The sequence below is a fragment of the Staphylococcus sp. 11262D007BW genome (assembly GCF_053547815.1).
This window is the reverse complement of record NZ_JBPWPJ010000001.1, coordinates 1,960,834-2,018,504: the sequence shown is the minus strand read 5'-3', so window position 1 is coordinate 2,018,504 and position 57,671 is coordinate 1,960,834. Positions and strand designations below refer to the sequence as shown.

The 57,671-nt window shown below is 35.8% G+C and carries 59 protein-coding genes (2 of these 59 only partly in view); 41 read left to right on the top strand and 18 right to left on the bottom strand.

The window, feature by feature from the left end; genetic code table 11:
- Positions 1–263, top strand: the 3' end of a protein-coding gene (locus ACEE93_RS09820; protein ID WP_449154431.1) for a YdhK family protein. Its footprint begins 286 nt before the window's first position; only the last 263 of its 549 coding nucleotides appear in the window; the start codon falls outside the window, past its left edge; it ends in the stop codon at positions 261–263.
- A 143-nt stretch (positions 264–406) separates the two neighbouring features.
- Here ACEE93_RS09820 and ACEE93_RS09815 read toward each other — a convergent pair whose 3' ends face one another.
- The 4 genes from ACEE93_RS09815 to ACEE93_RS09800 all read right to left on the bottom strand — a co-directional run bounded on the left by ACEE93_RS09815 (position 407) and on the right by ACEE93_RS09800 (position 3,099).
- On the bottom strand, positions 407–649 hold the full coding sequence (locus ACEE93_RS09815; protein WP_449154430.1) for a hypothetical protein: 243 nt from the start codon (positions 647–649) through the stop codon (positions 407–409).
- A 159-nt stretch (positions 650–808) separates the two neighbouring features.
- A complete protein-coding gene (locus ACEE93_RS09810; protein WP_449156535.1) occupies positions 809–1,276 on the bottom strand; it encodes a hypothetical protein in 468 nt (155 codons plus the stop codon).
- Between the two features lie 44 nt (positions 1,277–1,320).
- On the bottom strand, positions 1,321–1,908 hold the full coding sequence (locus ACEE93_RS09805) for a hypothetical protein (RefSeq protein WP_449154428.1): 588 nt from the start codon (positions 1,906–1,908) through the stop codon (positions 1,321–1,323).
- A gap of 186 nt (positions 1,909–2,094) precedes the next feature.
- Positions 2,095–3,099, bottom strand: a complete 1,005-nt coding sequence (locus ACEE93_RS09800) for a hypothetical protein (protein WP_449154427.1) — start codon at positions 3,097–3,099, stop codon at positions 2,095–2,097.
- 221 nt (positions 3,100–3,320) lie between these two features.
- Here ACEE93_RS09800 and ACEE93_RS09795 point away from each other — a divergent pair, with 221 nt between their 5' ends.
- The 5 genes from ACEE93_RS09795 to ACEE93_RS09775 all read left to right on the top strand — a co-directional run bounded on the left by ACEE93_RS09795 (position 3,321) and on the right by ACEE93_RS09775 (position 9,010).
- Positions 3,321–5,132: a 3-hydroxyacyl-CoA dehydrogenase gene (locus tag ACEE93_RS09795; RefSeq protein ID WP_449154426.1), complete on the top strand. Its 1,812-nt coding sequence runs from the start codon at positions 3,321–3,323 to the stop codon at positions 5,130–5,132.
- A gap of 118 nt (positions 5,133–5,250) precedes the next feature.
- Entirely contained in the window at positions 5,251–5,400 is a 150-nt protein-coding gene (locus ACEE93_RS09790) for a hypothetical protein (RefSeq protein ID WP_449154425.1), read from the top strand.
- Between the two features lie 120 nt (positions 5,401–5,520).
- Positions 5,521–6,501 carry a LacI family DNA-binding transcriptional regulator gene (locus tag ACEE93_RS09785; protein ID WP_449154424.1) on the top strand — a complete coding sequence of 327 codons (981 nt, stop codon included), beginning with the start codon at positions 5,521–5,523 and terminating at the stop codon, positions 6,499–6,501.
- A gap of 114 nt (positions 6,502–6,615) precedes the next feature.
- Entirely contained in the window at positions 6,616–7,578 is a 963-nt protein-coding gene (locus tag ACEE93_RS09780) for a carbohydrate kinase family protein (RefSeq protein ID WP_449154423.1), read from the top strand.
- A 13-nt stretch (positions 7,579–7,591) separates the two neighbouring features.
- On the top strand, positions 7,592–9,010 hold the full coding sequence (locus ACEE93_RS09775; protein ID WP_449154422.1) for a sucrose-specific PTS transporter subunit IIBC: 1,419 nt from the start codon (positions 7,592–7,594) through the stop codon (positions 9,008–9,010).
- A gap of 27 nt (positions 9,011–9,037) precedes the next feature.
- Here the strand turns inward: ACEE93_RS09775 and ACEE93_RS09770 are convergent, their stop codons facing one another.
- Positions 9,038–9,991, bottom strand: a complete 954-nt coding sequence (locus ACEE93_RS09770) for a LacI family DNA-binding transcriptional regulator (protein ID WP_449154421.1) — start codon at positions 9,989–9,991, stop codon at positions 9,038–9,040.
- 93 nt (positions 9,992–10,084) lie between these two features.
- Between ACEE93_RS09770 and ACEE93_RS09765 the strand changes: the two genes are divergently transcribed.
- From ACEE93_RS09765 to ACEE93_RS09730, 8 genes are all read left to right on the top strand, one after another.
- The gene (locus tag ACEE93_RS09765) at positions 10,085–10,864 is read left to right on the top strand and encodes an inositol monophosphatase family protein (RefSeq protein WP_449154420.1); all 780 of its coding nucleotides are present in this window, start codon (positions 10,085–10,087) and stop codon (positions 10,862–10,864) included.
- 89 nt (positions 10,865–10,953) lie between these two features.
- Positions 10,954–12,003, top strand: coding sequence for an extracellular solute-binding protein (locus tag ACEE93_RS09760; RefSeq protein ID WP_449154419.1), 1,050 nt, complete (start codon positions 10,954–10,956; stop codon positions 12,001–12,003).
- 15 nt (positions 12,004–12,018) lie between these two features.
- Positions 12,019–13,065 (top strand): ABC transporter ATP-binding protein, encoded by a 1,047-nt coding sequence (locus tag ACEE93_RS09755; RefSeq protein WP_449154418.1) that lies wholly within the window; start codon positions 12,019–12,021, stop codon positions 13,063–13,065.
- Positions 13,058–14,770: an ABC transporter permease gene (locus ACEE93_RS09750; RefSeq protein WP_449154417.1), complete on the top strand. Its 1,713-nt coding sequence runs from the start codon at positions 13,058–13,060 to the stop codon at positions 14,768–14,770. The genes ACEE93_RS09755 and ACEE93_RS09750 overlap by 8 nt, the downstream gene beginning before the upstream one ends.
- A gap of 14 nt (positions 14,771–14,784) precedes the next feature.
- The gene (locus ACEE93_RS09745; protein WP_449154416.1) at positions 14,785–15,633 is read left to right on the top strand and encodes a glycerophosphodiester phosphodiesterase; all 849 of its coding nucleotides are present in this window, start codon (positions 14,785–14,787) and stop codon (positions 15,631–15,633) included.
- Positions 15,634–15,780: 147 nt separating this feature from the next.
- Positions 15,781–17,202: a pyridoxal phosphate-dependent decarboxylase family protein gene (locus ACEE93_RS09740; protein ID WP_449154415.1), complete on the top strand. Its 1,422-nt coding sequence runs from the start codon at positions 15,781–15,783 to the stop codon at positions 17,200–17,202.
- A gap of 463 nt (positions 17,203–17,665) precedes the next feature.
- On the top strand, positions 17,666–18,997 hold the full coding sequence (locus ACEE93_RS09735; RefSeq protein ID WP_449154414.1) for a PrsW family glutamic-type intramembrane protease: 1,332 nt from the start codon (positions 17,666–17,668) through the stop codon (positions 18,995–18,997).
- 14 nt (positions 18,998–19,011) lie between these two features.
- A complete protein-coding gene (locus ACEE93_RS09730; RefSeq protein WP_449156534.1) occupies positions 19,012–19,803 on the top strand; it encodes a zinc ribbon domain-containing protein in 792 nt (263 codons plus the stop codon).
- Between the two features lie 216 nt (positions 19,804–20,019).
- On the opposite strand, the gene ACEE93_RS09725 is transcribed toward ACEE93_RS09730, so the two are convergent.
- Together ACEE93_RS09725 and ACEE93_RS09720 are read right to left on the bottom strand one after the other, a co-directional pair.
- Positions 20,020–20,778 (bottom strand): hypothetical protein, encoded by a 759-nt coding sequence (locus ACEE93_RS09725; RefSeq protein WP_449154412.1) that lies wholly within the window; start codon positions 20,776–20,778, stop codon positions 20,020–20,022.
- Positions 20,768–21,106: a PadR family transcriptional regulator gene (locus tag ACEE93_RS09720; RefSeq protein ID WP_449154411.1), complete on the bottom strand. Its 339-nt coding sequence runs from the start codon at positions 21,104–21,106 to the stop codon at positions 20,768–20,770. The genes ACEE93_RS09725 and ACEE93_RS09720 overlap by 11 nt, the downstream gene beginning before the upstream one ends.
- 371 nt (positions 21,107–21,477) lie before the next feature.
- On the opposite strand from ACEE93_RS09720, the gene ACEE93_RS09715 reads away from it, so the two are divergent.
- Together ACEE93_RS09715 and ACEE93_RS09710 are read left to right on the top strand one after the other, a co-directional pair.
- Positions 21,478–22,116: a FusB/FusC family EF-G-binding protein gene (locus ACEE93_RS09715; RefSeq protein WP_449154410.1), complete on the top strand. Its 639-nt coding sequence runs from the start codon at positions 21,478–21,480 to the stop codon at positions 22,114–22,116.
- Between the two features lie 60 nt (positions 22,117–22,176).
- Entirely contained in the window at positions 22,177–22,977 is an 801-nt protein-coding gene (locus ACEE93_RS09710) for an arylamine N-acetyltransferase (RefSeq protein ID WP_449154409.1), read from the top strand.
- A gap of 61 nt (positions 22,978–23,038) precedes the next feature.
- On the opposite strand, the gene ACEE93_RS09705 is transcribed toward ACEE93_RS09710, so the two are convergent.
- Positions 23,039–24,010, bottom strand: a complete 972-nt coding sequence (locus ACEE93_RS09705; RefSeq protein ID WP_449154408.1) for an alpha/beta hydrolase — start codon at positions 24,008–24,010, stop codon at positions 23,039–23,041.
- A gap of 140 nt (positions 24,011–24,150) precedes the next feature.
- On the opposite strand from ACEE93_RS09705, the gene ACEE93_RS09700 reads away from it, so the two are divergent.
- Both ACEE93_RS09700 and ACEE93_RS09695 read left to right on the top strand, forming a co-directional pair.
- Positions 24,151–24,525: a hypothetical protein gene (locus tag ACEE93_RS09700; protein WP_449154407.1), complete on the top strand. Its 375-nt coding sequence runs from the start codon at positions 24,151–24,153 to the stop codon at positions 24,523–24,525.
- Between the two features lie 196 nt (positions 24,526–24,721).
- Positions 24,722–25,900: an MFS transporter gene (locus tag ACEE93_RS09695; protein ID WP_449154406.1), complete on the top strand. Its 1,179-nt coding sequence runs from the start codon at positions 24,722–24,724 to the stop codon at positions 25,898–25,900.
- 48 nt (positions 25,901–25,948) lie between these two features.
- Here ACEE93_RS09695 and ACEE93_RS09690 read toward each other — a convergent pair whose 3' ends face one another.
- The gene (locus tag ACEE93_RS09690; RefSeq protein ID WP_449154405.1) at positions 25,949–26,614 is read right to left on the bottom strand and encodes a hypothetical protein; all 666 of its coding nucleotides are present in this window, start codon (positions 26,612–26,614) and stop codon (positions 25,949–25,951) included.
- 126 nt (positions 26,615–26,740) lie between these two features.
- Between ACEE93_RS09690 and ACEE93_RS09685 the strand changes: the two genes are divergently transcribed.
- Entirely contained in the window at positions 26,741–28,090 is a 1,350-nt protein-coding gene (locus ACEE93_RS09685) for a YqeG family HAD IIIA-type phosphatase (RefSeq protein WP_449154404.1), read from the top strand.
- A gap of 232 nt (positions 28,091–28,322) precedes the next feature.
- On the opposite strand, the gene ACEE93_RS09680 is transcribed toward ACEE93_RS09685, so the two are convergent.
- Positions 28,323–28,478: a hypothetical protein gene (locus ACEE93_RS09680; protein WP_449154403.1), complete on the bottom strand. Its 156-nt coding sequence runs from the start codon at positions 28,476–28,478 to the stop codon at positions 28,323–28,325.
- 239 nt (positions 28,479–28,717) lie between these two features.
- On the opposite strand from ACEE93_RS09680, the gene ACEE93_RS09675 reads away from it, so the two are divergent.
- The 10 genes from ACEE93_RS09675 to ACEE93_RS09630 all read left to right on the top strand — a co-directional run bounded on the left by ACEE93_RS09675 (position 28,718) and on the right by ACEE93_RS09630 (position 35,785).
- Entirely contained in the window at positions 28,718–29,191 is a 474-nt protein-coding gene (locus ACEE93_RS09675) for a DUF2975 domain-containing protein (RefSeq protein ID WP_449154402.1), read from the top strand.
- 10 nt (positions 29,192–29,201) lie between these two features.
- Positions 29,202–29,408, top strand: a complete 207-nt coding sequence (locus ACEE93_RS09670; RefSeq protein WP_449154401.1) for a helix-turn-helix domain-containing protein — start codon at positions 29,202–29,204, stop codon at positions 29,406–29,408.
- Positions 29,409–29,598: 190 nt separating this feature from the next.
- Positions 29,599–30,480, top strand: coding sequence for a ribose/proton symporter RbsU (rbsU, locus tag ACEE93_RS09665; protein ID WP_449154400.1), 882 nt, complete (start codon positions 29,599–29,601; stop codon positions 30,478–30,480).
- A gap of 38 nt (positions 30,481–30,518) precedes the next feature.
- Positions 30,519–31,427 carry a ribokinase gene (gene rbsK, locus ACEE93_RS09660; RefSeq protein ID WP_449154399.1) on the top strand — a complete coding sequence of 303 codons (909 nt, stop codon included), beginning with the start codon at positions 30,519–30,521 and terminating at the stop codon, positions 31,425–31,427.
- A gap of 453 nt (positions 31,428–31,880) precedes the next feature.
- The gene (locus tag ACEE93_RS09655; protein ID WP_449156533.1) at positions 31,881–32,249 is read left to right on the top strand and encodes a hypothetical protein; all 369 of its coding nucleotides are present in this window, start codon (positions 31,881–31,883) and stop codon (positions 32,247–32,249) included.
- A 253-nt stretch (positions 32,250–32,502) separates the two neighbouring features.
- On the top strand, positions 32,503–32,691 hold the full coding sequence (locus ACEE93_RS09650; protein ID WP_449154397.1) for a hypothetical protein: 189 nt from the start codon (positions 32,503–32,505) through the stop codon (positions 32,689–32,691).
- A 242-nt stretch (positions 32,692–32,933) separates the two neighbouring features.
- Positions 32,934–33,503, top strand: a complete 570-nt coding sequence (locus tag ACEE93_RS09645) for a type I secretion system protein (protein ID WP_449154396.1) — start codon at positions 32,934–32,936, stop codon at positions 33,501–33,503.
- A 156-nt stretch (positions 33,504–33,659) separates the two neighbouring features.
- Positions 33,660–33,998 carry a helix-turn-helix domain-containing protein gene (locus tag ACEE93_RS09640; RefSeq protein ID WP_449154395.1) on the top strand — a complete coding sequence of 113 codons (339 nt, stop codon included), beginning with the start codon at positions 33,660–33,662 and terminating at the stop codon, positions 33,996–33,998.
- Between the two features lie 43 nt (positions 33,999–34,041).
- Positions 34,042–34,884 carry a CPBP family intramembrane glutamic endopeptidase gene (locus ACEE93_RS09635; RefSeq protein ID WP_449154394.1) on the top strand — a complete coding sequence of 281 codons (843 nt, stop codon included), beginning with the start codon at positions 34,042–34,044 and terminating at the stop codon, positions 34,882–34,884.
- A 106-nt stretch (positions 34,885–34,990) separates the two neighbouring features.
- A complete protein-coding gene (locus ACEE93_RS09630) occupies positions 34,991–35,785 on the top strand; it encodes an arylamine N-acetyltransferase family protein (protein WP_449154393.1) in 795 nt (264 codons plus the stop codon).
- Between the two features lie 43 nt (positions 35,786–35,828).
- Here the strand turns inward: ACEE93_RS09630 and ACEE93_RS09625 are convergent, their stop codons facing one another.
- Positions 35,829–36,791 carry an amidohydrolase family protein gene (locus ACEE93_RS09625; RefSeq protein WP_449156532.1) on the bottom strand — a complete coding sequence of 321 codons (963 nt, stop codon included), beginning with the start codon at positions 36,789–36,791 and terminating at the stop codon, positions 35,829–35,831.
- A gap of 183 nt (positions 36,792–36,974) precedes the next feature.
- Positions 36,975–38,372, bottom strand: coding sequence for a DHA2 family efflux MFS transporter permease subunit (locus ACEE93_RS09620; protein WP_449154391.1), 1,398 nt, complete (start codon positions 38,370–38,372; stop codon positions 36,975–36,977).
- 256 nt (positions 38,373–38,628) lie between these two features.
- On the opposite strand from ACEE93_RS09620, the gene ACEE93_RS09615 reads away from it, so the two are divergent.
- The 3 genes from ACEE93_RS09615 (at position 38,629) to ACEE93_RS09605 (ending at position 42,923) form a co-directional block, all read left to right on the top strand.
- Positions 38,629–39,423 carry an arylamine N-acetyltransferase family protein gene (locus tag ACEE93_RS09615; RefSeq protein WP_449154390.1) on the top strand — a complete coding sequence of 265 codons (795 nt, stop codon included), beginning with the start codon at positions 38,629–38,631 and terminating at the stop codon, positions 39,421–39,423.
- Positions 39,424–39,791: 368 nt separating this feature from the next.
- A complete protein-coding gene (locus ACEE93_RS09610; RefSeq protein WP_449154389.1) occupies positions 39,792–41,723 on the top strand; it encodes a fructose-specific PTS transporter subunit EIIC in 1,932 nt (643 codons plus the stop codon).
- A 21-nt stretch (positions 41,724–41,744) separates the two neighbouring features.
- Complete coding sequence (locus ACEE93_RS09605) at positions 41,745–42,923, top strand: M20 family metallopeptidase (RefSeq protein ID WP_449156531.1); 1,179 nt, start codon at positions 41,745–41,747, stop codon at positions 42,921–42,923.
- 267 nt (positions 42,924–43,190) lie between these two features.
- On the opposite strand, the gene ACEE93_RS09600 is transcribed toward ACEE93_RS09605, so the two are convergent.
- The 6 genes from ACEE93_RS09600 to bioD form a co-directional block, all read right to left on the bottom strand.
- Positions 43,191–43,520 (bottom strand): hypothetical protein, encoded by a 330-nt coding sequence (locus ACEE93_RS09600; RefSeq protein ID WP_449156530.1) that lies wholly within the window; start codon positions 43,518–43,520, stop codon positions 43,191–43,193.
- A gap of 297 nt (positions 43,521–43,817) precedes the next feature.
- Positions 43,818–44,540: an NAD-dependent protein deacylase gene (locus ACEE93_RS09595; protein ID WP_449154386.1), complete on the bottom strand. Its 723-nt coding sequence runs from the start codon at positions 44,538–44,540 to the stop codon at positions 43,818–43,820.
- 72 nt (positions 44,541–44,612) lie between these two features.
- On the bottom strand, positions 44,613–45,290 hold the full coding sequence (locus ACEE93_RS09590; RefSeq protein WP_449154385.1) for a 6-carboxyhexanoate--CoA ligase: 678 nt from the start codon (positions 45,288–45,290) through the stop codon (positions 44,613–44,615).
- The gene (locus ACEE93_RS09585; RefSeq protein ID WP_449154384.1) at positions 45,283–46,416 is read right to left on the bottom strand and encodes an aminotransferase class I/II-fold pyridoxal phosphate-dependent enzyme; all 1,134 of its coding nucleotides are present in this window, start codon (positions 46,414–46,416) and stop codon (positions 45,283–45,285) included. The genes ACEE93_RS09590 and ACEE93_RS09585 overlap by 8 nt, the downstream gene beginning before the upstream one ends.
- A gap of 16 nt (positions 46,417–46,432) precedes the next feature.
- Positions 46,433–47,794, bottom strand: a complete 1,362-nt coding sequence (gene bioA / locus ACEE93_RS09580; protein WP_449154383.1) for an adenosylmethionine--8-amino-7-oxononanoate transaminase — start codon at positions 47,792–47,794, stop codon at positions 46,433–46,435.
- Positions 47,787–48,461, bottom strand: a complete 675-nt coding sequence (bioD, locus tag ACEE93_RS09575; protein ID WP_449154382.1) for a dethiobiotin synthase — start codon at positions 48,459–48,461, stop codon at positions 47,787–47,789. The genes bioA and bioD overlap by 8 nt, the downstream gene beginning before the upstream one ends.
- Positions 48,462–48,692: 231 nt before the next feature.
- On the opposite strand from bioD, the gene ACEE93_RS09570 reads away from it, so the two are divergent.
- The 9 genes from ACEE93_RS09570 to ptsG all read left to right on the top strand — a co-directional run.
- On the top strand, positions 48,693–49,385 hold the full coding sequence (locus ACEE93_RS09570) for a M15 family metallopeptidase (RefSeq protein WP_449154381.1): 693 nt from the start codon (positions 48,693–48,695) through the stop codon (positions 49,383–49,385).
- Positions 49,386–49,472: 87 nt separating this feature from the next.
- Complete coding sequence (locus tag ACEE93_RS09565) at positions 49,473–50,558, top strand: DUF1958 domain-containing protein (RefSeq protein WP_449156529.1); 1,086 nt, start codon at positions 49,473–49,475, stop codon at positions 50,556–50,558.
- A gap of 180 nt (positions 50,559–50,738) precedes the next feature.
- A complete protein-coding gene (locus tag ACEE93_RS09560) occupies positions 50,739–51,284 on the top strand; it encodes a hypothetical protein (RefSeq protein WP_449154379.1) in 546 nt (181 codons plus the stop codon).
- 1,010 nt (positions 51,285–52,294) lie between these two features.
- Positions 52,295–53,482 (top strand): betaine/proline/choline family ABC transporter ATP-binding protein, encoded by a 1,188-nt coding sequence (locus tag ACEE93_RS09555; protein ID WP_449154378.1) that lies wholly within the window; start codon positions 52,295–52,297, stop codon positions 53,480–53,482.
- Positions 53,479–54,114, top strand: a complete 636-nt coding sequence (locus tag ACEE93_RS09550; protein WP_449154377.1) for an ABC transporter permease — start codon at positions 53,479–53,481, stop codon at positions 54,112–54,114. Before ACEE93_RS09555 ends, ACEE93_RS09550 begins: the two co-directional genes overlap by 4 nt.
- 18 nt (positions 54,115–54,132) lie before the next feature.
- Positions 54,133–55,107 (top strand): osmoprotectant ABC transporter substrate-binding protein, encoded by a 975-nt coding sequence (locus ACEE93_RS09545; RefSeq protein ID WP_449154376.1) that lies wholly within the window; start codon positions 54,133–54,135, stop codon positions 55,105–55,107.
- Positions 55,097–55,753: an ABC transporter permease gene (locus ACEE93_RS09540; RefSeq protein WP_449154375.1), complete on the top strand. Its 657-nt coding sequence runs from the start codon at positions 55,097–55,099 to the stop codon at positions 55,751–55,753. The genes ACEE93_RS09545 and ACEE93_RS09540 overlap by 11 nt, the downstream gene beginning before the upstream one ends.
- A 22-nt stretch (positions 55,754–55,775) precedes the next feature.
- Positions 55,776–56,537 carry an alpha/beta hydrolase gene (locus ACEE93_RS09535; protein WP_449154374.1) on the top strand — a complete coding sequence of 254 codons (762 nt, stop codon included), beginning with the start codon at positions 55,776–55,778 and terminating at the stop codon, positions 56,535–56,537.
- Positions 56,538–56,749: 212 nt separating this feature from the next.
- On the top strand, positions 56,750–57,671 hold the 5' end (the start) of the coding sequence (gene ptsG / locus ACEE93_RS09530; RefSeq protein WP_449154373.1) for a glucose-specific PTS transporter subunit IIBC. The gene runs 1,139 nt beyond the window's last position; only the first 922 of its 2,061 coding nucleotides appear in the window; the start codon lies at positions 56,750–56,752; the stop codon falls past the right edge of the window.

Below are 57,671 nucleotides of genomic sequence, written 5' to 3'. Positions count from 1 at the left end.
CTACAAATGGAGATGACAAAGTAAACAATCATAAATGGGTTGTGAATGAAGAAATTAAGGATGCGCCAGAAGATGGCTTTAGTAAAGGCGATGAAGTTGAATTAGAAGCAGACCATATGCCTGGTATGAAAGGTGCCACAGCGACGATAGATGACGTAAAAGATACCACTGTTTACACGGTTGATTACAAATCTACAGAAGATGGTGAAACTGTCAAAGACCATAAATGGATGACTGGTGACGAGTTAGAAGCGCGTGAATAGTTTAAGTCTGTATATGAGACTCATACCTTCTTCTGAAAACGAATCGCAACTGTTAAGAAGACAGTTGCGATTTATTGTATTGATACAGTTATCGGTTTATATAACTAATCCTTTGTAGAAAAGAGGTAAAAGACATATCTACTCTATATTAAAAACCATCTTTTAAAAGACTTTCTAAATATTTCCCAATTTTGCATATCAAGGTAATACTTATCGTCGCTTTTTCTTATAACTGCTTGTTTAACTAAATGATTAAATGTACGAGTGTGATAAATGTTTAAACTATTTAAATCTTTGGCGGTATCTGGAGAAATGGCATTATGTTCTTTAAACGTTTTGACGACTTTATTTTGTTTTAATGTAATTGTTTCAGCTCCAAAAGCCATAGCGTTCACCTCTTTTTAAGTGATTATAGCATTAAACATTTTTAATAATTGTGTCATTTATCATAAAAATAGTCGCGATAAATATAGAACTTTTTATATCGGTAAATAAAAAAGTACTAAGCAATCAATATTACTGCTTAGTACTTTATAATTTGCTATTTAAAATTCTTTAGTCATTATCAAGTCTCCGATACCACTATATATTTCAACAACTCCGTCTTCATAGGCTTTTATAATATAAGAGCCGACGCCTGATTTATTATTAGCATCTATAACCCAAACGCCATTTTCATAACGAGGTTCTTGAAAGTTCATCAAATCGGCATTACCACCATCATCATTGATAGCCGCTATAACATAATCGAAGACATTATCACGAGAAATTTTAACATCCCTATCTTGTTCAGATGCTTCATAGTCAACATCTTGTACCTGTTCTTCTGGATAATAATCAAGATTTTGGTATGCTGTTTGATCATCATCTTCACTATAATCGTTATCTTGAGAGTCACTATTTTGTTCGTTTAATTGAGCTTGTAAATTATTTTTCTCTAATTCTACTGCTTGATACTTGTTGTATCCCCAAAATCCAACCACTGCTAATACACCAATGATGGCAATTATCATGATTATACTTAATAATTTTTTCATAGTATGTTCATCCTTAATATTTAATATGTGCCACCTTGGCCATTCGCACGTGCTTCAATTTGTCCTCTTAAATACGCTACATATGCTGGATCGTTGGCTAATTCGTCAACTACCTCAGCATTTTCACTTGGCATGCCTTCTTTATACGCATTGAGAAATTCGTCATCATTCATGTTTCTAGCATCTTCAACAGTATACTTAGGTGTATTGTTCTCGCTATACTCTTCAACAGTATCAATGCCTTTACTAGCCACTTGGAATTTACCTTCTTTTTCCAACTTTTCGAGTTCAGGTGTCATTTCATCTCTCGTAACAACCCCGTCACCATTTGTATCGTTCGCCATAATGTTATTAGGGTCATCCGAAGTGTCTATATTTTGTTCCACTGTCGTTGCAACTTGTTCTTGATGTGTATTTTCTTGCACTAAATTCGTTTGATTCTCTTTATGCTTTTGTTTTTGAGCGACGATTTTTTGTTTTTCGTCAGCTAACTTAGCTTGTTCTTTTTCAAACTCTAAATGTTGATAACTATTATATGCAAAGACAATAGCAACCCCCAAAACTGCAACTAACATAATAACACCTAAACTTGCAAAAACTTTCTTCACCCGTCTATCCCCATTCTATAACTAATTTAATATTATATTAGTCTACTTTGCTGTGCTTGTCTATATTTAGTTTTAAAATTAATATGATAGTTAAAAAGGTTGCCTGTATATTATCCTAGATATCTAAAGATGCCCATTAATTTATTGATAAGTTGTGAAGTGTTTTGTCGATATTAATATTTTTAATCATGAATTGTTTGAAGTTTCGTTATCATTTGATTCAACATCATCAGTTTGAGTCGTCTCTTGTGGTTCGGTTTCATCACTTCTATTATCAATACTGTTATCATCATTTGAGGTGTTACTCTCTTCCGTTGTACTTTGACTTTGAGGCTCATCATTAGACGGTTGGTTTGTATCTTCCTCTTGTGCTTTTGTTGAGTCGTTATTATTATCCTCTTTTGAAGGCGCAGTTTGTGTTTCTTGATTGGATTCATTGGTATTTTGGTGTGGTTCATTGCTTGTTCTTTCATTCGTTGAGTTGTTATTTTCACTGTTTGTTTGAGGACGCGCTTCAGTAGATTGAGATGGGTTGTTTGTTGATGATGTTTGGTTTGAACGTGTATAATGTCCTAGTTCGGTTTCATGATAATCGTTTACGATATCGAAAAGTTCTTTATAGGTTTGTGCTGGCACGTTGGAAGTAGACGTTTCAAACACAGGCATACCTTCCCGATATAAAAATGTATTGTAAAATTCAGCAGTTGTATTATAGATGTTCTTATCTACATAACCATTTTTAACTTCTATGGGACCATCTGGCGAGGTCATGGCATAGCCCGTGTCTATTATGCTTCCTATATATCTATCTATAATGGCATAATGTTTAACAGATTGGTTTATTCCGCCAAATGGAGTTTCAATAAACATTTCCTGTTTATTACTTTTATCTTCATTATAGATTAAGTCATCTTTATTGTCGGTAAAGTGGAGGCTATCTGTATTATTAAAAGCAATAGATTTTGCTTCATCAACGGTTATAGGTTCCCCATTATAATTGTTTGCCTCATTAGGTGCTTCTGTCGCATTCGTTTCATCTTGATGATTAGCGGTTGCTTTATCGTTTGACTGTTTGTCTGTATTTTGTGTTTTATCATTACTTTCTTTATCCTTGCTATCAATACTGATATTGCAAGCACTTAAAATAACAACAGAAGATAAGCCTAACATACATAACTTTCTAAATTTCATTAAATCTCTCTCCCTAATACAAATCTCATAGTTCATGCTATCAAAAAAATGAGTGTTATAAAACTAAAAATTGAGATACTTAATATAAATAATATATGTTCATTTTGAAAGTACTTCTGATAGAGGGCTTAAAGTGGAACAAGTTCATTTTCTTAATTTTTAATGAACGTAGTTGTATAATTAATATGAAAACAAAATTAGTGGAAAGGGAGTTTTAAATTATGGGAATCAAAAATGTTATGGTTGCCGGTGGCGGTGTACTTGGTAGCCAAATTGCGTTCCAAATCGCATTTTCCGGTTTTGGTGTGAACTTATATGATATTAATGACGACGCGATTGATGCGGCTAAAAAACGTTTGAACACTTTAAAAGATCGTTATATGGACGATTTAGATGTCACACAATCACAAGTAGATGAATCATTTGATCGAATTAATTATGCTACAACAATTGATGAAGCGGTTAAAAACGTGGATCTAGTGGTAGAAGCTATTCCTGAAGTTGTCGATATTAAACAAGAATTCTATAAAGAGTTAGGCGAAAAAGCGGATTCACACGTTATTTTCGCTACAAATACATCGACATTACGTCCGAGCGATTTCAAAAAAGCAACAGGTCGTCCTGACAAGTTTTTAACTTTACATTTTGCTAACGAAATTTGGTTACGTAATACAGGCGAAGTGATGAGAACAGTAGATACTGACGACGAAGTATTTAACGAAGTATTACAATTTGCTGAAGATATGGGTATGGTGAAAATTCCTATTTATAAAGAAACACCAGGTTATATTTTCAATTCATTACTTGTGCCATTTAACAGTTCAGCAAGCTATTTATTAGGGAATGACATTGCAGATGTCGAAACAATTGATAAAACATGGATGAAAGCAACGAACGATGAACAAGGACCATTTGGTATGAATGACATCGTTGGTACAGTGACACAATTAAATGTGTATAATTCAAGAAACGAAGGCACTACTTCAGAATGGAAAAAAAGATATCAAAAAATCTTACAAGATATGGTAGATAAAGGTCATTTAGGTAAAGCGGTAGGCCAAGGTTTTTATAAATATCCTAACCCAGAGTTCCAAAGTGACGATTTCTTTGATACACCACCTGAAATTCAAGATTTAGAGCATAACTTTAAAAATATTACAATTGCTGGTGGGGGCGTACTTGGTAGTCAAATCGCATTCCAAACAGCTTCAGGTGGCTTTAACGTAAGTTTATATGACATCAATGACGATGCATTAGCTGCTGCCAAAGATCGTATTGAAAAAATCAAACCAAAATTCAAAGAAGAAATGGACGTTTCTGAAGAAGAAGCAAACACAATTGCAGATCGCATCAGCTATTATTCAGATTTAGGTGAAGCAACAAGTGATGCAGATTTAGTGATTGAAGTAGTACCAGAAAATCCTGATATTAAAAAAGATTTCTATAAACAATTACGCAACGTATTACCAGAAAAAGCCTATATCGTAACAAATTCTTCAACTTTACGTCCAAGTGACTTTGAAGAGTTTACAGGTCGCCCAGAAAAATTTGCGGCATTACACTTTGCGAACCATGTATGGACAAATAATACAGGGGAAGTCATGGTTGCTGGCCAAACTTCAGAAGAAACATTCAACAAAATATTAGCATTTGCGAGAGATATTAACTTAGTTGTACTTCCAATCAAAAAAGAACATCCACGATATATTCTTAACTCATTATTAGTACCATTATTAACACATGCTAAACGCTTATATGCTGATGGCGTTTCAGACATCGAAACAATCGACAAAACATGGATGATTGGTTTCCATGCACATCGTGGACCATTCGGTATTATGGACGCAGTTGGTTTAAATACAGTGCTTAATATTGCTAAAGAAAATTACGCGCAAGAAGGTAACCCAATCGATAAAAAAGTCATCGAAATCTTACAAGAGAAAGTAGACAATGGCGAATTAGGTCTTGCTGTTGGTAAAGGCTTCTATGACTATTCTGACGGTATGCCTTATTTCAAAGAAGGTTTCATTTAATTAATTAACATCTAAATAAAACCCATTTTTATAATAGATCCTCACCCCCGTTTTACTTTTCTTTTTAAAAGTTTGGTAAAATGGGGGTATGTTTTTTAAAAAGGAGAGATTGTTAAAGTTGAAAATTAAAACATTTGCAAAACTTACGACTAAAAAATTAGATGAAGAAGTAAATGACTTTTGTGCTCATGCGAATATCAAAGTGATCGATATTCAAATTAATGTGACTTGGTTATTTGTTACAGCTACAGTAATTTATGAAGATTAATTTTTGGAATATTCTTTAAATAAATACAGTTGAGTAGTTGTTTAGAAACAAAATCTCGATTATTTATAACTCATTTTCTTATTCAAAACATATGCTATGATATAGAGCGAGGTGAATGTGATGAATATTCGTGATATCGCTAAGCTTGCTGGTGTGTCAAAAAGTACGGTGTCTCGCTATTTGAATGGTGGTTCAATCAGCCAAAAGACGCGTGAAAAAATTGAGCGTGTGGTGAAAGAGACACGATATAGTCCGAACCAATTTGCACAAAGCTTAAAGGCGAAGCGGACTCAAATGATGGGGGTTATTGTGCCTCGTCTAAGTTCTTATGCGTCGAATCAAACGTTATATGGTATTGAAACGTATTTAAGACTGAAAAAATATCAAACGATCATTGTGAATACGGATTTAAATAAACAGCTTGAAATTGATGCGATTTATACCCTTGCGAAAAATAAAGTGGACGGTATTATCTTTTTGGCGACAACATTAACTGATGAGCACATTGCCGCAATACGTGCGATAGATGTGCCTGTGATATTAGTCGGTCAATCATATGAAGGGATTCCTTCGATTGTTCAAAATGACTATGAAGCGGGGCGTTTAATGGGACGTTATTTTGGTGAAAGACAGTTTGAACGTATCGCTTATTTAGGCGTGGATACATCTGATGAAGCGGTTGGTGTGCATAGACGACGTGGTGTATTAGATGGTTTAGCAGAATATCAATTACAGGCCGATACGCATACAACAACGTTTAAATTAAACGATGCTAAAGTTCAATCTGAATCATTCATAGACCAATATGATGCGATTGTTTGTGCTACGGATAATATTGCTTTGGGTGTATTAAAGACAGCACTAGATCATCATATTCATGTACCGACAACACTATCCATCTCAGGTTTTGGCGGATATGAAACGACGTCGATTGTCACACCTAGAATCACAACGATTGTCTTTCCATATGAGGCAACGGGACGTCTTGCAGCACAATCAATGTTGCAATTGTTAAACGATGAATTAGTCCCAGATCTCCAATGTATGGATTTCTTTATAGATGAAAAAGAAAGCGTTGACATTTATCAAAATCGTACGTAGTATTTTGATAAAGGATGTTTTCTTTTAATATATTTTGGTACCGGTTCCAAAATATGAAATGTAACGAACATAGTAGACACGTATAAGAAAATAGAGCTTGAAAGAAGTGATAAAATGGCAAAGTTATATGCAATTGGAGAAGCATTAATTGATTTTATTCCGCAAACAAGAGATGTTGAACTTAAGGATGTGAAAGGGTTTGAACCACAAGTTGGTGGAGCGCCTGCAAATGTTGCGAGCAGTGTGGCCGCACTAGGAGGGCAGTCTGCCCTGATCACTCAATTAGGACAGGATGCGTTTGGTGATCTCATTACAGAAACGCTTTCTAACCAAGGTGTAGAGACTACTTATATTTATCGCACAGAAGCAGCAAATACAGGTCTGGCATTTGTAAGTTTAACCGCTGCAGGGGAACGAGATTTTGCATTTTATCGTAAACCTTCAGCTGATATGTTGCTTGAGCCATCGACGATTAATATGAACTTTCAATCAGATGATATCCTTCACTTTTGTTCAGTCGATCTCATTGACGCACCAATGAAACAAGCTCATGTAGAAGCAATTAAACAAATGGAAGCAGCACAAGGAACGATTGTATTCGATCCGAATCTAAGATTTCCTTTATGGCCTTCAGTAGAAGCATTACAAGAAACGGTAATGGCATTTATGCCTAAAGCGCATATCGTTAAAATTGCAGATGAGGAATTGCCATATTTAACAGGCAGTCAAGATCCAGCGTCCATTCAACAACTATTTAAAGGAAATACTGAAGTTATTATTTATACAGAAGGCGCAAAAGGGGCATCTATTTATACAAAACAAGGTAAAATTGCTGAGCATAGTGGCTATAAAGTAACGGTAACAGATACTACGGGTGCAGGAGATGCATTTATTGGTTCAATCATTTATCAATTATTAAATGCAGCTACCGATGGCGAGTATTCTCACTATATTCAACAACACGCTGAAGCATTACTTACATTTAGCAATGCTGTGAGTGCACTGTCCATTACTAAAAAAGGCGCAATTGAAAGTTTACCGAATTTAGAAGAAGTACAGGGCTTCATCCAATCATAAGGGGGGACAGATTATGGCTATGTCAGATCAACAAATCGCAAAACAAGTGATAGAAGCAGTCGGAGGAGAAGACAATATTAAGTCTATTGCACACTGTGCTACGCGGCTGCGTATTGTACTACACGATAAAGAAAAAGTGAATCAGGAACAGATTGAAAACACAGATAAGGTGAAAGGGGCGTTCTACAATTCAGGACAGTATCAAGTGATATTTGGCACAGGGACTGTCAATAAAATATACAATGCTGTCGAAGAATTAGGCGTGACGGGTCAGTCAACGAACGATGTGAAACAAGAAGCGAAAAAGCAAGGCAATGCATTCCAACGTGCGATTAGAACATTTGGTGATGTATTTGTGCCAATCATTCCAGTTCTTGTAGCCACTGGTTTATTTATGGGACTACGCGGTGTGCTCATGAATGAACAAATTTTAGCTTGGTTTGGGCTTACACCTGAGGCCATCTCACCGAATTTTATCCTATTCACACAAGTGTTAACGGATACAGCTTTTGCGTTTTTACCAGCACTTGTCGCTTGGAGTGCATTTAAAGTATTTGGTGGTAGTCCGGTACTTGGTATTGTGTTAGGGCTCATGCTTGTCAGTCCAGCGTTACCTAATGCCTATGAAGTGGGCGAGGGTTCAGCAGAAGCAATAAAATTCCTTGGGTTTATTCCGGTAGTGGGATACCAAGGCTCTGTATTACCTGCCTTTTTCGTTGGATTGATTGGTGCTAAATTTGAGCGATTTTTACGTAAACGTATCCCTGATGCGATTGATTTAATTGTTACCCCGTTTCTAACGTTACTCGTGATGATTACATTAGGTTTATTCATTATTGGTCCAATTTTCCATGGATTAGAAACACTCATTTTAGCGGGTACTACTTGGGTGCTTGCCTTACCATTTGGTATTGCAGGATTACTCATTGGCTTTTTCCATCAAATTATCGTTGTCACTGGTGTACACCACATTTTTAACTTTATGGAAATTCAATTACTAGAAGAATTTAAATATAATGAGTTTAACCCAATTATCTCAGCAGCAATGACAGCACAAGGCGCGGCCACTGTAGCGGTAGGTCTAAAAACGAAACAGAAAAAGTTGAAAGCCTTAGCCTTACCTTCAGCCTTTTCAGCGTTTTTAGGTATTACAGAACCTGCCATCTTTGGGGTGAATTTAAGATATTTTAAACCATTTGTTTGTGGCTTAATTGGTGGCGCAGTTGGTGGTTTCTTAGCGTCACTCTTCCATCTAAAAGCGTCAGGTATGGCGATTACTGTATTACCAGGTATGTTGTTATTCATTGAAGACATTGGCCAATTGCCATTGTATCTACTCGTGTTAATTGTGTCATTCGTAGTTGGATTCGTATTAACATGGTTCTTTGGTTATAGCGACAAAATGGCTAAAGCAATTCGCAATGCCTCATAGAATATAATTAGAAAACACCCAAGCGGTTCATCGTTTGGGTGTTTTTAAAATTGGATTTAATTTGTGTTGCGTAATCGTTTTATTATCAGACTCGATTTGTTTGATGAGTGTCTCTACAATCGCCTCCGCAATTTCTTCTAAAGGTACGCCAACCATACTGTAATTTAAATGTTCAGAGGTCATCGTTGCTAGATAATCATAGCTAACGATCGTATGCGCGTGTGGATCAAAATGTTGTTGTTTATAAAGTGCTTTTAGAATATCTGCACTGCCACAAAATATACCCTCCTTCAAGGTATGTTGATTTAAATAATCCTTGATTGTTAAATAAGCCTCTTCTTCTACCAAAGACGTGGTATCTAAAATATCATAATCTATTTGGTGTGCTTTACATTGATTAATAAATTGTTGATATTTCAATTTTTGACGTAAATCTCGGTCATCCATACAACCGATATATGTAATATTGCGAATATGTTGTTTAGCAAAATGAGAGATAGCAAGTTCTACAGAGACTTCATGGTTACTATCAATCACAGAATAAGGGAGATCACGCATAATCCCATAAGCCACCGTTGGGATGTGTGAATAAATAGATTCGCCAATGAGGGTCTCATCGCCACTATCAAATATTAATAAGCCGTCCACCCTAAAATTTAAAAATTGTTTGGCGGCTGTTTCAATATCATCGACAGCTACAAGCATCGTATAGCCATATTTTTTAATTTGTTTATTAATTTCTTTGATTAACGTATTAATAGCACTTCTCACAAACGAAGGCCAAATGAGTCCAATTGTCTTAGTGGTTTGATTCACTAAACTACGCGCTTGAACATTTGGGGTATAATTCATTTCTTGGGCTTTTTTCTGAATGATTTGCATTGTTTTATCATTAACTAGCGGAGAGTTGCGTAATGCTTTACTGACGGTTGAGTAGCTGAAACCACTTGCTATAGCGATGTCTTTAATGGTAACGGACATAGGCATCCCCCTTATTTTGGTTGTAAATTAATAGAACTCTATGTATATTTACCATGTAAAGCTTACAATAAATTCAAAGGAATGATAATTAAAATGGTATCTTTGCATGATATTGATCGAAAGATTGAAAACTGGATTTATCGCACAAGTGAATATGTTGATAACAACATGCATACACTGACGGTCGACACAAAAACGCACGAATTTGACTTAGTGACAGATATCGATCAGTATATTCAAAATGATTTTGAACAATTTATTAAACAGCACTTTCCCGCGCATCAAGTCATTGGAGAAGAAAAAGATAATCACTTAATCTCAGCAGATAAAGGCTATGTTTGGGCGATCGACCCAATCGATGGCACAACAAACCTTGTTAAACTGAGAAAAGAATACTGTCTTGTTTTAAGTTTATTCAAAAATGGCTCCCCTTTATTAGCTTACACTTATGATTTTTACCAAGATCATCTTTATAAAGCCATCGTCAATGAAGGTGTCTTTTTAAATGGAAACCCCCTCACACTCCAACCATATCATCACTTTAAAGAAGGTATGATCTCTTTTAATCCGACATTAGTATCAAATGAATTATTTAAAGCATTAATAGCCGAAGCACACGGGTTTAGATTTAATGGCTCAGGTGGGTTAGAAGCGATTAAAGTTATCAATGGCAGCTATATTGCGAGTATTGATTTTAACGCCAGTCTCTGGGATATGAGTGCTCAAATTTTGTTTGCCAAAGAGTTAGGACTAATTGTCTCTGGTTTAAACGGTAACACGATTGATATTAACAATGTGCAGGGTGCGGTCATTTCTTACCCAGTAGCGCATCAATCGATTATTAAGGCGCTGAAAGCCTATACACAACGTTAGCTTTACAGTTTCTATGAACAAATTTAACAATCTCTTAATAAGGCTTCTTTACACTATTTTATGAGGAGACTTCAATTGGGAGGAAAAATATGAAGCGTTTAATTTTTTTATTGCTATTAACAACGTTGTTAATTGTTTCTGCAGGTTTTAGTGCATCGACCTCAAATGATAAATTAATTGTTTATACAAACTCTGGTGACAACGGTAGAGGTCAATGGCTCACAGAAGAAGCTAAAAAAGCAGGATTTGACATTAAAGTTGTTCAAATTGGAGGAACGACTTTAGTGAATCGTCTTCTTGCTGAAAAAACAAACCCAGTAGCGGATGTCACATTCGGAATGTCTCAAATGGACTGGAAAAAAATAGAAAATGCTCAAGGTTTAGTACCATACAAACCTGATTGGACAAATGAAATTGATCCAAATACGCCTGGCATGTCTAAATCGTATTCATATAATCCTTTAGTAGAGCAAAGAACGGTCATGTTATATAACTCAAACGCATTTAATGACAAGGATGCACCTAAATCATATAAAGATTTATACACTCAATCGAAATATAAAGGTCAATACGCCGTACCATCAGCAGTATCAAGGTCAACTGATCGCAAAATGATTATTAGTATTTTAGCGCCCTATATCGATGAAGATGATCCCAATGCTGAACTAGGTGTTAAACCAGAAGGATGGAAAGCATTGCATCAATACTTTGATAATGGGTATAAAACACCAGCTTCTGAAGACAGTTTTTCTAATTTAGCAGAAAATAAAGTACCTATTTCCTATGAGTTCTCGTCTGGAGTAGAAGGCAAAGAACAAGAAATGGACTTTAAAGCGGCTTTAATGAAACCTGAAGAAGGATTAAATAGTGGTATTGAATCAGTTGGCATAATGAATAAAGGGAAAGATCATGATTATTCTAAAGCAAAAGCATTTGTGAATTGGTTTGGGTCAGCTGACGTTCAAAAGCAATGGGCGGAAAAGTTTGGCACCTACCCAATGAATGTGAAAGCGAGAGAAGGTAGCAATCCTAGAATTAATGAATTTATTAATCAAACAGAGCGCCAACACATTGATGAAGATGTTGTGAATAAATACAGTGAACAATGGATGGAAAAAGTAGAATTAGAATATTTATGATTGAGGGAGCATAACATGATTAAATTAGAAAATGTATCTGTGCAATTTGGTGATTTTACAGCAGTAGAAGATGTCAATATTGAAGTGAAGGAAGGGGAGTTTTTTACCTTATTAGGTTCATCTGGATCAGGTAAGTCTACCACATTACGTGCCATTGCGGGTCTTAATCATATTTCAAAGGGTGAAGTGTATATCGATGGAGAACCCATCTCACATAAACCAGTTGATAAGCGCGGCATTGGGATGGTCTTTCAAAGTTACGCCCTTTTTCCTTCAATGAATGTGTACGATAATATCGCGTTTGGACTTAAGGTTCAAAAGAAAAATAAAAAATTTATTTCAGAACGCGTCAAGTCTTTAGCGAGCATTGTAGAATTGACTGATGCTCAATTACAAAAAGAGGTGTCTGAACTGTCTGGTGGCCAACAACAACGTGTGGCGATTGCGCGTGGCTTAGCGCAAAATCCTAAAGTATTATTGTTAGACGAACCGCTGTCTAACCTGGATGCCAGATTAAGAAAACAATTACGTCGAGACTTAAAATATATTCAACAGCAATATGGCATTACGATGATTTATGTCACACATGATCAAGATGAAGCGTTAACTTTATCAGATCAAATTGCCATCTTTAGTCAGGGTAAAATCGAACAAATTGGTTCACCGGAAACATTATATTTTCATCCTAAAACAGAATTTGTGAATAATTTCCTTGGAGAAACAAATCAACTGAATGAAGCCATCAAATCCGAAATCAATCAACAAACCGATACGCACTTTGATGCGAATCACGCTTGTTATATTAGAGAAGAGTATATAGATTTCAAACCCACTACCTCCCAACAAGACGTTGCGCTCAAGGCGGATGTGATGGACGTTGAATTTTTAGGGTCAACTTATCGATTAGTTCTTGATGTGTTAGGTCAGACGATGACAACGTTTATTAAGTCAGCAATTTCGAACAGTAATACGGTGCCAAAGATTGGGGAAACGATAGATATTTATATTAATCCAAAGCATATTTTGGTATTTGACCAAAATGGAGGGTTAATCAATGACTGATTTATTAAGAAAAAATGGACGCCAAATTCTTGTTTATTTCATATTTGCAGTCATTCTTTGGTTTATTTTGTCATTTTTAATCATACCGAATATCCAAATTGTAATGACAACGCTTTTTCCAAACGGTGAATTTTCAACGAGAGCATTTGAAAAAATTACGGAATCCAAAAGGGCAATGGATAGTTTGAAAAATAGTTTTATCCTTGCCATCTGTTTGTCCGTTACTGCTAATATTGTCGGTGTTTTATTGGTGCTCTTTACTGAATATTTTAAAATCAAAGGCGCCAAAATCTTATTTTTAGGTTATGGCAGTACCTTGATTTTTGGGGGACTTATTTTAGCAAATGCCTATCAATACATTTATGGAGAAAGTGGCATCATAACACAAATGTTGTTAGCCGTTTTTCCGAATATGGATCCCAATTGGTTTTCAGGGTTTCCAGCTGTGCTTTTTACAATGACATTTGCAACGACGTCTCTTCATCTCATTTTACTTAGAGATGCGTTTAAAACCATAGATTTTCAAACGATTGAAGCAGCCAAAAATTTAGGTGCGAATCAATTTACGATTATTTTTAAAATCGTTATTCCAGCCTTGAAGCCCTATTTGTTAACTTTAACGATACTATTATTCCAAAGTGGGTTAGGTGCCATGTCAGCACCGCTCATTTTAGGTGGGGATGCCTTTCAAACCATTACACCGATGATTTTAAACTTTTCAAATATCCCTTCATCTCGAGATATTGCAGCACTACTTTCAATTATTCTAGGGGTAGCCCAAGTCATCTTATTATTAGTCACTTTAAGAATTGAACGGAAGACACGTGTGAAAAGTGGATCCAAAGTCAAAACGAAATTCATTAAACAAAAGATTCAAAACCCTATCGTTAATGTAATCATGCATATCGTGGCTTGGGGATTATTTATCATTTATCTTTTACCACTTGTGATTTTAGTGCTTTATACCTTTATGCCAGTTAAACACATTACGAGTGGTGTAATTGATTTTTCAGCGTTCACATTACAAAACTACAAAGACGTATTAATGACACCAGAAGGGTATCATCCATTCTTAGTATCACTAGGTTATTCTATTATTGCTTCAGTGATTACCGTTATATTTATCGTCATGATTGGACGTTTTATTACTACAAAACGAAACAAATTTACAGAATGTCTAGAGATGTTACTTTATATTCCTTGGTTATTGCCGAGTGTGCTTTTCGCATTAGGTTTAATTTTAACGTATAACTTACCGAAGTTTTGGGTAGGTCAGCAAATTTTGACGGGGACACCAGTGATTATGCTGATTGCCTACATTATTATAAATATTCCATTCACATTACGAATTGTGAAATCTTCCTATGCAGGAGTGGATCAAAATTTAGAAGATGCGTCTAAAATCTTAGGCGCAACGCCTTGGATCACATTTAAAAAAGTAATTATGCCAGTCATTTTACCTACTGTTTTAGCAGTAACCGCATTGAATATCAATAATTTATTACAAAACTTTGATGTTTCATTATTTTTATATCATCCATTGTATGAGCCATTAGGAGTGACCATTTATAATGCTTCAAATTCACCAACGTTACCTAATGCACCAGCACTTAGCCTTGTTTATTCATTATTATTAATGGTCATTAACGGTATAATTTTATATTTTGTGTATGGAAAAGGGACTAAAATGAACCAAATTAAATAGAAAGGTGACATAAAATGACACAAGTTTATACTCAGCGTTTGAATCAATTATTAGATCAAAATAAGACGCTTATTGCTGCACATCAAGGAATGGCAACAGGAGGCATTGTCTATAATACGTATCATGCTATGAAAGCGGCTATTAAAAATGGCGCACAATTTGTAGAATTTGACGTTACGCAATCTTTAGACGGCACGTTTTATATCATGCATGAAGGCGAAGAAACATTACGTATGAACTTGGATCGCAAGTTAAAAGATATGCATGATGAAGAGATTCGACAATATACGCTTGTGAATATGAACGGGGACCCGGCAGAACCAGTTAATACATTGGACGAATTTATGACAAACATGAAACAACATCCAGATGTGTTACTCCATGTTGATCATGTAGATATTTGGAAACGTGTCATATTAGAAGCATTAGATACGTATGAAGACCAACGTGATCAAATTATGGTTAAGATTAATGCTTCCAACCGTGAAGCAATTCAAGACTTAGACCATCATCCTGTTAAATATATGACGATTGTAGTCGTAAAAAATGTTGAAGAATTAGAGTATATTTTAGAATTAAACGATGAGATTAATATCGTGGGGATACAGCTTTCTTTTAAAACATTGGATGATGCACATATCCAACCAGATGTATTAAAACGGTTGAAATCTTTAGGCTATTTTACCCATGTGAATGCGATGAATTTTCCGCATGATACCAAAAATGCATTTTATGACGATGATACTTCTGTTTTAGATGATCCAGATCAAGGCTGGGGGAAACTCATTGACATGGGATTTGACGTCATACTTACAGATTGGACTTTTTTATTGAATCAATATATAAACACTAGAAAAGTATAAATATTTTTTTACACCCAAGCGGTTCATCGTTTGGGTGTTTTTTTAATTTTCACTATAAATCGCGATGTCACAACGATTCGACAAGGTGTGTCATAATAATAGTGGAACTAATAGAAATTCAACGATTTTAGAGAAGGAGTGGAAACAATGAAGTTTGATGAGAAAAATATCGATTTACAGACTATTATTAAAGATGAAGTACATAAGTATTTAACAAGAGATATTAGCGAATTGCCTGCCACTCAACAAGCACCACGTGAACTGCGCGAAAAATATGAGTACATGGATATTCCAAGTGAAGGGCGCAATGTTTATGACGTACTCAAAGATTTAAATAATGAAGTGTTGAATTATTTATATCGTCCTAATCATCCACGTGCGTTTTCGTTTATTCCAGGCCCAGCTTCTCAATTATCGTGGTTAGGTGATATTTTAACGACAGCTAATAATATTCATGCGTCTAATTTTTCAAATGCGACATTACCTATTAATATCGAACGTAATTTAATCAATTATTTAGCTGGAAAAATTGGCTATGACGTCAAACCATCTGGTGGTGTGTTTGTCTCTGGTGGTTCTATGGCTAATTTAACAGCAATTGTTGCGGCACGAGATGCGCAAGTGGATTTAGCAGATATGAAACATGCGACTGTCTATTTAACATCTCAAACGCATCACTCCGTCGGTAAAGCATTACATGTAGCAGGATTTTTAAAGAAAAATATCCGTAAAATTGACTATAATGAAGACTTCACAATGAACACGACGCATTTAAAAGAGACAGTGGCTAACGATATTGATGCAGGATATCAACCAGCTATCGTCATTGCAACAGCTGGAACGACGAATACTGGCGCAGTAGATGACTTTACAGCTATCGCAGACATTTGTGAGATGTTTAATCTTTGGTTACACGTCGATGGTGCGTATGGCTTGTCTCATCTTTTATCCAATAAAACCCATCATTTATTTGAAGGGGTGCATCGTTCAGATAGTGTAGGCTGGGATGCGCATAAGTTACTTTTCCAAACTTATAGTTGCGCAATGGTAGTTGTTAAAGAGAAACAGCATTTAATGAATAGTTATAGTGAGGAAGCGGAATATTTAGATGATATTACTTCTGATGAAGATGTGATTGATCCGGAAATGTTAGGTATCGAATTAACACGTCCTGCGAGAGCTTTAAAACTTTGGATTACCTTTCAAGTCATTGGTGAAGATGAAATACGAGAGCGCATCGAATATGGGGAAGGTTTAGCGGAATACGCAGAAGATTATGTCTCACGTATCGATCATTGGCGCATTGCTTCTCATGCCAACTTGTCTATTGTGAATTTTAGATATGAATATCCAGATTTAACGGAAGCAGAAAATGATCAACTCAACAGTATTGCTGCCCAAAAAATTGCAGATTCAGGGTTCGCAATAGCGTATACGACAGTATTAAACAATCAACGCGTGATTCGTTTATGTACTACAAATCCAACAACGACATATGATGATATTAAAGAAACGATTAATCGTCTTAACAGTTATATTGTTGAAATGGATACAAAAGAACTTAAATAAGCATAATATCAAACAGACCAAGGCACTTACATGCTTGGTCTGTTTTTTCTGGACACCGTTAGTCGATTTCCTAGAGAATTAATACTTTATGTCTCCACCCCTTTGCTTAAAACAAAGGTTTGCGTTAAGGTATTTTGATGAGTATAAGCAAAATATCATTATAACCCTTGATACAAAAGGGTTTTGAGCATTTTTTAGTATTTATCTAGTTGACATAACGTGATTTGTTAACGCAAAAAATCCGAAATTTTGAGTTAAGGACAGATGAATGCCCCCTAAAGCATGATTGATGTAGGGGGTTATTTTTGTTTTATAAAGCATTTAAGATAACCTAAATTTAATGATTAACCTCTACTTAATTATATTTAATAAATATTTTGGTATATTTTTTGGTGTAATATAGAAAAAAGAAGAAAAGTATTATATCATTATATAGAATTAATTAAAAGATAGGGGTAGTGTTATGAAATGTAGTCATTGTGGGAACTCGGTTAGTGCGGACGATCAATTTTGTATGCATTGTGGCCATAAGATTGAAAAACAAGCGGAACCTCAAAAGACAGTGAAATCGTCTCAAAAGCAATGTCCAAAGTGTTCAGCGGATATAGGGGAGAACGATCATTTTTGCGTTAATTGTGGCCATCAGCTTCAAAATAGGGAGGAAGCTGAAACGGCGCAGGTTAACCAAAGTGTGCATGTGCAACAATCCTCTGAAATGAAAGAAGCAGAAAATGACAGTGCTAAGCGTGTTAATTTAACAGAAGAAGCTAAATCTTTATTTGCGACGACAACAGAATCTATTGGTAAGTTAGCAGGGAATGAAGAACGATTAAATGTCAATTTAAAAGATATGTTTTCAGAAGTGTTTAAAGTGCACTCAAAAGACGAAGCGGATCAAATTTTCATTGCTGGGACTAAAAATACCACGCCGGCTTTAGATGAAGTGTCAGAAGAATGGGGCAAACCGTGGGTGTTTTCACGTGTCTTTTTAGCATTTGCGGTAACTTTTTTAGGACTATGGATTGTGGTAACGTCTTTTGATAATGATAGAGCGTTACCAGGCTTGATATTTATTGGCGCATTAACCGTGCCGTTATCAGGTTTAATCTTTTTCTTTGAATCGAATGCTTTTAAAAATATAAGCCTACTAGAAGTGCTCAAAATGTTTTTTGTAGGCGGGGTCTTTTCTTTAATTAGTACATTGATTTTATATGAGTTTGTGACATTTAGTGATGAGTATTACTTCTTTGGCATAATGACACCATTTGATGCATTTCTGGTTGGTTTAGTTGAGGAATTAGGTAAGGCGCTCATTATTATTTATTTCATCAATAAGCGTAAGACGAATAAAATTTTAAATGGATTATTGATCGGTGGTGCGATTGGCGCAGGATTTGCGATGTTTGAATCGGCAGGCTATATTTTAGAGTTTGGTGAGGACAATATTAGTTTTCTAATTGATGTGGTATTTACGAGAGCATGGACAGCGATTGGTTCTCATTTAGTATGGTCAGCTATTATTGGTGCAGCGATTGTCATTGCGAAAGAACAGCAACACTTCACTTTTAATAGTGTGCTAGATAAACGTTTCTTATTTTTCTTCTTTACGTCAGTGGTTTTACACGGTATATGGGATACATATGTTCGTGCATTGAGTAGTTTTAATTTAAAATTTATTTTATTAAGTGTTGTTGCGTGGATTATTGTTTTCGTCTTAATGAAAGCAGGATTGAAGCAAGTTAACGTATTGCAAGAAGAAGCGCGTCAGTTAAAGTCAACAGGCCCTGTTGAATGATTGGAGGATAGGAAATGAAATACTGTAGTCGATGCGGTAATGCTTTAAAAGAAAGCCAAACGTTTTGTAATAAATGCGGTAGACGTCTAAAAAACGACCCCAAACCGCCTAGTAGAACAGCGAGACAACAACAAGTACAATCTACGCAATATCACACACCAAAGGTTAAAAAAGAAAAGAAACAATCGAAACCATTTTTAATTGTGATACTGACTCTTATTTTTATATTGTTGATTGCTGGATTAGTATACGGTGGTTATAAGTTATTAGAAGGAAACGGCATTAGTATTAATATTGGTGACTCGGATACTTCGACAACGTCAGATAATAATAGTGAAACAAGTAATAATGATGAAACAGGGGCTAATAATGGCTCATCAGAAGGACAATATGAAAAACCGGATATTAAAATTTTATCGTCCTATTTCAGTAATGAATTTATGCATCAAGATCGACGTAATGGGTTTGAGGGCGTTCAAATAGGTATGAGTCGGAACAATTTAGAAAGTCGTTATGGTAAGGCGGATACGACAGTGAACATTGCAGGCGTGACTGCTGAAAAATATGGCAATATTGCTGTGAACTATGATAACGATACGGTCAAAAGATATTTTATTGTACCACATAGTGTGAAACTACAAGAATATGAAAACTATCAAGGGCGTTCCACAATGAACGCTAAAGAAGGCGGCGTAGTGTATGATGATAACCCCGCTAATGGTTTCACAATTAAAGTTTACACGAACGAATATAATGACATCACAGGTATCGAAAGTGTCGACCAAATCCCTCGTGCAGGAAGATAATTGAAAGAGATAAGTAATAGGATGGGACTTATAGCATTAATGCTCTGGAAACCGATTAACGGTGTCCCAAAAGCAGGATTTTCGGCAGAAAGTTCACGATTCGCCAAAATTTGAAAAACAATTTTAGCTTTTCGTTCGCTTCTACTCAAATCCTGATCGCTTTTGTCCCAACCTCACTATAATATGTTTCATATGGAACATTTGAAGGATAGGTAACTATGCTTTTTGATCTTTATATAATTGATACACCGTATAAGCAATAAATGCTATGTTTATGATCAATAGCAATACTAGAGAAATGATAAGGTATTGCGAAGTGTCTTGGTTATTTGAAAATAGAAGTGCTACGATATTTGGTAAACAAACCAAAATTAATATAAATCCATATGTTTTTTGTTTTAATAAAATAGTCGCTATTACAACCATCAATAGAATAATTGAACCAATTGTGACACTTTGTAGGAAGTCAAAGGTGATTAACTCATAGATTGGAAACTTTTTTGTAAGATACGTGCTTAACAAAATGAGTAAAAATATAACACCTCCTGCTAATCCAGCATAAACATAGGTCTTTTTTTGGTCACCAAATTTTAAAATAAGCTTTTTAATCATATATAACCCTGCAATGATGGTGATAAAAAAGATAAAAAGCGTATTGATTATATTACTAACAGTTAATGTAAAAGATGGTGCAAAAAAGTCAGGTAAGATAAATAGTAAAAGCATGAACACTACAAAATACATAATATTTTTAGAAAAATTATTGAAAAGCGTTAAGTGAGGAGAAAATTGATCTGCATAAGTTTTGATCGGTGTTTGAATGATGGGTTGAATATCTTCTCCATTTTGTTCTGCAGTTTCTAAATGGTCTCTTAATTCTTCTTCAATCGTATCTACTTCGTTCTCATCTTTACCTCTAAAGATTAACTCTACTCTAAGTTTTATTAAAAAATTCTCTGCTGCTTTACTTAACATCGTTCTCACTCCCGAATAAATTTGTCATGCCTGTGTTTAATGCGTACCACTTCTGTTTAAATGTTTCGAGTTCTTTGAGTCCAGTTTGTGAAATTGTATAATATTTACGTTTCGGTCCACCGTTATCAGATTTTCGTGTTGTGGTGTGAACATAGCCATTTTTATTAAGTCGCAATAGAACTGGATAAATACTGCCCTCATTAATTTCAGGAAATTGATGGGCTCTTAACTTTTCAATAATTTCATAACCGTATGTTTCACCTTTAGCAATTAAACCTAATATTGCGCCATCTAGTAGACCTTTCATGATTTGATTTGAAACTGACATGTCACTCACCTATTTACTAACTATCTTACATTAAAAGATAGTATAAAGTAGATTATCTGTCAACTATATTATAATAAAAGATAGTGAGTTATGATCCCCTTAATCTAGCGGTTTAAGACTCCCCTTACTCTCGGGAGGTCTTAAAGTGTTGCTATTTAATTCTTGTAAACGCTAGTCTTTACTTTCGTACCTTTAGAGAATGTCCAAATCATGCTATAATCAAGTGAATTCAATAACAGGAGTTGATCTTATGAGACATACCAATATGTCACATATCATACGCTATCGTACTTTTCTAAAATACTAGAAGTACTTTAGGGTGGCTTGTTCATTTCGTAAAGTACTTCAATTCAAAAAATGGAGGAATAGAAATGAAACAAATCAAAGTATACGAATTTGTACGTGTAAATAATTTAGTGACAGAATTAATCAAATTATATAGAACCAATGACCTTGAATCTCACAAAGTTCAAATAGATATCATTTTATCTGATATTAAAAGTATTTTTGAAGCACAAGAGATTGATGTGTCATCTTTTATAGAAACATTAGATGATGTGAAGTTAACGAAGAAAAAAGCGAACCGTTTATTGAATGGTTTAAGACCTTATGTAGAAGATTTTGAATTACCTTCTACAAAGCAAATGGATAAACTATTTCGCAAAGTGAAGAAGTTAAAAACACCGAATGTCGCAGAGTTAGATACGAAGGCGCTCACTTATTTAGGGTGGAACGATAACGCATCTAATCGCAAATATATCGTTTATCGTGATGAAAATGGAAAATTACAAGGTATTTTTGGTGATTTATCACCGAATAAAGTCAAAGGGTTCTGTAAAATATGCAATCAAGAATCAGATGTCTCTCTATTTCTGAATAAAACGAAACATAATAAAAGTGAAGGCACTTATACGAAAAAAGGCGATTACATTTGCCATGACAGTTTCAAATGTAATCAAAATTTAGATAATATCGACCGTTTGTACGATTTTATTAATACAATCCAGTAGTATAATAATTAGTGTAGCCTTAATTTGAGACAATTTTAGAGATAGAAGGAGCAATAGACATTGGATTTTAAAGATTTTGAAGCATATTTAAAAATAGACCCTACACGTTATGATAAACCTACCTTGGAAGCCTTATCTTATTATGTAGAACGTTTTATGGTGACGGTGCCATTTGAAAATATTAATGTCCAAAATGGGGTACCGATTTCACTTAAAATTGAAGATAATTATGATAAAGTGGTGAACCAACATCGTGGTGGTTTTTGCTACGAACTTAACCCATTATTTCAAGCGTATTTATTAGATAAAGGGTTTGATGCGACATTAACAGGTGGCACAATTCACACACCAGATGGTGGTTTCAGTAATGATGAAGCACATGCTTTAGTCTATGTAACGATTGATGGGACACGTTATATAGCGGATGTAGCTTTCGGTGACTTACCGTTAATGGCATTTCCAATTACACAAGAAGACAATGCACAGCCTGTAGAAGATATTACTGGTCGTTTCAGAGCAATTTATCGTGATGATAAAGAAGATTACTTCTATGTTCAAAAAGAAGTAGACGGTGAGTGGGATACGCAATATGAAGCGGTCGTTGAGCCTAAAACAATTGCTGACTTTGAATGGCATGCGGAATATCATCAAACGCATCCAGAATCTTTCTTTGTGAATTTACTTATCATTTCACGTCCGCAACCTTTTGGCCGTGCGTCGTTATCGCAAAATAACCTTACGCTGACAGATAATAAAAAACAAACAAAAGAAAAATTTACAGTCACACCAGAAAATTATCGTGACTATTTAAAACATTATTTTGATCTTGATGTGACGATTGATCGTCTTGAAGCAAAATAGTTACCAAATAAAGGAACCCCTGAGCCTCGAGAGTGAAGGCTTAGGGGTTTTTTAGAGCCATTTATTGTTGAGGGTGTGGGTCGTTAAACGCACGTTTTAACGCATTCACACGGTCTTTAAGGATTTGATCTTTAATACGTGCACCTGGAACGAGTTCTCCTAAATGATAAAGGCCAGGGTAGACGTGTAATTCAGTAGGTACACCAGCGTTGATCAAACGGTGCGCATAGGCCATTGACTCATCGACAAATAAATCTAGGCTACCTACTGTAATTAATGTAGGTGGTAAATTTTCAAGATTGTCACGTTGAGCTGGTGATGCATAATCAGGTAAATCTTGAAGCGGGACAGGCACCTCTTGACCTAAGTACATTTCCCAAGCAAAATGGTTCATTGCGCGTGTCCAACCAAATTCTCCAGAAAATGGGTTCGGTTCTTCCCCTTTTAACGTACGATGATCAAGCATAGGAATATGCAAATTTTGAAAAAGGATTGGGATTTCTCCAAGATCTAAAGCATATTGCGATAAACTTGCTGCTAGTAGACCGCCCGCACTGCTACCGCCGACTGCAATACGAGATGCATCAATGTTGAGTTGCTCATTATTGTCTACCATCCATTTTAAAACAGCATAACAATCTTCTAATTGGCCTGGAAAGATCGTTTCAGGCGCTAAACGGTAATCGACAGAAACCACTACACAACCAAGCTCATGCGCTAGTAATGCATTATCGCGATTATCTAAATGCGCACCACCTGACAACATGCCGCCGCCGTGCATGTATAAATAAGCAGGCATATGATCTAATCGCTCAGTCGGTTGAATGACAATGATTGGAATGTCATGTCCATCATATGTCACGGTTTGATGATCAAGTGTGACATCATATTCGCTAGGAATGTCTGATTTGGCATGACTTAACACATTTTCACGATACGTTTCTAAATTCTCTCTTGTCAGTTCAGTGCCTCCCATGTTTTGGGCGGCTTCTTGTAAATCTGCATCAACTAAATGCATTGATTTCTTTGTCATTTTCAGGACTCCTTATCAATTTTTAGAATAAAGATGTTGTCTTAAGGATAATGAGAAACATTATAATTGACAAACGGAACGCATTCCGAATAAAATGGGAAATAGTTCAAAAAACATTAATCTTTGAGGAGGACGTCAGAATGATTTTAAGACACGTCGTTAATGGTATTGTAGGCTACGACATTATGAAAAGTAGCTTGCCAAAAATAAAAGGTGACGAACATATGGCCAAAGAATTTAAAGAAGGATTCAACTTGTCAAAACGTTCAATGTACCTTGCAGGGGCATTTGAATTTATTGGTTCACTTTTCTTATTCTCATCAATCTTTGGTAAATTAGGTCAAAGATTGGTTACGTTAGGTACAATTATGATTAACATTGTGATGGGTACAGCTATTTTCCATCATTACAAAGCAGGCCATGGTTCTAAAGGGGCAAAAGCAGCATCAAAATATTTCTTAATCAATGTCATCAGCTTAATCGAAGTATTATCAGTTAATAATCGTAAAAAATAATAGATACTGTATAAAATAGATAAAAGACGGTTTTCAATGTATGTTGAAAATCGTCTTTTTGCTTGTACAAATATTTTAAAAATTTATAGTGTGAGAATTATCATTATTTATATAAATAGTGAAATATGAATAAAAAGTATTTATAAATTTAATGAAATATGTCATAATGCTCGGGGACTGATAAGGAGGTGTAGGTATGGAAGAGACTTTAAGATATAACCGAATTACTTCCATATTTTTTATTACTGGAATTATTGTAATGTGTAGTTTATACACAGCAATTCCATTAACACCTTTTATCGCAAAAGATTTTGGCATAACAGAAACGACAGCTACGTTAAATGGTGTGGCTTTTTCATTAGCATATTCAATAAGTTGCCTACTTTATGGCGTTATTTCAGATAAATTTGGCAGAATTCGAGTGATCCTAATAGGGCTGTTAGGGTTATTTTTAATTTGTGCACTATTATTCTTCGTACATTCCTTTGCGCTATTTATGGTTTTAAGAATTTTACAAGGTATTTGTGCAGCCGCATTCTCTCCGGTATCACTCGCATATACTACAGAAATGTATCCGCCAATGAAACGTGTAACAGCAGTAAGCTTTATCAGTACTAGCTTTATGTTATCCGGTGTCATTGGTCAAAACTTAAGTGAATTAATCGCAGAAGTTTACAATTGGCGTTTAACTTATATTGTATTAAGTTTATTATATATTATTCTTGTCTATGTGATTTATAAACAAGTTCCCGAGAGTCCTTATCGAGAACCTGATGTAAAAGTGTCACATTTTTTAAGTCGATTTAAATATATCTTGCATAGCAAAGCAGTGATTGGATGCTTTTTAATTTCACTCACGTTATTAACAAGTTTTATTACAATGTATACATTGCTTAGTGATTATGTCGAATCATCACGAGTACAAGGTGATTTTACGACTATTTTCATTATTAAATTACTAGGCGTCATTGGTATGTTGTTGGCACTATTTTCAGGACGAATTAGTGGCAAATTTGGTGTCAAAAATGTACTTCAAGTTGCTATTGTTGCGCAAATTGTACCATTATTACTCATTCCACTTACATCGAATATTATTATTATCACGATTTTAAGTATTATTTTCGTGGCAGGTATTGCGATCGCGATTCCATCAGTTATTGCGAAAATTGGTATGCTCTCCGATATCAATAGAGGATTCTTCCTATCGGTTAATACCTTTATCTTATTCTTAGGTACAGCCATTGCGCCAGTTTTATCGATACAACTTGAAAAACTATCAAGCTTTGTCATCATGTTTAGTGCGTTATCAATCATTAGCATTATTGCATTGATTATTTCAATCTTTATACCAAGAGGCTTACGATTGAAAAAATAATAGAGTAAAGCATCACTACCATTGAGTAGTGGTGCTTTATTTTGTGTTTTATTGGGCTAAATAGTCACAGACGGTATCAATCTGGTCATAAAACGCTTCCCCAAAGCATCGATCAAAGAAAGCACTACCTATTGTAAAGTATTGAGGCGAGACGTTCTTAATAAAATCGAGTTGTTCATAGGATTGAATACTGCCTGCAAGACAAACAGGCGCGTTAACTTGATTTAAAAATTGAGATATAAGCACACTCGCATCTTGATCATAGCGATAGCCAAGTAAATCAACGCCAAAAATATTTTGATCAATCATTTCCTGCGCGTTGTTGATAATTTCTTCCACAGAACCTGTTAAAATAGAAGGTCGGTTGTAGACATTTCCAGCAAAAGGCATATATTTAATATTATGGTCTAAACAATATGTATGAATTGAAGGAAAGTACGTTGTTCCCATTAAAATATCACAACCACATTCTTGGGCTAACTGTGCGCCATTTAATCCTTCTTCCTCTGTATAAGCTACAATTTCTAAAACAGTGGTTTTACCACATTCTTTCATATATGTAAAAAGAGATTTCATCTCACTTTTAGGTAATCCTTCATCTTTAAACCCCCAATACTGAGCCTTTGTATCTTTACATGACTCAAAGACATGGTAGGCATTATCTACGGTATAGTCATTGTAAGTTAGCATTACGATTAATTCTGATTTCCCCATATTTAAATCCCCCGACATTTAGTTTAGTAATTTTATATTCAATTGACTTATATATGTTAATAGACTACACTTTATATTAAAAATAAACAAGATATTTTTGAATGGTGTAAAATAAGGAGGAGTGCTATGATTCATCAGCTGTTGCCAAATTATTATATAGATAGTGTATTTGATATTGATTTTGAGGCGCTTTTAGAAAACGGATATAAAGGGATTATTTTTGATATTGATAGTACATTAGTGCCGCACGGGGGAGAAGTTACGCAAGAAATTGATCAACTTTTTGAAGATATTCACCAACTCGGTTTTAAAACACTATTACTATCGAACAATAGTTTTGAACGTATTAATGCATTTAATCAAAATATCAAAACACAATTTATTCCAATGGCGAGAAAGCCTTACGTAAAAAATTATTTAAAAGCGGTTAATATGTTAGGAGTAAAAAAATCTGAAGTGATTGTAGTCGGTGATCAATTATTTACTGACATATTAGGTGCTAATCTTGCAGGACTGAAAAGCATTTTGGTGCACTATTTAATGCATCCACATGAAACTAAAATCGGAAAGAAACGTCGCGTTGAAAGTATACTGTCGACAACTCATAAAGTATGGCAATACATATTTAAATTTAATAATCCATTTAGTCATAGACAGCCTAAACGGGTTAGTGAAATCTCGCCACTTTTTTATTCATTAGCAGAAAAGAAAGAAACGGTTAAAAGAACACTTCAAAATGTGAAACACCAATCCTTTGCCGCTCAGCGATCTGAGCAACCATTACCGAATGTTGTGTCTCAACATCAAAATCACTTAATCAAGACGGGGAAAGGAATAGACCCTGTTCTACAAGAAAATAAAGCGTTCAATATCGATAAAGCAGCGACAAAGTTAAATGGTCTCCTTATTAAACCTGGCGAGGAATTTTCATTTTGGCATTTAATCGGTAAAGTAGATGCTAAACATGGTTATAAAGATGGTCGTGTTATAGTGAATAATCAAGTACAAGCTGGAACAGGGGGCGGTTTATGTAATTTAGCAAATACTATTAATTTGCTCGTTATTCATAGTCCTCTTGAAATTACGGAAGTGCATTACCATTCGGATGCTCTAGCGCCAGACAAAGGCGAGCGTAAGCCGTTAGCCAATGGGACGTCAGTGGCATATAATTATGTAGATTATCGATTTAAAAATACAACGGACCAAACATTTCAACTTTGCATTTGGTGTGAAGGTAAAGAGTTAAAAGCAGAGTTGAGAAATGAACATGATGGACCTTACCGTTATAAAATTGTAGAAGACAACCATCGTTTCGAAAAAGAGGGCCATGCCTTCTACAGAAAGTCAAAAATTTATAAAGTTACTGTGAATCCATCTGATGAATCATACATTAAAAAAGAATTACTTTGGGATAATAAGTCAGAAGTCATGTTTGATTATGATTTAATTCCACCTTCTCAAATTGTTGAACAATAAATTTTAAAACGCGTACTTCAATGTTGTGGTATTTGTTAAATATACACAGCACGTTGGAGTGCGCTTATTTGATGTGGCGAACTGAGTTTAAAGCATATTGATTGTTTTTATAGCGTGGATAAGTAGGTATGTTTTAAGGTGTTTTAAACATTGAGGACAAAGAGGCGTTTAGGAGACATAAAAGTCACCTAAACGCCTAAAGTATATCTTATGGAACTAAATGACAAAGGTATTAGTTGTTATCGTAAGTAGAATTATACCATTCGTTTGCTGCATGCACATAACCTTTTTGAGTTATTGCAGATGCATCATCTGAAAAACCACTAACTGCAAGTAAACTACCGAATAAAACAATGCTTGATAACAATCCTTTAGCGATTTTACTCATGTTACTCACCCCTTTGGTATATTTAGTATACTTATATTATAACCAATAGGTATAAAAAATAAACCCTTTTGATTAAGAAATTTTGAAAGTATAAAAATCTGAGTTTTACTTTTAAATAATGTAAAGGTTCATGAAGGAATGGTGAAAGTTAACTTTTATCGAAAATCGATAAAAAGTTATTGATTTTCAATAAAAAATGAGGTAAGGTTTTATTGATAAACGATAAAGGAGTAAATTTTATGAGAACAAAGGGACTTTCGTCAGTACTATCCATTATACTTGTGGTTGTATTAATTATTACAATCATTAGTAATGTTGTAGATTTAGTTCAATATTATTTAACATTAGGAAAAACATTCGATCATATCAAAATTTTATATCACATCTATGCACTGGCTTTTATTATTAAATCAATTTTATTTTCTATGATATTATTATTTACGTTGAAGTTGATGGAAAATGTGGATCAAGGTTTTTATTTCTCTGATAAAAACTATAAATTGATTATAAGAATAGCGGCTAGCTTAGTTTTTTATAATATTCCTTATATACTAACAGGTTTAATTGTGTATGAGCCAAAATATGTCGATATATTAAGTATTAATGGTATGAATCGCAATTTGATCTTACTTATGGGTATAGCTATGCTAAGTTTTGCTAGTATTTATAGAAGTTCACAGAATATCAAAGAAGAAAATGATTTAACGATTTAGGAGTAAGATAATGATAAAGGTTAAATTGGATGAAGTTTTACTAGAAAAACACGTATCTTTAACAGAATTATCCAAAGCAGTAGATGTGACCATTGCGAATTTATCAATTTTAAAAACAGGTAAGGCCAAAGCCATTCGTTTTAGTACACTCGAAGCAATTTGTAATTACCTAAATTGTCAGCCCGGAGATATTATCGTTAACGAACAAGAGTTTTAAATTTGAAACATCATTGAAGCGGTTTAAGGGTGTCATTGAATGGTCGTAGTTAATGTATTGATGTGTTGAAGTGTATTTATATTCTAACCTCTTTTTTTAATTGCATTTATTGAATAAACAAGATATATTTTTGGAAATTGATATTGTAATCATTAAAGTATATAAATTGAGAGAGATAGAGGTGTTAAATATGGATATGGTTGCACTTTTAGTCGGGTTAGGTCCGCTAATAGGTTGGGGGCTTTTTCCGACCATTGCATCTAAGTTTGGTGGTAAGCCAGTTCATCAAATTATTGGAACAACAGTAGGAACGCTGATTTTTGCAGGTGTTTATGCGATATTAACGGCACAACACTTTCCAACTGGGATGAATTTATTCTTTTCACTCATTTCCGGAGCTGGTTGGTGTTTTGGTCAGATTTTTACCTTTAAAGCATTTACATATGTAGGTTCTTCTCGTGCAATGCCTGTAACGACCGCATTTCAATTGCTTGGTGCGTCATTATGGGGCGTGTTCGCGTTAGGCAATTGGCCAGGGGTGACAAATAAAATCATCGGTTTTACAGCACTTGTTGTGATTTTAATTGGTGCACGAATGACAGTATGGAGCGAAGAAAAAATTAATCAAGATAGCGGCAATTTAAAAAAGGCAGTCGTCATATTATTGATCGGGGAAATTGGTTATTGGCTTTATTCTGCAGCTCCTCAAGCGACAGATATTGGAGGCAAAGCAGCCTTTTTGCCTCAAGCAATAGGGATGGTCATCGCTGCGCTTATTTATGGTTTCATGCATTTGAAAAAAGACAATCCATTTACAAGCAAAGTGACATGGTTACAAATTATTTCTGGGTTCTTCTTTGCCTTTGCAGCTTTAACTTATTTAATTTCTGCACAACCGAATATGAATGGTTTAGCGACAGGCTTCGTACTTTCACAAACGTCAGTTGTTGTGGCGACATTAACAGGTATTTATTTCTTACATCAACATAAAACGAAAAAAGAAATGGCTGTCACAATGGTTGGGTTAGTGCTGATACTCGTCGCAGCCGCAGTTACTGTGTTTATACGTTAAAATAGAGGTAGCAGTGATTTATTGAAGGGGGCATTATGATGACAAATAAAGTGGTAATTCTAGGATCAACGAATGTCGACCGCTTTTTAACAGTGGAACGCTATGCTGAACCTGGCGAAACATTGCACATCGATCAAGGTCAACAAAACTATGGCGGTGGTAAAGGCGCAAATCAAGCGATCGCCACTGCACGTATGAACGCTGATACGACATTCATCTCCAAAGTTGGACAAGATGGGTTAGCCGACTTTATGTTTGAGGATTTTGAAAAAGCTGGCATCAATACTGAGTATATAACTAAATCTGACACAGCCGATACAGGCCAGGCTTTTATTACGGTTAATGAAAAGGGCAGCAATATGATTTATGTGTATGGTGGCGCGAATATGACATTATCAGAGGAGGACGTTGAACAAGCTGAGGAAGTCATAAAACAAGCCGATTACATTGTGGCTCAATTAGAAGTGCCAACAGAGGCGATTATATGTGGTTTTGAAATGGCACGTGCTAATGGTGTGATTACAGTGTTAAATCCCGCCCCTGCAGATGAGATACCGGAAGCTTTGTTAAAGTTAGTTGATATTATGATACCTAATGAATTTGAAGCAGCTTTATTATCCGGTGTGCCTGTGGAAGATGAAGCTTCAATAAAGCAAAATAGCGATTACTTTTTGGAACTAGGGATGAAAGTGGTATTGATTACGCTAGGAGAACGCGGAACATACTTTGCGACAAAAGGTCAGTCCGGGTTACTCCCTGCTTACGATGTCAAAGCAGTCGATACGACCGCAGCAGGTGATACGTTTATCGGTGCCTTCGTGAGTCGATTTGATATGGCCACAATGAATATAGAAGAAGCCATTGATTTTGCGAACAAAGCATCTTCTTATACTGTACAAAAAGCTGGTGCTCAAATCTCAATACCTTGGTTTGATGAGGTAGAGTGAGGGCATAATATTATATCTATTACTAGTTAAAATACTGTTTGAAAATGGTTAGTGAGAGGATTCACTAACCATTTTTTAATTACATTATTTTAAATATAAAATAAAATATTTAATTTTTAAAGAGTGTTAGACTCTAAAGTGATTTAATTACAATTCATAGTTAGGTGTCTTAAAAGTAAAATAGCTATAAATTATAACTTCAAACTATTTATAAGAATGCATACTAAGTATAGTAATTAATCTTGAAAAAAGATATACTTATATAAATGGAATTGCAAAATAGAATTTGGGAAAACTAAATTGTTGGTGTTTTATTTAGGGTTAAGGAAATCAATGTTAGAAAAAGTAAAATAATGTGCACTATGACAATTGATTTACTAATTTCTTATAACAATTAAGCATAATAAAAGCTTTGATTTTAATATTTATATGAGTAGAAAGGATTTGATAAAAATGGAGAAAAAACATACATCGTTTCTTATAATAACTATTATTGTTTCTTTGGTAATTGGATTTATAGGTAAAGGGCTTTTTTCATCTGAAAGTTATGAAGGGAATTGGATAAATAAGGAAACAGATGAAAGTATTTTAAATATTAAGAATGGAAAACTTTTAGATAAAAACGGGGATGTAATGGAAGGCTTTACGTATGAGGAAGTCTCTGCTAATAAAGATATAGATGTTTATAAGTTAGAGGTGAAAAAGGATGATACATCATTTTTAGATATTGGGATTGCTTTAGAAAAGGATAAAGATTCTGCTGTCATAGTCTTACAAAATGATGATGGAAACCGTGCTTTATTTAACACATATAAAGATTAGATATAGTAAATTATTTGTACTCTCGTTATAGTTAATTATTATAAATTTTTAATAATATAATTATATATTCCGTTAAAAAGTAATAAGAACATAAAAATATTAGTTATATTGTTTAAATAGATAGACCTACTAATAAAAAACAAACACAGTTCAGAACTAAAAAATGCCAATTGAGAAATTTGCATCTAATCCTTCTTTCACTTTGATATTATGAAAATGATAAGTGCTAGCCATTCGGGTAAAGGAGTGATGCATGATGTTCAATAGACCTAGTGTAGTATTTACACCTACTTTTAATATTATTTTAATCATTGTAGGTGTTTTGGCATTTTTATTATTTAATTTTGTAATCGAAGCTAATTTTATGATTAGTTTAATGATGTTTATTGTGCCTATTATGGTAGCCGTGGCGAATTTAAATGAAAAAAGCAATGATACTTAAGAGACCCGTTAAGTAAAGCGGTGAAGTCGTCTATGATAGTGAGATGGCTTCATCGCTATTTTTATATTCAAAATGTCCTGGTGCTCATGTGATGTGCTTCAACACACCAAAAAGAAAGAGATTATCCTTGAGTAGTAAGGTCAGGAGAGGTTTTAATTTTTTACGTTCATATAAATTGGATATTGTATATTAAAAGATATAACTGTAATATATAGTACAAAGATAGCAGAGGGGGATGCTTGATGATTGATATTTTGGCGTCATTTTTAGGGGGAGCTTTAGCGTTTGCAGGTTCTTGGTTTGGTATAAAGATGCAACATAAGAAACAAGATAAGGACAGGGATAAGGAATACCATAATGACTTAGTATCACTGATTGATATCATCATTTACAGAGCAGCAAAGGTTCGAAATAATGAATTAAATGAAAAACATGCTTATTACGATAAGGAAAATACGAGAGAAATCTGTCAAAGTATCAAGCAAGACTTTAATACGTTAGAAAAAGGTATAGAAGAATTAGTTTTATTAATGAGTCATCATATTGATAATTCGAATAATGCAATTCAGGCAGTTTTAAGTCACTTTGAACAGTTGAATCTTCAATTCAATAAATTTAATACAGCGACTAAAATTTATTTACAGAAATATGGAAAGCAAGGTTATGATACTAATTCAATTATATATTCTAATATTAATTTAGATAAAAAAGTTGAAACGTTTATTAATCATATGCAAAAGCTTGCTTTAGATTCGTATAACCATAAAACCTATAATCCTAAACTAAATGAATTAGCAAATAATAAAGAATAATGTGTATTTAACAATGTCTTTTAAATGCTCACGAGATGTTTTGCATTTGTGACATATGTGATGATTTACTATACGTTATTTGTGACAGCGTGCTACAAAATAGATACAGAATATTACGGATGATCATGATAGTTTTAAAGGGAGGTGATGAATGCGATGAAACTAGCAGAAAATATTAAAAAATATCGTAAAGAAGTAGGACTAACACAAGAACAATTAGCAACTGAATTAAATACAACAAGACAATCTATTTCTCGATGGGAACAAGGTACCCTTGAACCAGATATCCAAATGGTGGTGGCGCTTGCTAATTATTTCAATATTACCGTCGATCAATTAGTACAAGGACATGATCACGACACTCCGAAGCAAAATCATCAAACTGATGCGCCTTCGCACTCGATGAACTTCTGGGAATTTTTGTCAAAAAGATGGTGGGTGCTTATTGCTGTAGTAGTCATTATTTGTGGGACATTAGCTCAAATTTTTGCATAGTACGTCGCATGAACCTCGAATTAAAAATATAGGAGAGGTTTACATGAATATCGTATGGAAGATAAGTAAAGTGATTGGGTTATTTGTAATCATTATAGTTATCATGGTTATCAGTCAAATACTAGGTTCATTATGGCATTTATTGGATTTAAAGGGAGTCGAATATCTATTACATGGTTTAACGTATTTGGGTCTTTTTATACTTTTAGTATGGTTATTTATACATAAAGGCTTAAAACGTTCATTGACTGAATTTAGAATCGACACACCTCGGTCGATACCTTTTACGCTCGTACTAGGTATTATATTAACAGTGGGTGTACGATTGTTGTTCATTTTATGTGTTCCTGGCACGTTTTATTGGACACCGTTAGACGGCTGGGAAGACTACCTTGCCTCCTTTGTTAATGATATATGGATTAGTGGTATGGTGGCACCAATCGTAGAAGAAATTGCGTTTAGAGGCATCTTGATGAAGTATCTTGAAGAGAAAGTAAATCTTGTCGTTGCACTTGTGCTGCCTTCCTTTGTATTTGCGGCGGTACATTTTTTGAATGGCTCACTCCCTATGAGTAGTGGCATATTATTGCTTATTAGCGGTACGGTAGTCGGGTTGATGTTTGGTCTTGCAGCGTATACGTTTAAGACGGTTTGGGCAAGTATTATGTTACATATGTGTTGGAATTTAGGGGGTCTTTTATATATTAGCCCACATAAAGAGTCAGATATATTAATGCAATATGTACTCAATGAAAATAATGTCCTTTTGACAGGTGGTGCATACGGTATTGAGACATCCATTCTTACGATAATAGGTTATATATTAGTGAGCGTTTGTTTGATTATGCGTTACCGTTCGAAAAATAAGCTGTCCTTGCCAAAATGATTGAAAGGTCGTATCACAAAATTGATTTTTTACCCTTATGCAAGTTAAAATATTATACTGCTTAGTTAAATAACTTAGGACTATCTTTGCGTAAGGAAAGGGAGTAATGAATGTGTACGATTTTTCAAAACTAGAAGCGTATCTTGAAATACCAGAAGACTTTAAAATAGAACCTACTTTAGAACATTTGAATTATTTAGTACGCCAATATGTGTTACATGTGACATTTGAAAACATTAACATTCAAAATCAATTGCCATTAGCGGTGAATAACACCTCTATGATTCAAAAAATGACTGAACGTCATCAAGGGGGCGTATGTTACGAAAACAATCGTTTGTTTCATGAGTATCTCAAACAACATGGTTTTGACGTCCATTTTGCGCAAGCGACTGTATATTCTGGTAAAGAAAAAGGATGGGCAGCGCCTAATGTCCATATGACGAATATTGTGGAGCTTAATGGAGAGCGCTATGTCGTTGAAGCGGGATTCGGTGCGTCTCCTGTCATGGCTGTGCCATTAAATGGAGAGATTGTTAAAAATGATCAAAAAGCACAAACCTATTATGTAGAAATGCGCGATGATGGTACATTTGATTTATTCCGCTGGGTAGAAGGTGAATGGATTGTTCAATTTCGCGTCGTTGATCGTTACTTGAAATTCCGTGATTTTGAAAGTGCAATGGCATACAATCAAACAAGTTTAGATTCTCATTTCGTGACAGATCCTCTCATTGTAAGAAACTGGGAAACAGGTCATGCAACAATGACAGGTCGAACACTCACAGTAACAGAAGGTACAGAAAAAACGAAATACGATGTTACTAAAGACAATTACCAACAATTTTTAGCGGAGTATTTTGATATTCACAATACAACAATTTCATTTTTTGAAAAATAACATGAAAGCCCCCACTCGATGGAAGAGCGGGGGGTATTTTGTATTATTGATCTGATAAGTTGTGGAATTTAATAGCGTTACCGCGTAAAATACCTTCCACGTGATCTGGATCGATACCACTGTTTTTAATATAGTCGACACTACGTTTATATTTGTCATCTTGGAAATATGGGAAGTCTGACCCAACCATGAATTTTTCTGCACCAAATGTTTCAATTGAATTGACTAGTGATGGTTCATGGAAGTTTGCTGTATCGTACCAGAATTGACGATCTAAAATTTCCCATGGATCTGTATCGAATGCATTCCAATCTTCGTAGTTATCTTTAATACGTGTCATAAAGAATGGTAACGCCCCACCAAGGTGAGAAATATGGAATTGAATGTTTGGATATTTTTGTGGGATATTATTTTTAAGTAAATGTAATGTGATGAATGTTGATTCTAAAGGCGCACCGATAACCCATTCAAGTGTGTAGTCATTAACAAGTGGACTTTGTGCACCACAACCTGTTGGGTGAATATAAATTGTTGCGTGTTCTTCGTTCATTGCAGCGAAAAAGTCATCAAATTGATGGTCTGCAATAGAAACTTTATCTTTTACAAGTGTCGGTAATGCGATACCTACGAATGCGTCTTTTTTAAGTAATGCTCTTGCTTCTTCAATCGCTTGATCAACGTAAGGTAAAGAAACCGCACCATATGCTAAAAAGCGACCAGGATATTGTTCAACAAGTGATTCATATAAGTTGTTGATTTCGTTGGCACTTTGATGTGCTTCTTCTTTGGTACCCCATTGAGGTGATTGTGGTGTAGCTGATAAGATTTGCATTTGTACGCCACTATCGTCCATATTTTGTATACGATGTTCCATATCTTCTTTTGAATCAGATTGACGAATGTTTTTAGCAACTTCAGTCCCTTGACTACCAAGTTTGCCTAATTTTTCTAAATAATCTTCACTCCATAAATGTGCATGTACATCAATGGCTTTATCTTGAACCATGCTTCATACCTCCATTATGATAAGTAGTTTATATAAAGTATATATACCCGAGATTGAAAAAATTAGTCAGTAGATTCCATAAAAATATTATCAATTTTAAAATGAAATGTAGCGATTTATTACACTTCTTTATCATGATAAAAAGACTCCTTACATGGATATTCGTAAGGAGCCGTTAAGGAATTAAGTTGTACGTTTTTCGTTAAATAATGCTAGGATGGCACCACATAAAGCGACAGCGGCAACAATGTAATATGTGACATTTAAGCCTGCAATGCCTTGAGGAACACCATCTAGTGTGATGCTTTGAGATAACGTTGTCATTAATGTAACTAAAATACCTGTACCAATGGCTGCTGAAATTTGACGTATCGTATTGTTCATAGCAGTACCATGTGAAATGTAAGATTGTGGTAGTGCGTTGAGTGCGTTTGTTGTCATTGGTGTCATAATCATAGAGTTACCAAGCATAACTACCGCAAATGAAATAATTACGTACAGGCGACCTGTATCTACACCAGCTTGTGCGATAAGTAGTGAGCCAATCATGATTGTAATCATACCTACAAAACTTAAAATTTTACCGCCAATTTTATCGTAAAGGCGACCAGTCACTGGAGATAATAGTCCCATCACTAAACCACCAGGTAATAAAATGAGACCTGATTCAAGCGATGACCAGTTCATCATGGTTTGCATATAAATTGGTAAGATTGTAAGGTTACCGATAAATAACATGAACATCAGTGACACAACGACCATTGAAATGGTGAATCCACGGTATTTAAACACACGGAATTCCAATAATGGTGTTTTTAATTTAAATTGTCGATAAATGAATAAGAATAGAATAATCGCTGCGACAATTAATGTAATGTAGACTGCAGGGTGTGTCCAACCAATGTTACCCGCAGCACTAAAGCCATACAATAAACCACCAAAGCCGAGTGTTGATAAGATCACTGAAAGGATATCTAATGCTGGTTTAGTATTTTCTGTGAGGTTAGTGATTGAGAAATAACCAAAAATTAAATCAAATAATGCAATCGCAAGAATAATAATAAATAGATAACGCCAGTTTAAACTATTCGCAAACCATCCTGCTATAGTTGGTCCAATCGCGGGCGCAAATCCGATGACTAGACCGAACATCCCCATAGCGAGACCACGTTTTTCAGGTGGGAAGATTAAGAATAGTAGCGTTTGTGTTAAAGGCATTAAAATACCTGCACCTAACGCTTGAATGGCACGACCAATAAGTAACATTTCAAAGTTAAGGCCTACCATACAAATAAGTGTGCCGATTGTTAAAAAGCCCACTGCAGTAAAGAACAACCCTCTTAAACTAAAACGATCAATTAAGAAGGCAGTGATAGGGATCATAATCCCATTGACTAACATAAAGATTGTAGTAATCCACTGTGCTGAACTACTTGAAATATTAAAATCTACCATAATCTTAGGCAGGATTGTCGTTAATAATGTCTGATTCAGTACACCAATAAACGCACCGATTAAGACGGCGGCAATAACCCTAATTTTTTTACCTTGTGATAACTGTGAACTTGCTGTTTCTCCCAAAATGCAAACCCTCCTTCATAATCATTAACTATCTATTATGATATGCGGAATGCATTCCGTTTGTCAAACATAAAAAATTCTTTTACGATATAGTATGTAGTAATCACAAAAGACGTATTATCATTTTGTTTTAATGATTAAAGAGGTTGAGACGTCGTTAATCAGTTTCCTAGAGCGCTCAACCCCTAGTTAAGGTGAAATGTTAGTATTTAGCTCATTTAAATACAGAGACAATAAAATAATGGAGGTAGGTACTGTGGATTTTACAGATCTTGAAAAATATATAGGTGTAGAAAGAGAAGAAATGGAGACACATTCTTTTGATAGTCTCAAAACGTATATTCGTCAATTTATGTTAAAAATCCCTTTTGAAGCCATTGATGTGTTTAATGGTGACGGCATTACAATGGATATCGAACGTAATTTAGAGAAGTTTATCGTGAAACATCGTGGCGGTTTATGTTACGAAAGCAATATGGTTACGAATGCTTATTTAAAAGATCGTGGTTTTGATACCAAATTAATCTCAGGTTATGTCAAACCGCCAAATAGAGATTGGAAAGAAATGGATACGCATTTATCCACTATTGTAACGATCGATGGCAAAGACTATTTATCCGATACAGGTTTCGGTCATTTTCCAAGTGAACCGATTCCACTAGATGGTCGTTACATTTATGATGAAGCAGACGTGTATCGCATTATCCCTTCAAAAACAGAAGACAATGCATATTATGTACAAATGACACAACAAGATGCTGATGACGATGCAGAATGGACAGACTTACTGCAATTTGAAAACGTCGATCGCGATGTATCATACTTTGATCCACGATTTGACTTTACAATTAATCACCCAGAATATGCCTTCAAAAAAATGCTTATGATAAACATGAAAACAGTCGAAGGCCACAACACAATGTCAGCCAACAACGTCACAATCACAAAAGGTGACCAAAAAGAAAAAATCGAAGTAACACCATCAAACTATCGTGACTTACTCAAAAAATACTTCAACCTAGACGTAAGAATACCAAGACTTGAACAATAGAGTGTGGAGCGCTTACGTGCACTTCGAACGCAGTGAGTTAGTGCACGTTATGCATGCGAGTGCTAGCGAGCAGGCGAACCTTATAATAGAAGCAAAATCGCCCAGGAAGCGACAATTGATTTCGAATTGTTGTAACCTGGGCTTTTTATTATTCTGTTAATGATTTTATAAAAACAGCTAGAGAAGGGCAGTTTAAGTAGATGGAAATTAATTAATAGTATCTCAAAATAAAACTTTCTAGATTGTAAGAAAAAATATAATCATATTAGCCTTTCAAAGGGGGTGATGACAGATTTCAAAACTTTGAAAGGATTTTTTTATTATTCTATTGTAATCGTTTACAATAGGTCTGAGGAGTGTGAAGCATTATGAAAATCGTAGCAGTAACATCGTGCCCAAATGGCATCGCGCATACATATATGGCACAAGAAAAATTAGAACAAGCCGCACAAGACATGGGTATTTCAATTAAAGTAGAAACACAAGGAGGCGTTGGTGCAGAAAATGTCTTAACAGCAAAGGACATTGAAGAAGCGGAGGGCGTCATCATTGCCGCAGATCGCCAAGTCGATTTATCACGTTTCAATGGCAAACGTCTCGTTAACGTCAACGTAAGAGAAGGCATCCATCATCCGGAAGCATTGATTAACCGAATCGTACAGCAAGACGCTACGATTTATCAAGATCAAGGTCAAGTTCAAGAAACGGCACAAACAGAGGCGTCGCATAAGCATCCTGTTCAAATGATTTATCAACACCTGATGAATGGTGTGTCATTTATGGTGCCATTTATCGTAGTAGGTGGGTTATTGATAGCGATTGCTTTAACATTAGGAGGCCATACTACAGCAGAAGGGCTTCAAATTCCAGAAGATTCATTTTGGAAATCAATTGAAAATATTGGCTCGCTATCGTTTAGTTTTATGGTTCCGATTTTAGCAGGATACATTGCTTATAGTATCGCTGATAAGCCTGGTCTTGTACCTGGTATGATTGGTGGAGCGATTGCCGCAGACGGTAGTTTTTACGGAAGTGAAGCGGGTGCTGGCTTTTTAGGAGGTATCGTCGCGGGTTTTATCGCAGGTTATGTCGCAAAATGGATTAAAAATGTCAAAGTTCCAAAAGCGATGGCCCCAATTATGCCTATTATTGTTATTCCAATTTTAGCATCGTTAGTCGTTGGGCTCATTTTCATTTTTATTATCGGAGGGCCGATTTCTAGTCTCTTTGTCGCATTAACTGCATGGCTTAAAGGTATGCAAGGTGTAAATATTGTCATATTAGCCCTGATTATAGGAGCAATGATTGCCTTTGATATGGGTGGTCCTGTAAATAAAGTCGCCTTCCTTTTTGGTTCGGCTTTAATTGCTGAAGGAAACTATGCTGTTATGGGAATGGTGGCTGTTGCAGTGTGTACACCACCTATTGGTTTAGGGTTAGCTACACTAATTCAAAAACATAAGTTCAATCAGTCCGAACAAGAAATGGGGAAAGCGTCATTTACGATGGGATTATTTGGTATTACAGAAGGGGCGATTCCTTTTGCTGCTCAAGATCCGTTGCGCATTATTCCTGCTAATATGATTGGAGCTATGTGTGCTTCTGTTATCGCAAGCCTATTTGGTGTAGGCGATCGTGTGGCTCACGGTGGTCCAATTGTCGCAGTGTTAGGTGGTATTGACGGTATACTATGGTTCTTTATCGCAGTAATAGTAGGCAGCTTAGTAACGACATTGCTGGTATTACTATTGAAAAAGAAAGCCCCTGCAGTGGTGACAGATGGTGTCGCAAATGTTGAGGAGAAAGCGGAAAACGATTCAGCTCAAAATGGTGCAAATGCGCACAATACTGAGCAAGAAGACAATGTCTTTCATCAAGATACTATCCTTTTAAAAGATGAAGCCATGGACCGTGATCAGGTGATTGATCAATTAATTGACCGTTTGGATGAAACAGGGTATATAGAAGATATCGATACTGTCAAAACAGCTGTCCTTGAGCGTGAAGCAGCGTCAACCACAGCTATTGGAATGAATGTGGCGATCCCGCATGCAAAATCAGCGGCTGTTAAGGCCCCAGTTGTTGCAGTTTTACAAAATCCACAAGGTATTTCCTGGGAAAGTTTAGATGGCACTTTACCCAAAATTGTCTTTTTAATTGTTGTCCCTGAAACAAGCGCTGACACTCATTTGAAATTATTACAACGATTATCACGTCAGTTGATGCATGATGACGTGCGAGAAGCGTTAATAACAGCTAAAAGTAAGCAAATGTTATATGATTTATTAAAACGTATTTAATACTAAAGGAGCGGATAAGAGATGAAAACATGGGTTCAACGTTTAAAAGAAAAAGAACAACAAATGATTGAGATTCGACGTTATTTACACGAGCATCCCGAGTTATCATTTCAAGAAAAAGAAACAGCGCAATATATTGCAGATTTTTATAAAGACAAAGATTGTCAGGTCGAGACCAATGTAGGTCAACGTGGTGTGAAAGTGACAATCGATAGTGGACGTCCTGGGAAGACCATTGCGATTCGAGCAGACTTTGACGCCTTACCTATTCAAGAAGCGACTGGCTTACCGTTCGCATCGCAAAATGAAGGAGTCATGCATGCTTGTGGTCATGATGCGCACACAGCGTACATGTTGATTTTGGCTGATACCCTTATTGAGTTTAAACAACAATTGAACGGAAAAGTCATCGTCATCCATCAACCAGCCGAGGAAATGCCACCAGGCGGGGCAAAAGGTATGATTGAAGAGGGTGTACTAGAAGGTGTCGATCACGTTTTAGGAGCGCATGTAATGAGCACGATGGAACGAGGTAAAGTCTTTTATCGTGAAGGATTTATTCAAACCGGAAGAGCTTATTTTAAACTAGTGATTCATGGTCAAGGTGGACACGGCTCATCACCACATATGGCGAATGATGCTATCGTGGCTGGGGCGAATTTTGTTACGACAATACAGACGATTGTATCGCGTCGTTTAAGCCCTTTCGAAACAGGTGTCGTGACTATCGGTTCATTTGATGGTAAAGGTCAATTTAATGTGATTAAAGACACAGTTACATTAGAAGGCGATGTGCGTTCACTCACAGATGAAACGAAAGCGACGATTGAGCGAGAAATGCATCAGTATGTCGAAGGTTTAGAAAAGACATTTGGTGTGACATGTGATTTTACATTTGAAAATGATTATCCTGCTTTATACAACGATCCGGAATGGACGCAGTATGTCGCAGAAACAATTCAACAGGCACAATGTCCAGATATTAAAGGCGTTGAGGTATGCGAGCCACAGCCACCTTCAGAAGATTTTGCGTATTATGCGAAAGAACGCCCAAGTACATTTATCTATGCTGGTGCAGCGCCTGAACATGGTGACACGTATCCGCATCATCATCCTAAATTTGATATTAGTGAGTCTTCAATGCTTGTTGCCGCAGAAGCAGTCGGATCAGTTGTGTTTGATTATTTAACAGAATCATAACGGTATTAAAAAAGTCAGGTAACCACCATACCTGACTTTTTCGTGTTTAAATGAATTGATGGGATGTATTAATTATGGATTGGCTTCACGTTCTGAGCACTTCGAATAAGTGTAAGTTAGTGAATCGGCCTTCCTCGCTATGCCAAAGAAGTCTCGGCTAAGGTAGCAATCAGTAGAAAGTGCCTCGAAACAAGAGAGTATCATTGTTCCTCAATGTGTATTAAACATTCATTTTAAATGGGTTTATTAGACTTTTAGAAAAATTTTTTAGTCACTATTCAAAATATAGTTTATGACATTAACATGGAGGTTGCTATTTCTGTATCCTTCTAAAATATCATAAACTTGCTTATTTGGAATTTCGGGGACCTCCCTTATACCACATAAAACTTTTTTAAATTCTTTTTTGGTCACTTTATTCTCATTAACTGTTAAATCTAATAAATAATCATTCAGCTTTTTGATTTCTTTAACGCTATAGCAATAACGCAATAAAACTAAATCTTTTGTTTTTAGATTAGGTGCCAATTCTTCTTGTAGCACATCTATTGATTGCTTAATCAATAAAAGTTTAGACTCTAATTCTTCATTGTTCATTCAATTCACACTCTCTATTAATAATGAGCTTCTTGACATCAATAAATTTTCTCGACATAAATGCATCATCTACTTTTTACTTTTATGTCTAGTATTAATCCCGACAAGTGTAACACCTATAAATCCAATTAATCCATTGAATAATGATAATAAAAACGACATATCGCCGAAATAAAATGAAATAATAAAAATTAAAATTCCAGCTATTAAAGCAATAATTAAAGAATATAATTTTGAAATGTTCAACACCCCCTGGTCGGTTTATTTTTTATAATTTTACCACAGAATATCCACCTTTTATAATGCTCTTACGACGTCGACCATGTCTTGGTTGATAACGAGTTGTGCGGTATGGTCATAAGGTGTTGGTGCTTTGTTGATAATGACTAAGTTCTTTCCATTGAAGTTTGAGATGAAGCCTGCTGCGGGTTGAACGACAAGGGATGAACCTAACACGACCAACGTATCTGCTGTACTGATTTTATTTAAAGCATTCATAATCGTTTCTTGATTTAACATTTCGCCATATAACACGATGTCTGGGCGAATAGGGCTATGGCAACGTTCGCAACGATAACGATTGTGTTGAATGACGTCTTCTTTCGTATATTCAGCGTCACAATTAAGGCAGTAGAAGCGGTTCAGTGTACCATGTAGTTCATCGACATGCTGACTGCCAGCATCTGAATGTAACCCGTCTATATTTTGCGTAATAACACCTAAAGCTCGACCTTGTGCTTCAAGGTCGGCAATCCATTGGTGTACATTATTTGGATGTTTATCCGCAAATAGTAAATAACGGTGACAAAAATCCATAAATCCAGTTGGGTCTTCTTGTAAGTAATCTGCACTCAATAAATATTCTGGAGACAATCCTTCTTGTTCGACAGTATCGTATAATCCGCCCATTGAACGAAAGTCTGGAATACCACTCGCTACAGAAATGCCAGCTCCTGTAAAAAAGGCGATACGGTCCGATGATTCAATGATTTCTTTTAATTGTGCCATTTCACTTTCCACAACGATCACTCCATTAGTTTATAATCCTTTACAAGCTCATTTTAGGTCGTAACAGATGTTTTCGCAAATGGATTATGGCTGATAGACAATGCGTTTGGGCGTTTCTTCTAAAAAGTGAATATAATCTTCTAAATCAATATCCTCTTCCACGAAAATGACCCGACCGCCGTCACGACTTTGTGGTGGTTTCATATGATGAAGTCTGTAATAGCCTTCAGAAGTAGCAAAATAGCCTGTGGTATAAGATAAGTCATCTGAGACGCAAAGCTCTCCTTTAACTTGTGGGTGGTGCGTGAGGCACGTCGCAATGGCTAGCGCATCTTGCACGCGCTCATTGATGTCACAATCCTCTTGAGTATCAAAGGTGAAACGAGTGGCACGTACACCTCGTGCACCTGTCTCATCTAAACGTTCGCCCGTTTGAGCAGATAAAATAACAGCGCCTCTATAGCTCGTTTGATTTTGAATATAAGACCATCCTTGATTTAAAGCAGCTATTGAGATGCCATGTTGTAGGATTAAATCTTGAAGTTCAGCGCCTTCTACAATCGGTAAAGCTGAGAGTGTTTCAATCGGTTGTGTGACTTTTTCAATTTTTAAATTTAAAAAATCGACGTCGCCATTTTCATGAAAAAAGCCTTTATTGAAAAAGCGTTGAATCGTTTGTTTGATGTCATCTGTCTCGCACAGAGTTTCAGCACCACTAATATGTGTATGTTGTTCGCTTGCTCGCATTTTAATACTATACATCGTTGACCTCCTTTATGATGGCATTGAGTGCGTTAAACAGTGCGTCAATCGCATCTCGATGATGAAAGGAAGATAAAGAAATGCGTAACGTAGGCTGTTGCACTGTTGGATATCTTAAATAACTGACAAAAAAGCCACGTTGAAACAATTGTTGGTGTACCGTTGCTGCAGTATGTAAATCTTCAAATACAATATTTTTAATAGGTGACATAGAACGAGATTGTGATGGGAAATGCGTGGCCAATTGAGTATTAAAATAAGCACTTAACTCAGCTAATGTCGCTCTGTTAGTATCTGCCTGGCGTAATGTGTCAAATTGCTTTTGAATAAAGTACAATTGATGCATTGGAAGGCCACTCGTATAAATGAGTGAACGCCCTTTATTAATGATGAGTTGTTTAATAGATGTACTACATAATACAATCCCGCCATGAGCGCCCCACGCTTTCGATAAACTTGATGTTAAAATATCAATATTTGAATCATCTTTAATAAGGTTTAAACCTAACCCATGTGAATCATCAATCACTAGCCATGCATCGTATTTCTGTTTTAATTCGATTAAGCGTGCTAGATCAATCATGCTACCATCTGTAGAAAAGACACTATCCGACACAATCATTTTAGGAATATCAAGGGTATGACATAGAGCGAGATGATCTTCTAATTCATCATAATCGAGATGAGTATAAACGAGTTTTTCAGTCCCGCTAAGTTTCATTCCATCAATCAGACTTGCATGATTATGTTGATCAGAAAAGACGAGGATGTCCTCGCCTTTAAAACTATTAAATACAGCTAGATTTGCATCATATCCACTGTTAAATATCACACTTTCTTCAAACCCAAAGTAGTCGCTTATTTGTGTTTCGAGCGTGCTATACACCTGACTATTACCACTAATGAGTCTTGAACTTGATAGGTGGTGGCCATATTGATTAAGAAAGGCACCGAGTTCATCGGGGTCAAAATCCATTTGACCTAACCCCAAATAATCATTAGATGTAAAATTGATATAGCGTTTGCCATCAATAATGAGATATTGACCAGAAAGGGTATCAATATCTAGCAATTCGCGGTATAAGCCAGCGTCTTTTAAGTTAGTTAGTGTTTGTTCTAAGTTCAATACCATCGCTTCCTCTTTAGCTTTGTTTCTGTTTTAGCACTTTCTTTAAAACGCGTGTAAAAATTTTCGTCATTTTTTTAATCTCTTTATTCGACATACTTAAAACAGGCACAAACGTAATGATGTTTTCTAAGTTTCGAATCATTAATCCATTTTCTTTACATTGTTGAATAATTGCTTCGACGGTAGGAATGTTTAAGGGTGTTTTTGAAGCTTGGTCTTCTACAAGTTCGACACCATACATTAATCCGCGACCTCTGATATCCCCTACATTAGGGTGAGAAGATAACGCCTGTAGTTCCTTATCAAGTGTGCGGGAAGTCTTACCGATATGATCGATTAACTTGTTGTCTTCAAATAAACGTAAATTTTCAAGCGCTACTGAACAAACGATTTGGTTACCAGTATAAGTGTGACCATGGAAGAATGTATTTTTAGCATGGGCACCACTTAAGAATGCATCATACACCTTTTGAGACGTTAGCGTGGCAGCTAAAGGTAAATACCCACCTGTAATGGCCTTACCTAAGCACATAATGTCAGGTTGAACATTTTCGTGATCGCACGCAAACATTGCTCCCGTACGGCCGAATCCTACTGCGACTTCATCCACAATTAATAACACATCATATTTTCGACAGAGTTGTTCTACAGCTTTTAAAAAGCCAGGTGGGTGGACGTATAAACCAGTGGCCCCTTGAATAAGTGGTTCTAATACAAAGCCTGCAATTTCGTGATTACGCTCAGATAATAGCGTTTCAATTTGCGTTAAAATGTGATCAAGCATCTCTGTTTCGCTTGAAAATGGACTGCGATAGAATGATGGACTTTCAATTTGAATATTTTCGAAAATAAGGTGTTTAAAAATTTTATGAAATGTATCAATACCACCAACACTCACAGCGCCAATCGTATCGCCGTGGTAACCGTATTGTAATGTTAAAAATTTATTTTTGTCGTCATAGCGTTCCGCATCGATGTTTTTCCAGTATTGATAAGCCATTTTAATCGCGATTTCAACGGATGCACTACCAGTATCGGAATAAAAGACTTTTTGTAAGCGTTCTGGTGTGAGTTGAACTAATTTTTCGGCTAACTCAATCGATGGCACGTTGGAAGAACCGAGTAAAGTGGAATGAGCAATGTTGTCGAGTTGTTTATGAATCGCTTTATTTAATCGCTTATTGTTGTGACCGTGTACGTTAACCCATAATGACGCGTAACCATCTAAATATTTCTTACCATTCGTGTCATAAAGATAGCTACCGCGTCCCTTTTCGATAATAATTGGTTCATCTTGTGTATACACACCCATCTGTGTAAATGGATGCCACACATATGTATGATCTTTTTGCGCTAATTTTTGTGTTTTATTCATCATTTTGTCCTCCTGTTATTGTACGAATAAATGAATTTGAAAAGTCTTGAGGTGTCCCATTATGTTTGAAAGTGAATAAAGTCTCGTTGATTAATTTCTCAACAGTTGCTTTGTTGTCTTGTTCAAAGGCATTATCGATAAATTGATTCATTAACAGATAATGGGGCGGTAAGTTCATTTGTGTTAAATAGGCGTGGTGAACGACTGCATCGCCAATGGCCCCTAGCTTAGATGGTAAGACGCTAATCACTTTATCAACAGTATCTTGAATGAGATCAGTGGTCATATAAAACTGAGCATCACCTTCATAAATCGGTACCGCAATACCACCTGCACCTTCAATTAACACGATATCGAATTGCGCGTCTAATTGAGATAAGCGCTTTAACATAGCGTCTTTATCAAATGTTTGATGTGGCTCTCGCTTAAAACCGAGATGTGGAGAAATTGGGTCTTTAAATGTGTAAAACGAGGTTTCATCGTACGTTAAGTGGCATTCTTGTTGATAGACTTCTAAATCCGGATACGTGCCATCGGTTAATTCTTCAGTTTGAAAGGGTTTAAAAATACCTACACGATAGCCTTCATCCGTCAATCGTTTAAATAAATTTTGAGTAACATACGTTTTACCGACATCGGTATTCGTACTTGTAATAAAAATCTTCATTTTGGTCATCCTTCTTACAATTTTCAAACTTGATAATTTAATCAAAATGTGAATAACACCTTAATGTAAACTAATTTATGAAAAAGTTTACAAAATAGTTAAAGCAGTGTAAATCGTTGATGAACAATTCTATAAGTATAGTTAATTTATTGATAAACATACTTCAAAAATTGTTATCATGTTTGGTACACTACAATATGTATGCGGTTTAAATAAGGGGGGGATATGAAAATGAAAAAATTAGTCGTGACGCTTTTAGGCGCTACATTGTTGGTTAGTGGATGTGGCACAGAGACGCAAAAAGAAGACCAAACTTCACAACAAAATCAAGAGTCAGCACAGTCGAAACAGGATAAGCAAGAACATAAAAAGAAAGAAGTAGATGGTGTTACATATATTGACGATATTTTAATCGTAAACAAAAAGGTGACGTTACCTTCAACTTATAATCCAGGTGTTAATCCAAAAGCGCAACAAGCGATGCAACAATTACTTAAAGATGGTAATGCAAAAGGGCTAAACATGTCAGTAGGCAGTGGGTTTAGAAGTTATCAAGAACAAGAGCAGTTGTTTAACAGCTACGTAGAACGTGATGGTAAAGAAAAAGCAATGACATATAGTGCTGTACCAGGACAATCTGAACATCAAACAGGGTTAGCTTTTGATGTGGTCAGTGATAATACAGATACGAACTTTACCGAAGCATTTGGTAAAACAGATGCTGGAAAGTGGTTAGCACAGCATGCGCATGAATATGGATTTATTATCCGCTATCCAAAAGGACAATCTGATGTGACAGGTTATCAATACGAACCATGGCATTTACGTTATGTTGGCGTTGATACTGCAACAGACATACATGACAGTCATCAGACATTAGAAGCCTATGTCGGGTTAGATACTAAGTCCAAAGATAAAGATTAAGAAAGGTGAATGAGATGTTAAAAAAAGCAACCCATGTTTTTTTACTCTGTATGCTACTCATTGGATGGACGGTTCCGTTTAATGCGCATGCATCAGAATTTAGTGATTCAACCGATACAATTTTTAGAAAATGAACAACTTGAGTCGATGATGGTCACGACGCAATCTGGACAAATTTTATATGATCAAGATTCAGATTTAAAAACGGATCCAGCATCATTAACGAAAATGATGACGGTTTATTTAACATTAGACGCGATTGAAAATGGCAAAGTTAAGAAAGATCAATCAGTGAAAATCGATGATACCTACGAAAGTATGTCGACGATACCCATGTTATCTAACGTCCCTCTTAAACGTGGAGACAGCTATACCATCGATCAACTCGTACTTCAAACGTTGCTGAAATCTAGTAATGCAGCCACACTTGTGCTAGGGGATCAAATTTCAGGCAGTACCTCTAAATTTGTAGACGCAATGAACCAAAAAGCGAAAAAAATTGGTATGAAAGATACTCACTTTGTAAATCCAACAGGTGCTACAAATGAATTATTGCGTAATTTCGCACCTAAAAGCTACAAAGATGAAAATCGCACACAAACAACGTCAAGCGACATGTCATTACTTGTACATAGCTTACTTAAAAAGCATCCTGAAGTATTAGATTACAGTTCAAAATTGAATGATACGCAAAATGGCCAAACGTTAACATCAATCAACTTAGGCTTAGAAGGCCAACCTTATGAAGTTGAAGGTGCAGACGGCTTAAAAACAGGCACAAATGAAAAAGGATACAGTCTCGCTTTAACTGGTAAACGCGGCAAGTTACGTTTAAATGAAGTCATTTTTAACGTTCAACCGTATCCAAGTGATGCTACGAAAGCCAATTTATATCGCATCGCTGGCCAAGTAATGGATAATGCTTATGATGACTACGAATATCGTAAAGTGGTCTCAAAAGGTAAGCATAAAATTAACGACAAGCTTTATGAAGTGGAAAAAGATTTATACGATATCGTGCCTAAAGGTGAAAAACCAAAACTCAAAGTCACAGATGATGATCGTGTTTATGCAGATTATGACCGTGAATTTATTAAAGGCAGCAAGCCACCTTCTGTCCCAGCTAAAAAAGTTAATTTTTTTAAGGCAATCTATTACAATATGACACATTAAATCAATAACAGCGCCGTATGTGGAGACAGTTGTAATAGATTTGATGGCGCTCGTTTAAAAATTTATAAAAAAGATTAAAACCTTATTGATTGGTAATTTAGGTTGTAGTATATTTATAAAGAATTAATATATTAGGGATGTCTAATTTATGTGGATATCAAAAGGGAGAAGGGCATAAAAGTGAAAATCAAATATTTAAGTGTACCCATTTTAGCGTTACTTTTGCTACTTGTTGGTTGCAGTAACCCATCTAGTGATCGTGAAGAAGACAACGAGAAAAAAGAGGATAAACAAGAACAAAAAGAAAAAGCAGATAAGAATGAGGACAAAGAAAAAGATGATCAAGAGGATCAAGACACAGACAGCGATGAAGATAGCGACACTGATGAAATGACGGACGATGTTTCAATGGACGCGACAGACAATACACAAGAGGTCGCGGATCAAGCATACGACGCGAACTATGGTGTAACGAACGAGAGTGCAGCACCAGCTAATGACAATTATGATGATGAAAAGTATCAAGAATACTTATCTGTTAAAGAAAATTCAGATGGACTACGTGAAGCTGAACGTAATAACGAAGTACCAGAAGGCGCTGGTGGTGGAGGGTCTTCTTGGAGTTACGTTAATGAAAATGAAAGCTACGATGAATGGGTAGACCGTACAACACGAGAAAAAGCAGCAGCCGGATTCTCTGACGACGATTATAGTAGTGGATATTAAATCGACTTAAACCAATTTGCACTTTAGTTAGCCATATTTGAACACTGATTCAATAGTGAGCTAGCTAAAGTGCTTTTTTGTATTTAAAACAATAGAAACAAAAATTGCTAAAACAAGCACATTTAAAAGATGAATGTGAATATTTAGTCGATGGCTGAACAGTTAAAAATACTAATTTAAATGGTTTCGTTATTGCTCGCGTTCCTACAGGCCTCGCTCGAACTAATCAAACCTTCATAATATTTTAAGGAAGGTTTGATGGATTTCTCACTTCGGCGTGATCTGTCAGGAGTCTCGCAATCGAAACTATTTAAAATATTTGTTAAATAAACATTGAGAAACAGTCAATTGGATATGGTGCGTTATTGGGTTCGAGGCACTTTCCACTGATTGCTACCTTAGCCGAGACTTCTTTGGCATAGAGCCGAAACCGAAAATCCATTTTGTCTTCTTATTTAATATTTTATATAAGACAAAATTAGTTGAGGTGAGGCGCCTAGAAACGCGAGGCGTAAAGGTGCAATCAGTGAGAAGTTTGTCTCTATTTACTGACATAAAAATACTTATCCACTATGTTTAAAGTATTGCTTTTGTGATGTTGAGCGGAACGAACACACTTTCTTTCGTACTTTAACTTGATTATGTGTAAACCGATTGGTATAGTGTTTATTGTATGATGTAAAAAGTGGTGTAAGGTTAGTGTGTTGATTTATGAAATGGCGTGAGATAGGGTGTCAACTCATAATGAATCGTCAGACATTATTTCCTACAACCTCGACTAAAGCATAATGCAATAAGACTTTTAATATGAGATGGCCCTGTCTCAATAAATGACCAAACAATTGAACACGCACACGAAAAGCACTTTAAGTACGGTAAGTCTTCACCGAATGACATTCCTACACTTAATGTGCTTTTTTATTTGATATCGGGACGATTCGGGATATAACCGTTTTGATTGAGACACTTAGTACATTAAATTATCAAATTTTCAGAAAAGGGCTGACGTTATGTTAAAAATTAAGAATTTAACGAAAGTGTATGAAGGTGATAAAAAAGCTGTCGATAATATGAACATCGAGATTGAATCAGGTGAATTTATCGCTTTTATCGGGACAAGTGGTAGCGGTAAAACGACAGCATTACGAATGATTAACCGAATGATTGAAGCAACAGACGGAGAAATTACAATCGATGGTAAAGATGTCCGTAAAATGAACCCTGTTGAATTACGTCGAAGCATTGGCTATGTTATTCAACAAATTGGACTCATGCCACATATGACCGTTAAGGAAAATATTGTTCTTGTGCCGAAGTTATTAAAATGGTCACAAGAGAAAAAAGACGAAAAAGCGAAAGAATTGATTCGTCTGGCAGATTTACCGGAATCTTATTTAGATCGCTATCCTTCACAACTATCAGGAGGACAACAACAACGTATCGGTGTGGTGCGTGCATTAGCCGCAGAACAAGACATTATTTTAATGGATGAACCTTTTGGTGCGCTCGACCCGATTACAAGAGATACATTACAAGACCTTGTGAAAAAGTTACAAAAACAATTAGGTAAAACATTTATTTTCGTCACACATGATATGGATGAAGCGATTAAATTAGCTGACAAAATTTGTATCATGTCAAAAGGCCAAGTGATTCAATATGATACACCAGATAACATTTTACTTTATCCTGCGAATGACTTTGTGCGTGACTTTATCGGTCAAAACCGACTGATTCAAGACCGTCCTAACATTCGTACAGTTGAAGATGCGATGATTAAGCCAGTGACTGTGAATATTAATCAAAATTTAAACGACGCGGTAACGATCATGAGAGACCGTCGTGTTGATACTATTTTCGTCGTGGATAATGACAATCAATTACTTGGTTATTTAGATATTGAAGATATTAATCAAGGGTTACGTGCAAAACAACCGCTTTTCGACACGATGCAACGTGATATTTATCGTGTGCGTTTGGATAGTAAATTACAAGACTCTGTACGTACGATTTTAAAACGTAACGTGCGTAATGTTCCTGTGGTGGATAGTGATGAACGTACGTTAGTGGGCTTAATTACACGTGCGAACTTAGTTGATATTGTGTATGACAGTATTTGGGGAGAAGAACAAGTAAATGAAGAGGCGCAACATAAAGCAATTCTTGACTCAGAGATGACAGGAGCTGATCCATCATGATGTCCTATTTAGCAGAGAATGGTAACGAACTCTTCACGAAAACAATAGAACATTTATATATCTCTGTGATTGCGTTACTCATTGCGATTGTAGTTGCGGTACCGATTGGATTGCTTGTGTCAAAGGTGGAACGTTTATCTAAAATAGTGCTTACAGTAGCAGGTATTTTGCAAACGATTCCAACACTTGCGGTACTCGCGTTAATGATTCCGTTATTTGGTGTGGGTAAAACGCCTGCCATTGTTGCGTTATTCCTTTATGTTTTATTGCCTATTTTAAATAACACAGTGATAGGGCTTCAAAATATTGATGATAACGTTAAAGAAGCAGGACGAAGCATGGGCATGACGAATTTCCAATTAATGAAAGATGTCGAACTACCGCTCTCGTTACCACTGATTTTAAGTGGCATACGTTTATCGTCAGTGTATGTTATTAGTTGGGCGACACTAGCAAGTTATGTTGGTGCTGGTGGTTTAGGTGACTTTATCTTTAATGGTTTAAACCTATATGAGCCTAAAATGATTATTAGTGCGACGATTTTAGTTACATTACTTGCTTTAATTGTCGATTTTTGTTTGTCACGTATCGAAAAATGGGTGTTACCAAAAGGATTAAAAGTATCCAGATAATGATTGGAGGAAGACAATATGAACAAACTGAGTAAAGCTTTCATCGTTGTAGTAGTGTGTCTAACAGTATTATCTGGATGTAGTTTACCTGGTTTAAACAACAGTAATTCAGATGATGATGTTACTATTACATCCACTGCAATGAGTGAATCTCAAATTTTATCACATATGTTAAGACTAATGATTGAGCATGATACTAACGGTGAAATTAAACCGACGATTCTTAATAACTTAGGATCAAGTATTATTCAACACCAAGCACTTGAAGGTGGAGATGCAAATATGTCGGGTGGACGTTATACAGGAACTGAGTTAACGGGACCACTCAATGAAGATCCAATTAAAGATCCGCAAAAAGCGATGGATGTCGTTCAAAAAGGATTTGATGAGAAATTTGATCAAACGTTTTTCGACTCTTTTGGTTTCGACAATACGTATGCATTTATGGTGACTAAAGAAACAGCCAAACGTTACAATTTGAAAACTGTTTCTGACTTAAAAGAACATGCCGATGAGTTAAGAGTAGGTATGGATAGTTCTTGGATGAGCCGTGAAGGAGACGGTTATGAAGCGTTCCAAAAAGACTATGGATTTAGTTTTGGTACGATTCGACCAATGCAAATTGGGTTAGTTTATGACGCATTAAGTTCTGGTAAGATGGATGCGGTTGTAGGGTATTCTACGGATGGTCGTGTCGCTGCATATGATCTTGTAGTATTGGAAGATGACCACCAATTCTTCCCGCCGTATGATGCGAGTCCTTTAGCGACTAATGAGTTATTGAAACAACATCCAGAATTAAAAGATACGATTAAAAAATTAGAAGGTAAAGTATCAACAGAACAAATGCAGCAGTTAAACTATGAAGCGGATGGTCAAGGTAAAGAACCTGCTGTCGTTGCTGAGGAATTCTTGAAGAAACATAACTATTTTGAAAATGAGTCAAAAACGGCATCGAATCAATCAAAAGAGGTGAAATCCAATGAACGGTAATTTATTTACGCAATTACTTCAATACTTTCAAACCAATGCAGGCTATTTATGGGAACTCTTTTTAAATCATCTATTGATGTCGGTTTATGGCGTATTATTTGCGGCCATCGTTGGTATTCCCATTGGTATTTTAATTGGTCGTTTTGGTAAGTTATCGGCGTTTGTCATTACAATAGCCAATATTATTCAAACGGTCCCTGTTATTGCGATGCTTGCCATTTTAATGCTAGGTATGGGCCTTGGTGTGAACACAGTTATCTTTACTGTCTTTTTATATGCACTATTGCCGATTATTAAAAATACGTATACAGGTATTGTAGGAGTTGACCGCAATATTATTGATGCTGGTAAAGGCATGGGAATGACACGAAATCAAATTCTTCGCATGATCGAATTACCATTATCTTTATCTGTCATTATCGGTGGATTACGCATTGCCTTAGTTGTTGCCATTGGTGTTGTAGCGGTTGGTTCATTTATCGGTGCGCCAACACTTGGTGATATCGTTATCCGTGGTACAAATGCGACAGATGGGACATTATTCATCTTAGCTGGTGCTATTCCTATTGTAGTTATCGTTATCTTAATCGACATCGTTTTACGTATTCTTGAAAAACGACTTGATCCATCACATCGCAAAGTATAGTTAAATAAAAGGAGTGTCCATCATGGCAGTTATGCATATGAACTATTTATCAGAAACGATTGGTATGCATCAGTCATTTGTCGTTATTTTACCTGAAGATGCCTCTTATTTTGATCAAACACAGTCACCTAAAGCGTTACCGTCATTATTATTACTTCATGGGTTATCTAGTGATGCGACGTCATATTTACGTTATACAAGTATTGAGCGTTATGCGAATGAAGCGCAATTAGCGATTATTATGCCGAATGCAGATCATAGTTTTTATACGAATATGGCACATGGTCATCGGTATTACGATTATGTGTTAGAAGTATGGGATTATGTTCATCAAATTTTACCGTTGTCTCAAGATCGAGAGGACCATTTTATCGCGGGTCACTCGATGGGAGGCTATGGCACAATTAAGTATGCCCTCACTCAAGGTCATCGCTTCGCCAAAGCGGCTCCATTATCTGCGGTATATGATATTTCACGCTTAATTAACTATGATTGGTATGACTTTGATTTTAATAATGTAGTGGATACGACAAATGAAGCGGCGTTGCGTGCGATACATCCATATCATTTAGTTGAAGAAGCGGTGCAACAACAAGCGCAACTACCGGATATTTATATGATGTGTGGTACTGAAGATGACTTATATGAAGATAACGTCGCGTTTAGTCAGCAATTGAAAAAACTAGACGTTAAACACGACTTTGTCAGTGGTCCAGGGCGCCATGACTATGCTTACTGGGATGAAGCCATTCAGCAAGTTATTAAAGCATTTATGAAAAAATGATGTAAAAAACTTAAAAAATAGATTGTCAAATTAAGGCGCCTTTTGTATAATAAAAGCGATTACAAAAGCATAGCGTGTTACTGTTTAGAGCAGGCATGAGCAAATATAACGAGGTTAGGCCATTTGGTCTTAAACCCGTATTTGCTCATGCCTTTTTATTTTGCGCTGAAAGAAACAACTATGTTTGGACAGATTGAGAGGAGTGTTTAGCAGTGTTTAAAAAGTTTTTCGGACAATTACAAAGGATTGGTAAAGCTTTAATGTTACCAGTCGCTATTTTACCGGCAGCGGGGATTTTATTAGCACTTGGGAATGCCATGCACAATGATCAATTAGTGGCCCTCGCCCCATGGCTAAAACTTGATGTGTTTGTGATGATTTCCTCCATTATGGAGTCAGCCGGCCAAGTTGTATTTGATAACTTACCATTGTTATTTGCGATTGGGACAGCACTTGGATTAGCTGGGGGAGACGGTGTTGCGGCACTGGCAGCTTTAGTCGGTTATTTAATTATGAATGCAACAATGGGTAAAGTGATGAATATTACCATCGACCAAATTTACTCATATGCAGATGGTGCTTCTGTATTAAGTCAGGCAGATAAATTACCACAACATGCTTTGATTCTTGGGATACCGACCCTTCAAACAGGTGTGTTTGGCGGGATTATCATGGGTGCACTGGCGGCATGGTGTTACAACAAATTCTATAATATTACCTTGCCACAATTTTTAGGATTCTTTGCAGGAAAGCGTTTTGTACTGATTGTGACATCAGTTGTTGCTATTTTATTAGGGGTAGCGTTAAGTTTTATATGGCCACCGATTCAAGAAGGTTTAAATGCTTTATCTAACTTCTTATTAAACAAAAACTTAGTATTAACGACTTTTATTTTTGGTATTATTGAACGTGCATTAATTCCATTTGGATTACATCACATTTTCTATGCGCCATTCTGGTTTGAATTTGGTAGTTACGTCAATAAAGCTGGAGAACTTGTTCGAGGTGACCAACGCATTTGGATGGCTCAAATGAAAGATGGCGTCGCGTTTACAGCAGGTGCTTTCACAACAGGTAAATATCCATTTATGATGTTCGGTTTACCAGCAGCAGCGTTTGCGATTTATCGCCAAG

Bases quoted from the DNA above. Each gene is read 5' to 3' on its own strand.
- ACEE93_RS09815 (WP_449154430.1), bottom strand. From the start codon at position 649: ATGGCTTTTGGAGCTGAAACAATTACATTAAAACAAAATAAAGTCGTC.
- ACEE93_RS09810 (WP_449156535.1), bottom strand. From the start codon at position 1,276: ATGATAATTGCCATCATTGGTGTATTAGCAGTGGTTGGATTTTGGGGA.
- ACEE93_RS09800 (WP_449154427.1), bottom strand. From the start codon at position 3,099: ATGAAATTTAGAAAGTTATGTATGTTAGGCTTATCTTCTGTTGTTATT.
- ACEE93_RS09795 (WP_449154426.1), top strand. From the start codon at position 3,321: ATGGGAATCAAAAATGTTATGGTTGCCGGTGGCGGTGTACTTGGTAGC.
- ACEE93_RS09785 (WP_449154424.1), top strand. From the start codon at position 5,521: ATGAATATTCGTGATATCGCTAAGCTTGCTGGTGTGTCAAAAAGTACG.
- ACEE93_RS09780 (WP_449154423.1), top strand. From the start codon at position 6,616: ATGGCAAAGTTATATGCAATTGGAGAAGCATTAATTGATTTTATTCCG.
- ACEE93_RS09775 (WP_449154422.1), top strand. From the start codon at position 7,592: ATGGCTATGTCAGATCAACAAATCGCAAAACAAGTGATAGAAGCAGTC.
- ACEE93_RS09770 (WP_449154421.1), bottom strand. From the start codon at position 9,991: ATGTCCGTTACCATTAAAGACATCGCTATAGCAAGTGGTTTCAGCTAC.
- ACEE93_RS09765 (WP_449154420.1), top strand. From the start codon at position 10,085: ATGGTATCTTTGCATGATATTGATCGAAAGATTGAAAACTGGATTTAT.
- ACEE93_RS09760 (WP_449154419.1), top strand. From the start codon at position 10,954: ATGAAGCGTTTAATTTTTTTATTGCTATTAACAACGTTGTTAATTGTT.
- ACEE93_RS09755 (WP_449154418.1), top strand. From the start codon at position 12,019: ATGATTAAATTAGAAAATGTATCTGTGCAATTTGGTGATTTTACAGCA.
- ACEE93_RS09750 (WP_449154417.1), top strand. From the start codon at position 13,058: ATGACTGATTTATTAAGAAAAAATGGACGCCAAATTCTTGTTTATTTC.
- ACEE93_RS09745 (WP_449154416.1), top strand. From the start codon at position 14,785: ATGACACAAGTTTATACTCAGCGTTTGAATCAATTATTAGATCAAAAT.
- ACEE93_RS09740 (WP_449154415.1), top strand. From the start codon at position 15,781: ATGAAGTTTGATGAGAAAAATATCGATTTACAGACTATTATTAAAGAT.
- ACEE93_RS09735 (WP_449154414.1), top strand. From the start codon at position 17,666: ATGAAATGTAGTCATTGTGGGAACTCGGTTAGTGCGGACGATCAATTT.
- ACEE93_RS09730 (WP_449156534.1), top strand. From the start codon at position 19,012: ATGAAATACTGTAGTCGATGCGGTAATGCTTTAAAAGAAAGCCAAACG.
- ACEE93_RS09725 (WP_449154412.1), bottom strand. From the start codon at position 20,778: ATGTTAAGTAAAGCAGCAGAGAATTTTTTAATAAAACTTAGAGTAGAG.
- ACEE93_RS09720 (WP_449154411.1), bottom strand. From the start codon at position 21,106: ATGTCAGTTTCAAATCAAATCATGAAAGGTCTACTAGATGGCGCAATA.
- ACEE93_RS09715 (WP_449154410.1), top strand. From the start codon at position 21,478: ATGAAACAAATCAAAGTATACGAATTTGTACGTGTAAATAATTTAGTG.
- ACEE93_RS09705 (WP_449154408.1), bottom strand. From the start codon at position 24,010: ATGACAAAGAAATCAATGCATTTAGTTGATGCAGATTTACAAGAAGCC.
- ACEE93_RS09700 (WP_449154407.1), top strand. From the start codon at position 24,151: ATGATTTTAAGACACGTCGTTAATGGTATTGTAGGCTACGACATTATG.
- ACEE93_RS09695 (WP_449154406.1), top strand. From the start codon at position 24,722: ATGGAAGAGACTTTAAGATATAACCGAATTACTTCCATATTTTTTATT.
- ACEE93_RS09690 (WP_449154405.1), bottom strand. From the start codon at position 26,614: ATGGGGAAATCAGAATTAATCGTAATGCTAACTTACAATGACTATACC.
- ACEE93_RS09685 (WP_449154404.1), top strand. From the start codon at position 26,741: ATGATTCATCAGCTGTTGCCAAATTATTATATAGATAGTGTATTTGAT.
- ACEE93_RS09680 (WP_449154403.1), bottom strand. From the start codon at position 28,478: ATGAGTAAAATCGCTAAAGGATTGTTATCAAGCATTGTTTTATTCGGT.
- ACEE93_RS09675 (WP_449154402.1), top strand. From the start codon at position 28,718: ATGAGAACAAAGGGACTTTCGTCAGTACTATCCATTATACTTGTGGTT.
- ACEE93_RS09670 (WP_449154401.1), top strand. From the start codon at position 29,202: ATGATAAAGGTTAAATTGGATGAAGTTTTACTAGAAAAACACGTATCT.
- rbsU (WP_449154400.1), top strand. From the start codon at position 29,599: ATGGATATGGTTGCACTTTTAGTCGGGTTAGGTCCGCTAATAGGTTGG.
- rbsK (WP_449154399.1), top strand. From the start codon at position 30,519: ATGACAAATAAAGTGGTAATTCTAGGATCAACGAATGTCGACCGCTTT.
- ACEE93_RS09655 (WP_449156533.1), top strand. From the start codon at position 31,881: ATGGAGAAAAAACATACATCGTTTCTTATAATAACTATTATTGTTTCT.
- ACEE93_RS09650 (WP_449154397.1), top strand. From the start codon at position 32,503: ATGATGTTCAATAGACCTAGTGTAGTATTTACACCTACTTTTAATATT.
- ACEE93_RS09645 (WP_449154396.1), top strand. From the start codon at position 32,934: ATGATTGATATTTTGGCGTCATTTTTAGGGGGAGCTTTAGCGTTTGCA.
- ACEE93_RS09640 (WP_449154395.1), top strand. From the start codon at position 33,660: ATGAAACTAGCAGAAAATATTAAAAAATATCGTAAAGAAGTAGGACTA.
- ACEE93_RS09635 (WP_449154394.1), top strand. From the start codon at position 34,042: ATGAATATCGTATGGAAGATAAGTAAAGTGATTGGGTTATTTGTAATC.
- ACEE93_RS09630 (WP_449154393.1), top strand. From the start codon at position 34,991: ATGAATGTGTACGATTTTTCAAAACTAGAAGCGTATCTTGAAATACCA.
- ACEE93_RS09625 (WP_449156532.1), bottom strand. From the start codon at position 36,791: ATGGTTCAAGATAAAGCCATTGATGTACATGCACATTTATGGAGTGAA.
- ACEE93_RS09610 (WP_449154389.1), top strand. From the start codon at position 39,792: ATGAAAATCGTAGCAGTAACATCGTGCCCAAATGGCATCGCGCATACA.
- ACEE93_RS09605 (WP_449156531.1), top strand. From the start codon at position 41,745: ATGAAAACATGGGTTCAACGTTTAAAAGAAAAAGAACAACAAATGATT.
- ACEE93_RS09600 (WP_449156530.1), bottom strand. From the start codon at position 43,520: ATGAACAATGAAGAATTAGAGTCTAAACTTTTATTGATTAAGCAATCA.
- ACEE93_RS09590 (WP_449154385.1), bottom strand. From the start codon at position 45,290: ATGTATAGTATTAAAATGCGAGCAAGCGAACAACATACACATATTAGT.
- bioA (WP_449154383.1), bottom strand. From the start codon at position 47,794: ATGAATAAAACACAAAAATTAGCGCAAAAAGATCATACATATGTGTGG.
- bioD (WP_449154382.1), bottom strand. From the start codon at position 48,461: ATGAAGATTTTTATTACAAGTACGAATACCGATGTCGGTAAAACGTAT.
- ACEE93_RS09570 (WP_449154381.1), top strand. From the start codon at position 48,693: ATGAAAAAATTAGTCGTGACGCTTTTAGGCGCTACATTGTTGGTTAGT.
- ACEE93_RS09565 (WP_449156529.1), top strand. From the start codon at position 49,473: ATGCATCAGAATTTAGTGATTCAACCGATACAATTTTTAGAAAATGAA.
- ACEE93_RS09555 (WP_449154378.1), top strand. From the start codon at position 52,295: ATGTTAAAAATTAAGAATTTAACGAAAGTGTATGAAGGTGATAAAAAA.
- ACEE93_RS09550 (WP_449154377.1), top strand. From the start codon at position 53,479: ATGATGTCCTATTTAGCAGAGAATGGTAACGAACTCTTCACGAAAACA.
- ACEE93_RS09545 (WP_449154376.1), top strand. From the start codon at position 54,133: ATGAACAAACTGAGTAAAGCTTTCATCGTTGTAGTAGTGTGTCTAACA.
- ACEE93_RS09540 (WP_449154375.1), top strand. From the start codon at position 55,097: ATGAACGGTAATTTATTTACGCAATTACTTCAATACTTTCAAACCAAT.
- ACEE93_RS09535 (WP_449154374.1), top strand. From the start codon at position 55,776: ATGGCAGTTATGCATATGAACTATTTATCAGAAACGATTGGTATGCAT.